The sequence below is a fragment of the Erythrobacter mangrovi genome (assembly GCF_013260645.1).
Taxonomy (GTDB): Bacteria; Pseudomonadota; Alphaproteobacteria; order Sphingomonadales; family Sphingomonadaceae; genus Qipengyuania; species Qipengyuania mangrovi.
Genome location: NZ_CP053921.1, coordinates 57,672 through 113,530 on the forward strand (window position 1 = coordinate 57,672; position 55,859 = coordinate 113,530).

Annotated in this window: 59 protein-coding genes and 1 pseudogene (2 of these 60 cut by a window edge); 42 read left to right on the top strand and 18 right to left on the bottom strand. The window is 63.3% G+C overall.

What is annotated here, in order from left to right; all coding sequences use genetic code 11:
* The 9 genes in view from pyrE to HQR01_RS00345 are tightly spaced (at most 47 nt apart) and all read left to right on the top strand, a layout consistent with a single transcriptional unit that may run on beyond the window.
* A protein-coding gene (gene pyrE / locus HQR01_RS15180; protein ID WP_234030200.1) for an orotate phosphoribosyltransferase crosses the window boundary here: on the top strand, positions 1-503 show its 3' portion. The gene continues 79 nt to the left of window position 1, outside the view; only the last 503 of its 582 coding nucleotides appear in the window; its start codon lies beyond the left edge, outside the window; its stop codon occupies positions 501-503.
* Positions 500-1,243: a pyridoxine 5'-phosphate synthase gene (locus HQR01_RS00310; RefSeq protein WP_234030332.1), complete on the top strand. Its 744-nt coding sequence runs from the start codon at positions 500-502 to the stop codon at positions 1,241-1,243. The genes pyrE and HQR01_RS00310 overlap by 4 nt, the downstream gene beginning before the upstream one ends.
* On the top strand, positions 1,240-1,641 hold the full coding sequence (acpS, locus tag HQR01_RS00315) for a holo-ACP synthase (RefSeq protein ID WP_173211826.1): 402 nt from the start codon (positions 1,240-1,242) through the stop codon (positions 1,639-1,641). The genes HQR01_RS00310 and acpS overlap by 4 nt, the downstream gene beginning before the upstream one ends.
* On the top strand, positions 1,638-2,525 hold the full coding sequence (gene lepB, locus HQR01_RS00320; RefSeq protein WP_173211827.1) for a signal peptidase I: 888 nt from the start codon (positions 1,638-1,640) through the stop codon (positions 2,523-2,525). Before acpS ends, lepB begins: the two co-directional genes overlap by 4 nt.
* 29 nt (positions 2,526-2,554) lie before the next feature.
* Positions 2,555-3,655, top strand: a complete 1,101-nt coding sequence (locus HQR01_RS00325) for an AI-2E family transporter (protein WP_173211828.1) — start codon at positions 2,555-2,557, stop codon at positions 3,653-3,655.
* Positions 3,645-4,805: a DUF3089 domain-containing protein gene (locus tag HQR01_RS00330; RefSeq protein WP_173211829.1), complete on the top strand. Its 1,161-nt coding sequence runs from the start codon at positions 3,645-3,647 to the stop codon at positions 4,803-4,805. The genes HQR01_RS00325 and HQR01_RS00330 overlap by 11 nt, the downstream gene beginning before the upstream one ends.
* Positions 4,784-5,278: a Holliday junction resolvase RuvX gene (gene ruvX / locus HQR01_RS00335; RefSeq protein ID WP_173211830.1), complete on the top strand. Its 495-nt coding sequence runs from the start codon at positions 4,784-4,786 to the stop codon at positions 5,276-5,278. Before HQR01_RS00330 ends, ruvX begins: the two co-directional genes overlap by 22 nt.
* A 47-nt stretch (positions 5,279-5,325) precedes the next feature.
* The gene (locus HQR01_RS00340; protein ID WP_173211831.1) at positions 5,326-5,784 is read left to right on the top strand and encodes a PaaI family thioesterase; all 459 of its coding nucleotides are present in this window, start codon (positions 5,326-5,328) and stop codon (positions 5,782-5,784) included.
* Positions 5,777-6,184, top strand: coding sequence for a PaaI family thioesterase (locus HQR01_RS00345; RefSeq protein ID WP_173211832.1), 408 nt, complete (start codon positions 5,777-5,779; stop codon positions 6,182-6,184). The genes HQR01_RS00340 and HQR01_RS00345 overlap by 8 nt, the downstream gene beginning before the upstream one ends.
* 14 nt (positions 6,185-6,198) lie before the next feature.
* On the opposite strand, the gene HQR01_RS00350 is transcribed toward HQR01_RS00345, so the two are convergent.
* The 4 genes from HQR01_RS00350 to HQR01_RS00365 form a co-directional block, all read right to left on the bottom strand.
* Positions 6,199-8,367, bottom strand: a complete 2,169-nt coding sequence (locus HQR01_RS00350; RefSeq protein ID WP_173211833.1) for a transglycosylase domain-containing protein — start codon at positions 8,365-8,367, stop codon at positions 6,199-6,201.
* Between the two features lie 66 nt (positions 8,368-8,433).
* Positions 8,434-9,423: a cobaltochelatase subunit CobS gene (gene cobS, locus HQR01_RS00355; RefSeq protein WP_173211834.1), complete on the bottom strand. Its 990-nt coding sequence runs from the start codon at positions 9,421-9,423 to the stop codon at positions 8,434-8,436.
* 65 nt (positions 9,424-9,488) lie between these two features.
* On the bottom strand, positions 9,489-10,169 hold the full coding sequence (locus HQR01_RS00360) for a cupin domain-containing protein (RefSeq protein ID WP_173211835.1): 681 nt from the start codon (positions 10,167-10,169) through the stop codon (positions 9,489-9,491).
* Position 10,170: 1 nt separating this feature from the next.
* A complete protein-coding gene (locus HQR01_RS00365) occupies positions 10,171-10,791 on the bottom strand; it encodes a glutathione S-transferase (protein WP_199800344.1) in 621 nt (206 codons plus the stop codon).
* A gap of 86 nt (positions 10,792-10,877) precedes the next feature.
* Here HQR01_RS00365 and HQR01_RS00370 point away from each other — a divergent pair, with 86 nt between their 5' ends.
* The 7 genes from HQR01_RS00370 (at position 10,878) to HQR01_RS00400 (ending at position 15,212) form a co-directional block, all read left to right on the top strand.
* Positions 10,878-11,444, top strand: a complete 567-nt coding sequence (locus tag HQR01_RS00370; protein WP_173211836.1) for a TetR/AcrR family transcriptional regulator — start codon at positions 10,878-10,880, stop codon at positions 11,442-11,444.
* A gap of 32 nt (positions 11,445-11,476) precedes the next feature.
* Positions 11,477-12,322, top strand: coding sequence for an oxygenase MpaB family protein (locus HQR01_RS00375; protein WP_173211837.1), 846 nt, complete (start codon positions 11,477-11,479; stop codon positions 12,320-12,322).
* 78 nt (positions 12,323-12,400) lie between these two features.
* A complete protein-coding gene (locus tag HQR01_RS00380) occupies positions 12,401-13,036 on the top strand; it encodes a TetR/AcrR family transcriptional regulator (protein WP_267905497.1) in 636 nt (211 codons plus the stop codon).
* Positions 13,033-13,464 (top strand): VOC family protein, encoded by a 432-nt coding sequence (locus HQR01_RS00385; protein WP_173211838.1) that lies wholly within the window; start codon positions 13,033-13,035, stop codon positions 13,462-13,464. Before HQR01_RS00380 ends, HQR01_RS00385 begins: the two co-directional genes overlap by 4 nt.
* 26 nt (positions 13,465-13,490) lie before the next feature.
* Positions 13,491-13,862, top strand: a complete 372-nt coding sequence (locus tag HQR01_RS00390) for a DUF1428 domain-containing protein (RefSeq protein WP_173211839.1) — start codon at positions 13,491-13,493, stop codon at positions 13,860-13,862.
* A gap of 4 nt (positions 13,863-13,866) precedes the next feature.
* Positions 13,867-14,541, top strand: a complete 675-nt coding sequence (locus HQR01_RS00395; protein WP_173211840.1) for a dihydrofolate reductase family protein — start codon at positions 13,867-13,869, stop codon at positions 14,539-14,541.
* Positions 14,541-15,212 (top strand): glutathione S-transferase family protein, encoded by a 672-nt coding sequence (locus HQR01_RS00400; RefSeq protein ID WP_173211841.1) that lies wholly within the window; start codon positions 14,541-14,543, stop codon positions 15,210-15,212. The genes HQR01_RS00395 and HQR01_RS00400 overlap by 1 nt, the downstream gene beginning before the upstream one ends.
* A 3-nt stretch (positions 15,213-15,215) precedes the next feature.
* Here HQR01_RS00400 and HQR01_RS00405 read toward each other — a convergent pair whose 3' ends face one another.
* Positions 15,216-15,809 carry a J domain-containing protein gene (locus HQR01_RS00405; protein WP_173211842.1) on the bottom strand — a complete coding sequence of 198 codons (594 nt, stop codon included), beginning with the start codon at positions 15,807-15,809 and terminating at the stop codon, positions 15,216-15,218.
* Positions 15,810-15,869: 60 nt separating this feature from the next.
* On the opposite strand from HQR01_RS00405, the gene HQR01_RS00410 reads away from it, so the two are divergent.
* From HQR01_RS00410 to HQR01_RS00425, 4 genes are read left to right on the top strand one after another with little or no spacing between them, the layout of a single operon-like run.
* Positions 15,870-16,142, top strand: a complete 273-nt coding sequence (locus HQR01_RS00410) for a BolA family protein (RefSeq protein WP_173211843.1) — start codon at positions 15,870-15,872, stop codon at positions 16,140-16,142.
* A 10-nt stretch (positions 16,143-16,152) separates the two neighbouring features.
* Positions 16,153-17,040 (top strand): pirin family protein, encoded by an 888-nt coding sequence (locus tag HQR01_RS00415; RefSeq protein ID WP_173211844.1) that lies wholly within the window; start codon positions 16,153-16,155, stop codon positions 17,038-17,040.
* An 11-nt stretch (positions 17,041-17,051) separates the two neighbouring features.
* Complete coding sequence (locus HQR01_RS00420) at positions 17,052-17,867, top strand: SDR family NAD(P)-dependent oxidoreductase (protein ID WP_173211845.1); 816 nt, start codon at positions 17,052-17,054, stop codon at positions 17,865-17,867.
* Complete coding sequence (locus tag HQR01_RS00425) at positions 17,867-18,769, top strand: alpha/beta fold hydrolase (protein WP_173216011.1); 903 nt, start codon at positions 17,867-17,869, stop codon at positions 18,767-18,769. The genes HQR01_RS00420 and HQR01_RS00425 overlap by 1 nt, the downstream gene beginning before the upstream one ends.
* Here the strand turns inward: HQR01_RS00425 and HQR01_RS00430 are convergent.
* The gene (locus tag HQR01_RS00430; protein WP_173211846.1) at positions 18,766-19,863 is read right to left on the bottom strand and encodes a DUF2332 domain-containing protein; all 1,098 of its coding nucleotides are present in this window, start codon (positions 19,861-19,863) and stop codon (positions 18,766-18,768) included. The two genes, HQR01_RS00425 and HQR01_RS00430, sit on opposite strands and share 4 nt — an antisense overlap.
* Positions 19,864-19,905: 42 nt before the next feature.
* On the opposite strand from HQR01_RS00430, the gene hisG reads away from it, so the two are divergent.
* From hisG to nusB, 3 genes are read left to right on the top strand one after another with little or no spacing between them, the layout of a single operon-like run.
* Positions 19,906-20,562 (top strand): ATP phosphoribosyltransferase, encoded by a 657-nt coding sequence (gene hisG, locus HQR01_RS00435; protein ID WP_173211847.1) that lies wholly within the window; start codon positions 19,906-19,908, stop codon positions 20,560-20,562.
* Positions 20,562-21,851: a histidinol dehydrogenase gene (gene hisD, locus HQR01_RS00440; RefSeq protein ID WP_173211848.1), complete on the top strand. Its 1,290-nt coding sequence runs from the start codon at positions 20,562-20,564 to the stop codon at positions 21,849-21,851. Before hisG ends, hisD begins: the two co-directional genes overlap by 1 nt.
* Positions 21,848-22,300 (top strand): transcription antitermination factor NusB, encoded by a 453-nt coding sequence (nusB, locus tag HQR01_RS00445; protein ID WP_173211849.1) that lies wholly within the window; start codon positions 21,848-21,850, stop codon positions 22,298-22,300. Before hisD ends, nusB begins: the two co-directional genes overlap by 4 nt.
* Position 22,301: 1 nt before the next feature.
* On the opposite strand, the gene HQR01_RS00450 is transcribed toward nusB, so the two are convergent.
* Complete coding sequence (locus tag HQR01_RS00450) at positions 22,302-23,264, bottom strand: alpha/beta hydrolase (RefSeq protein WP_173211850.1); 963 nt, start codon at positions 23,262-23,264, stop codon at positions 22,302-22,304.
* A gap of 54 nt (positions 23,265-23,318) precedes the next feature.
* Here HQR01_RS00450 and thiL point away from each other — a divergent pair, with 54 nt between their 5' ends.
* The 9 genes from thiL (at position 23,319) to HQR01_RS00495 (ending at position 36,924) form a co-directional block, all read left to right on the top strand.
* On the top strand, positions 23,319-24,182 hold the full coding sequence (gene thiL, locus HQR01_RS00455; RefSeq protein ID WP_234030201.1) for a thiamine-phosphate kinase: 864 nt from the start codon (positions 23,319-23,321) through the stop codon (positions 24,180-24,182).
* Positions 24,183-24,332: 150 nt separating this feature from the next.
* On the top strand, positions 24,333-26,423 hold the full coding sequence (locus tag HQR01_RS00460) for a sodium-translocating pyrophosphatase (RefSeq protein ID WP_173211851.1): 2,091 nt from the start codon (positions 24,333-24,335) through the stop codon (positions 26,421-26,423).
* Between the two features lie 63 nt (positions 26,424-26,486).
* Positions 26,487-28,679 (top strand): alpha/beta hydrolase family protein, encoded by a 2,193-nt coding sequence (locus HQR01_RS00465; RefSeq protein WP_173211852.1) that lies wholly within the window; start codon positions 26,487-26,489, stop codon positions 28,677-28,679.
* 120 nt (positions 28,680-28,799) lie between these two features.
* Positions 28,800-29,291 (top strand): hypothetical protein, encoded by a 492-nt coding sequence (locus tag HQR01_RS00470; protein ID WP_173211853.1) that lies wholly within the window; start codon positions 28,800-28,802, stop codon positions 29,289-29,291.
* 90 nt (positions 29,292-29,381) lie between these two features.
* Positions 29,382-30,077 carry a GNAT family N-acetyltransferase gene (locus HQR01_RS00475; protein ID WP_173211854.1) on the top strand — a complete coding sequence of 232 codons (696 nt, stop codon included), beginning with the start codon at positions 29,382-29,384 and terminating at the stop codon, positions 30,075-30,077.
* Positions 30,074-30,946, top strand: a complete 873-nt coding sequence (locus HQR01_RS00480; RefSeq protein WP_234030202.1) for a cupin-like domain-containing protein — start codon at positions 30,074-30,076, stop codon at positions 30,944-30,946. Before HQR01_RS00475 ends, HQR01_RS00480 begins: the two co-directional genes overlap by 4 nt.
* 109 nt (positions 30,947-31,055) lie before the next feature.
* Positions 31,056-31,976 carry an acyl-CoA thioesterase gene (locus HQR01_RS00485; protein WP_173211855.1) on the top strand — a complete coding sequence of 307 codons (921 nt, stop codon included), beginning with the start codon at positions 31,056-31,058 and terminating at the stop codon, positions 31,974-31,976.
* Between the two features lie 352 nt (positions 31,977-32,328).
* A complete protein-coding gene (locus HQR01_RS00490) occupies positions 32,329-35,001 on the top strand; it encodes a DEAD/DEAH box helicase family protein (RefSeq protein WP_173211856.1) in 2,673 nt (890 codons plus the stop codon).
* A gap of 126 nt (positions 35,002-35,127) precedes the next feature.
* A complete protein-coding gene (locus HQR01_RS00495; protein WP_173211857.1) occupies positions 35,128-36,924 on the top strand; it encodes a DEAD/DEAH box helicase in 1,797 nt (598 codons plus the stop codon).
* 25 nt (positions 36,925-36,949) lie between these two features.
* On the opposite strand, the gene HQR01_RS00500 is transcribed toward HQR01_RS00495, so the two are convergent.
* On the bottom strand, positions 36,950-37,765 hold the full coding sequence (locus HQR01_RS00500) for a universal stress protein (protein WP_173211858.1): 816 nt from the start codon (positions 37,763-37,765) through the stop codon (positions 36,950-36,952).
* A gap of 150 nt (positions 37,766-37,915) precedes the next feature.
* Here HQR01_RS00500 and HQR01_RS00505 point away from each other — a divergent pair, with 150 nt between their 5' ends.
* A complete protein-coding gene (locus tag HQR01_RS00505) occupies positions 37,916-39,640 on the top strand; it encodes an alpha/beta fold hydrolase (protein WP_173211859.1) in 1,725 nt (574 codons plus the stop codon).
* A gap of 7 nt (positions 39,641-39,647) precedes the next feature.
* Here the strand turns inward: HQR01_RS00505 and HQR01_RS00510 are convergent, their stop codons facing one another.
* Positions 39,648-40,301, bottom strand: coding sequence for a Crp/Fnr family transcriptional regulator (locus tag HQR01_RS00510; protein WP_173211860.1), 654 nt, complete (start codon positions 40,299-40,301; stop codon positions 39,648-39,650).
* A gap of 57 nt (positions 40,302-40,358) precedes the next feature.
* Between HQR01_RS00510 and HQR01_RS00515 the strand changes: the two genes are divergently transcribed.
* Positions 40,359-40,952 (top strand): HD domain-containing protein, encoded by a 594-nt coding sequence (locus HQR01_RS00515; protein WP_173211861.1) that lies wholly within the window; start codon positions 40,359-40,361, stop codon positions 40,950-40,952.
* 10 nt (positions 40,953-40,962) lie between these two features.
* Entirely contained in the window at positions 40,963-41,757 is a 795-nt protein-coding gene (locus tag HQR01_RS00520; protein ID WP_173211862.1) for a class II aldolase/adducin family protein, read from the top strand.
* Between the two features lie 71 nt (positions 41,758-41,828).
* Here HQR01_RS00520 and HQR01_RS00525 read toward each other — a convergent pair whose 3' ends face one another.
* From HQR01_RS00525 to HQR01_RS00555, 7 genes and pseudogenes are all read right to left on the bottom strand, one after another.
* Positions 41,829-42,320: a hypothetical protein gene (locus tag HQR01_RS00525; RefSeq protein WP_173211863.1), complete on the bottom strand. Its 492-nt coding sequence runs from the start codon at positions 42,318-42,320 to the stop codon at positions 41,829-41,831.
* 126 nt (positions 42,321-42,446) lie between these two features.
* Positions 42,447-43,979 (bottom strand): GMC family oxidoreductase, encoded by a 1,533-nt coding sequence (locus HQR01_RS00530; protein ID WP_173211864.1) that lies wholly within the window; start codon positions 43,977-43,979, stop codon positions 42,447-42,449.
* Positions 43,980-43,981: 2 nt separating this feature from the next.
* Positions 43,982-44,530 (bottom strand): hypothetical protein, encoded by a 549-nt coding sequence (locus HQR01_RS00535; RefSeq protein WP_173211865.1) that lies wholly within the window; start codon positions 44,528-44,530, stop codon positions 43,982-43,984.
* Between the two features lie 141 nt (positions 44,531-44,671).
* A pseudogene (locus HQR01_RS00540) lies at positions 44,672-44,887 on the bottom strand (helix-hairpin-helix domain-containing protein); the annotation flags it as partial.
* Between the two features lie 25 nt (positions 44,888-44,912).
* Positions 44,913-45,503: a DNA-3-methyladenine glycosylase I gene (locus HQR01_RS00545; RefSeq protein ID WP_173211866.1), complete on the bottom strand. Its 591-nt coding sequence runs from the start codon at positions 45,501-45,503 to the stop codon at positions 44,913-44,915.
* Positions 45,504-45,800, bottom strand: coding sequence for a YciI family protein (locus HQR01_RS00550; RefSeq protein WP_173211867.1), 297 nt, complete (start codon positions 45,798-45,800; stop codon positions 45,504-45,506).
* Positions 45,797-46,390 carry a TetR/AcrR family transcriptional regulator gene (locus tag HQR01_RS00555; protein WP_173211868.1) on the bottom strand — a complete coding sequence of 198 codons (594 nt, stop codon included), beginning with the start codon at positions 46,388-46,390 and terminating at the stop codon, positions 45,797-45,799. Before HQR01_RS00555 ends, HQR01_RS00550 begins: the two co-directional genes overlap by 4 nt.
* A gap of 180 nt (positions 46,391-46,570) precedes the next feature.
* On the opposite strand from HQR01_RS00555, the gene HQR01_RS00560 reads away from it, so the two are divergent.
* From HQR01_RS00560 to HQR01_RS00570, 3 genes are read left to right on the top strand one after another with little or no spacing between them, the layout of a single operon-like run.
* Positions 46,571-46,888 carry a metalloregulator ArsR/SmtB family transcription factor gene (locus tag HQR01_RS00560; protein WP_173211869.1) on the top strand — a complete coding sequence of 106 codons (318 nt, stop codon included), beginning with the start codon at positions 46,571-46,573 and terminating at the stop codon, positions 46,886-46,888.
* Positions 46,885-47,517, top strand: a complete 633-nt coding sequence (locus HQR01_RS00565; RefSeq protein ID WP_173211870.1) for an SdpI family protein — start codon at positions 46,885-46,887, stop codon at positions 47,515-47,517. The genes HQR01_RS00560 and HQR01_RS00565 overlap by 4 nt, the downstream gene beginning before the upstream one ends.
* Positions 47,518-47,569: 52 nt before the next feature.
* Complete coding sequence (locus HQR01_RS00570) at positions 47,570-47,755, top strand: hypothetical protein (protein ID WP_173211871.1); 186 nt, start codon at positions 47,570-47,572, stop codon at positions 47,753-47,755.
* A 48-nt stretch (positions 47,756-47,803) separates the two neighbouring features.
* Here the strand turns inward: HQR01_RS00570 and uvrC are convergent, their stop codons facing one another.
* Positions 47,804-49,768 carry an excinuclease ABC subunit UvrC gene (uvrC, locus tag HQR01_RS00575; protein ID WP_173211872.1) on the bottom strand — a complete coding sequence of 655 codons (1,965 nt, stop codon included), beginning with the start codon at positions 49,766-49,768 and terminating at the stop codon, positions 47,804-47,806.
* 62 nt (positions 49,769-49,830) lie between these two features.
* Here uvrC and HQR01_RS00580 point away from each other — a divergent pair, with 62 nt between their 5' ends.
* The 4 genes from HQR01_RS00580 to HQR01_RS00595 all read left to right on the top strand — a co-directional run bounded on the left by HQR01_RS00580 (position 49,831) and on the right by HQR01_RS00595 (position 54,837).
* Complete coding sequence (locus HQR01_RS00580) at positions 49,831-51,111, top strand: APC family permease (protein ID WP_173211873.1); 1,281 nt, start codon at positions 49,831-49,833, stop codon at positions 51,109-51,111.
* A 2-nt stretch (positions 51,112-51,113) separates the two neighbouring features.
* On the top strand, positions 51,114-52,286 hold the full coding sequence (locus HQR01_RS00585) for a BaiN/RdsA family NAD(P)/FAD-dependent oxidoreductase (protein ID WP_173216017.1): 1,173 nt from the start codon (positions 51,114-51,116) through the stop codon (positions 52,284-52,286).
* A 155-nt stretch (positions 52,287-52,441) separates the two neighbouring features.
* Positions 52,442-54,052, top strand: coding sequence for a WS/DGAT/MGAT family O-acyltransferase (locus HQR01_RS00590; RefSeq protein WP_234030203.1), 1,611 nt, complete (start codon positions 52,442-52,444; stop codon positions 54,050-54,052).
* The gene (locus HQR01_RS00595) at positions 54,049-54,837 is read left to right on the top strand and encodes an esterase/lipase family protein (protein ID WP_234030204.1); all 789 of its coding nucleotides are present in this window, start codon (positions 54,049-54,051) and stop codon (positions 54,835-54,837) included. Before HQR01_RS00590 ends, HQR01_RS00595 begins: the two co-directional genes overlap by 4 nt.
* 9 nt (positions 54,838-54,846) lie before the next feature.
* Here HQR01_RS00595 and HQR01_RS00600 read toward each other — a convergent pair whose 3' ends face one another.
* Positions 54,847-55,859: the 3' end of a TonB-dependent receptor gene (locus tag HQR01_RS00600; protein ID WP_173211874.1), read on the bottom strand. It continues 1,714 nt past the right edge of the window; the window shows 1,013 of its 2,727 coding nt (coding positions 1,715-2,727); the start codon falls outside the window, past its right edge — the gene reads right to left on this strand; the stop codon is at positions 54,847-54,849.

A 55,859-nucleotide genomic window follows, 5' to 3' on the forward strand; every position in this document is an offset into this window, starting at 1 on the left:
GCCATAGCGGACACTACCTGCAATGCGCGCGCGTGCTGATGAACGCCGAACGCGCCGGGCGGCTGGCATTCGCCCTGGCGCAAAAGCTCCCCCGCGATCTGCGCGCGCAGATCGACACCGTGGTCAGCCCGGCGATGGGTGGACTCATCATCGGCCATGAAATGGGCCGTGCATTGGGAAAAGATGCCCTGTTCCTTGAACGGCCCGAAGGCACCTTCGAGCTACGCCGGGGCTTTCGCCTTGAGCCGGGCGCCAAGGTGCTGATGGTCGAAGACGTTGTCACGACCGGCCTCTCCAGCCGCGAGGCGATCGCCGCGGTCGGGCGCGAAGGTGGTGAAGTGATTGCCGAATGCTCGCTGGTCGATCGTTCGAACGGCGCAGCCGACCTTGGCGTCCCCTTCTACCCGCTGATCGAAATCAACTTCCCCAGCTACGCCGAGGACGAAGTACCACCCGAACTCGCTGCCATCCCGGTGACCAAGCCTGGGAGCCGCAAGTCCTGAGTACGCGGCTTCGCCTGGGGGTCAACATCGACCACGTCGCCACGATCCGCAACGCGCGCGGCGGCGATCACCCGGATCCGGTGCGGGCGGCGGAGATCGTCGCAGCGGTCGGCGGCGACGGCATTACCGCGCACCTGCGCGAAGATCGTCGGCACATACGCGATGCCGATCTCCAGCGCATTCAGGCTGCCACCGACCTGCCGCTGAACCTGGAGATGGCGGCCACCGAGGAGATGCTTGCCATCGCCCTTGCCCATGCGCCGCACGCCGCGTGCATCGTCCCCGAAAAGCGTGAGGAGCGCACCACCGAAGGCGGGCTCGACGCGGCAGGGCTGCACAACCAGCTGGCTCCCATCGTCACGCGCCTTTCGGATGCGGGCATCCGGGTGAGCCTGTTCATCGAGGCGAGCGAACGCCAGCTCGAAGCCGCTAGGCAACTTGGCGCACCGGTGGTCGAATTCCACACGGGCGAATATGCGCATGCCGGGCTGGACGGCGATGTCGAGCGCGAGGCACGCGAACTCGATCGCATCGCCCGCATGTCCACCCTCGCCCGCGAGATGGGTATCGAACCGCATGCCGGACACGGCCTGACCTACGATAACGTCAAACCGATCGCCGCCATCCCGGAACTCGCCGAACTCAATATCGGCCACTATCTCGTAGGCGAGGCGGTTTTCGTCGGACTCGAAACCGCGGTTCGTCGCATGCGCGACCTGATGGACGAGGCCCGACTGTGATCATCGGCCTCGGCTCCGACCTGTGCAGCATCGAGCGCATCCAGAATTCACTCGACCGTTTCGGGGAACGTTTCGAGTATCGCGTCTTCACCGAGATCGAGATTGCCAAGGCGCGCCGTCGCCCCTTCACCATCGCCGGCACCTACGCCAAGCGCTTCGCCGCGAAGGAAGCCTTCTCCAAGGCGGTCGGCACCGGTTTTCGCCGTGGCGTCTTCATGAAGGATATCGGCGTGGTCAACGCGCCGAGTGGGGCCCCTACCCTGTCGCTGACCGGCGGCGCCGCAATCCGGCTTGCGGAAATGGTCCCGCACGGCCATGAGGCACGCATTCATCTTACCCTCACCGACGATCATCCATGGGCGCAGGCCTACGTGATTATCGAGGCCCTTCCTGCATGAGCACCGGCACCCCGGCAGTGAACGACATCACCGACAAAGAACCCGAAAAGACGGACGAGAAGATCGACTGGATTGCGGAGATCCGCGGGCTTGCGGTCATGCTGCTGGCAGTACTGGCCTTCCACAGCTTCGTCGCCAAGCCTTTCTATATCCCCTCGGAATCGATGATGCCCAACCTGCTGATCGGCGATCGGCTGGTGGTGAGCAAATATCCATACGGATGGAACTGGTCCTCGATCAGCTTCCACCTTGCCCCGCGCGGTAGCTGGCGCCTTTGGCCAGCCACGCCCGAATACGGAGATATCGTCATCCCGGTTCATCCGACGCGGGACGAGGATTACATCAAGCGCGTCGTCGCCTTGCCCGGTGACCGGATCGCCGTGAGCAATGGGCAAATCATCCTGAACGGTACCCCCATTCCACAGAAGGTCGAACCCGCACTCGACTTGCCCCTGGACGGCAACTCGACTTGTGATGGCTTTCTGCCCGACGAATTCAGGGCCACCGACAAGGATGGTCATCGCGTCTGCCGCGTGCCGGTGTTGCGTGAAACGATGCCTAATGGTGCGACCTATTTGATCATCGATCACGAACCGCAGGGGCTGGACGATTTTCCCGAGATCACTGTCCCTGACGATGCAGTCTTCGTGATGGGTGACAATCGCGACCATTCGGCAGACAGCCGCGCGGAAATCGCGGCAAAGGGCCTGGGCGGCCCGGTTCCGCTGGTCAATATCGGTGGACGAGCGGAATTCATCACCTTCTCTCTGGATGGAACCACTTCGCTGAACCCGGTAAGTTGGTTTACCAGTCTGCGCGGCGGACGTGCCGGATCGACCTTGCGCCCGGCGCTGGTGGAACGGAGCACCAGTCCCGCCAACTAGGCTAGCGTATAGGGAGGATCGCCGCCGTTATGCCCGAATTCGACGAGCACGATCTCGGCTCCAGCCCATCGCGCATCAGCGACCCGCGCCTCCGCCACGAAGTGAACCGTGCGCTGGTCTGGGCTGCCGTGATCGGCGGCGTCGCACTGGCGGTCGCCATTGCCCGGCCCCTTCTGGCCATTTTCGGCGCCATGGTTTTCGCCGCGATCATCGACGGCGGGGCCCGCCTGCTAGGCAGGATCATGCCGATCGGGCGGATCTGGCGGGTGGCATTGGTGCTGTTCGCCGGTGTCGCATTCATGGTCTGGTTGGCAAGCTTTGCCGGAGCGACGATTGCGCAGGAAGCGGAGCAATTCCCGGCCATACTCGAGCGCCAGCTGGGCGAGCTGATCGCAATGGCGCGTGAGCGCGGGATCGATATCAACCAGGCGCAGATTCAGAATTATGCCGTCAACTTCACCAGCGGTATCGGCACGGTCACCAAGGCGCTCGGCGGGATCCTTGGCGGGTTCGCAACCGTGCTGCTGATCATCGTGATCGGCATCTACCTGGCGATCGACCCCCAGCTCTATGAACGCGGCGTGGCGTGGATGCTCCCGCGCCACCGCCGGGAAAGCTTCTACCTGGTCGTCGACCGGATGAGCCTGACGATGCGCCGGCTGATGGGCGGTCGCCTGCTGGGCATGGTGGTGGAAGCGGTGTTCACCTATCTCATGCTGACGCTGGTCGCCCAGTTGCTAGGAATCGGCACGGTCCCCATGGCCGCGCTTCTCGCGATTCTCACAGGCCTGCTGGCCTTCATCCCCAACCTCGGCGCGCTGGTTTCGGGCGTACTCATGGTCATGGTCGGCTTCTCGGGAGGGGTCGACATGGGGCTCTACACCATCTTCGTCTATTTCTTCGTCCAGAACTTCGACGGCTATGTGGTCATCCCCATGATCGCCAAGAAGACGGTCGACCTAGCGCCGGCGCTGGTCCTCTCCTTCCAGCTGATCATGGGGCTGCTCTTCGGCATCATCGGCCTGTTCCTCGCCGATCCGTTGCTGGCCATGATCAAGGTTGCGCTCGAGCGACGGGCCGAAATTGCCGGCCTGGAAGAACGCGCGAAGGTTGCGAAAAATGGCGCGTAAATTCCTGTATCTCGTGGCGATAGTCATCGTCGCCTTCATCGCCGGTGCGATCGCGCTATCTATCTGGTCGCGTGAAGCGACACAGATTGCCTTCGTCCCTCGCGGCGAATTCGTCGAACAACCACCGCTCGCCGACAATGCCTACCAGGATCCAGCAATGTGGTATTCGCGCCCTGGCATCGGAAGGAGCGATCCCGCGCGTTACCAGCCCGCCATGTCCAGAAGCGCAGGCTCAGTGGCACCAGCAGAGGAATTGGCCCGCGAAAGCGAGAAGGCACCCTCGTTCGCGGTGTTCTTCGTACCCCCGACGAGCTACATCAAAGTGGGTGGTGGCTGGAACGCTACGCTGGACGATCCAACCACTGACGGTCGCGCACGGCTGTTCCTCCAGGGGCTTGCCAGCCCGTTCAATCGAGCGGACGAGATTTGGGCCCCCAAGTACCGGCAAGCCGCGGCAGGCGCCTTCCTGACCGACAAACCTGAGGCGCAGAAGGCGATCGATGCAGCCTATGCCGACGTGCTGCAGGCGTTCCGCTTCTTTGTCGACAGCGTCGATCCCGACAAGCCGATTGTCCTTGCCGGGCACAGCCAGGGTGCTGCGCATATCCTGCAGCTCCTGCGCGAGGAGATCGGCGGCACACCGCTCCAAAAGCGCATCGTGGCAGTCTACGCGCCGGGCTGGCCGCTATCGGTAAAGCACGACTTACCCGCGCTTCCGATCCCTGCCTGCGCCGCCGCGGGGCAGACGGGATGCCTGCTCGCCTGGTCGACCATCGCCGAAGGCGGCGATTCTATCATGATCATGGAACGCTATGATGCCACTCCCGGGTTTGACGGGCAGCCGCGCGGCAGCGGACCGATCCTGTGCGTAAATCCGCTCACCGGCGGTACGGGTGGAACCGCTCCAGCTGCTGCCAATCGTGGCACGCTGGTGCCCAACGAAACGCTGGCGCGCGCCGAGCTGGTCCCCGACGCAGTTCCGGCGCGTTGTGGCGACAATGGCCTCCTCTACATCGGGGAGCCGCCGGTCATGGGCGAAGGCGTTCTTCCGGGCGACAACTATCACGTTTATGACATTCCCCTGTTCTGGAAGAACCTGCAGGACGACGTGGTCGAGCGAGTGAAGGCATGGACGGCAAGCCGCTCGTAACCGACAGCGCTCTCGATTTCGGTGACGCCTTGCCCGACGGCGGGGCATTGCTGGGGCTCGACGTCGGGACCAAGACCCTGGGCGTGGCGACCTGCGATGCTGGCTGGCGTTTTGCAACCGCAGGCAAGACGCTGCCGCGCGGCAAGTTTTCCAAGGATAGCGAAGCCTTGCGCACGCTTGTTCAGGATCGTTCAATCCGCGGGGTCGTCATTGGACTGCCACGAAACATGGACGGTAGCGAAGGGCCTCGTGCCCAGGCGAGCCGCGCCTACGCACGCAATGTGGCCGCGGCGCTGGAACTGCCCGTGTTGCTGTGGGACGAACGATGGTCGACGGCCAGCGCTGAGGGCGCGATGATCGCGCAGGACCTGAGCCGCGCGAAACGCGCCGAGAAAATCGACAGTCATGCCGCGGCGATCATCCTCCAGGGTGCCATCGACGCCCTGGCAGGCGGCGGCTTCTCGATTGGCTGAAATTAATTGATTGAATGGCGCAAGGACCGGGCGCTATCGCGCCTTGCATGACGGATACCAGACCCAGTTTCGATCCGCGGCGCGCGGTACAACTGATGTCGAGCCGTGGCCATTCAGGCTGGCTCGGCATGCGCTATTCCGCCCACGGCGACGACTGGGTCGAGCTCGAGCTACCCTGGCGGCAGGACCTGCTGGCAGAGGCAGGCGGCAAGGTACTCGCCTCGGGCCCGATCCTGAGCCTGATGGATATGGCGAGCGGCATGGCGATCTGGCGCGCTATGGCTGACTTCAGTGCCATCGCAACCCTCGATCTGCGCGTCGATTACGTCCGCCCGGCGCGCGAAGGCGCCAACGTGTTCGGCCGGTCGCAATGCTATCGCGTCACGCGGAGCGCAGCTTTCGTCCGCGGATTCGCACATGACGGCGACGCCGACGACCCGGTGGCCCATATCCAGGGCGCCTTCATGAAGATCGCCAGCAGCGTGCCGGTAGGTTGGAATGGCTGAGGCCGGTCACATCGATGCGCTGACGCCCTATGCCCGCTCGCTCGGCATTCTGGTCGATCGGTGGGATGGCGACATCCCCGTGCTACGCGTCGAATTCGACGCGACCGTTGAGGGGCGCCCCGAGCATTACCACGGCGGTGCCACCGGCGGCCTGCTCGAAACCGCGGGCTATGGTGTGCTGCGCGCTGAACTGGACCGGCTTGGCCGCACGGCAGTGCTCAAGCCGATCAACATCACCGTGCAGTATCTATCCGCGGGCAAGAGCAGAACGAGCTATGCCAAGGGGCGGATCACCAAGCTTGGGCGTCGCAGCGCGAACATCACGGTCGAAGCTTGGCAGGACGATCCGGCCCGGCCGATCGCAACTGCGGTGATGAACGTGCTCATGGCGGACGCCTGAGCTGCTATCGCGCATCAGTTCGGTACGGCCTCTTCCTCGCGACGGCGCACTTCCTGCTCGGCCCGGCGGCGAGCCGCTTCAATTGTCGCTTCGTCGACCACAACGCCGTCGTTGCCCAGCTCGATCTCGAACGGGACGCCGTCGATCTCGGTCGTGAATATCGCCGAGCCGTCTCGGACGCGTAGGCGCGAATTGCCGTCGCCCAGCGGAATGTCGCCAATGTCGGGCACATCGAGCGGCTCGATTGGACCACCCGGATCGTCGTTGTCGGAGGGTGCGGCCTGGGCAGGCGTGCCCTTCACTCCTTGCGCCTCGTTCATGAAATCGCGCCAGATGCGCGCGGGCAAGCCACCACCTGAAATCCCGCCGCCGAGCGGAGAATTGTCGTCGTTGCCAACCCACACGCCGACGACAAGGTCGCCGGCATAGCCGACAAACAGGGCGTCGCGATTATCTTGCGTCGTTCCAGTCTTGCCGAAGTTCGGGCCACTCAGGATCGCCGCACGCCCAGTCCCGCGATTGATCGCCGACCGAAGCATCTGTTCCATCCCCTTGTGGGTGGACGATGAGAAGCTCGACGGGCCGTCCCACAGTCTCTCGAAGAAGCCCGGTTCGGGCCGCGCAAAGGCGTGCGGTTCGACCGGATAGGCGTTGGCGGCGACCGCGGCATAGGCCGCGGTCAGTTCCATCAGCGTCATCGTATGGGTCCCCAGCGCCATGCTGGGATCGCCCTTCACCAGCGGAGAGGTGACTCCGAGGTCGCGAGCGGTGGCAATGACCTTTTCGCTACCGACCTCTTGCAGCAGCCGGACCGCCGCGACGTTGCTCGATTGGGCGAAGGCATCTTCAAGCGTAAGGGTCTGCGAATACTGCTCGCGCGAGTTCTTCGGGCGGTAGCTGCCTTCGGCTATCGGCAGGTTGGATACCAGATCATCGGGACTCCACCCTGCCCGCAGCGCCGCGAGATAGACGAACAGTTTGAAGGTGGACCCCGGCTGGCGTCGTGCCTGCGTTGCGCGGTTGAACGGCGACTTCTCATAGTCCTTGCCGCCGATCATCGCGACCACTTCGCCATTCGGACGCATGGCGACGAGAGCCACTTGCGCCTTCCCCAAGGGAGCACGCTGGGTCACCCGCCGCGCGACGTTCTGGAGCCGGCTGTCGAGCGTGGTGGTGAGCGTCTGGCGTGAATAACCGCCCGCGGCGACTTCGCGCGCTTCAGGCAGCGCCCAGTCCGCGAAATAGGTACCAGTGGGAAGATCGTTGCGCGTCCGTACATCGAGTGCAGGGGGCGTCATTGCGCGAGCTTCAGCCTCAGTAATGAAGCCGGCGGCAACCATGGAATCGACCACCAGTTTCATGCGCTTTTCGGCCCGCGCATAGTGCTTGGTCGGGGCGTAGGCCGAGGGCGCCTGGAGCAAGCCCGCAAGCATGGCGGCCTGGTTCGGCCTGAGCTTTTCCGGCTGGCGATAGAAGTAGTGCAGGCTGGCCGCGCGCAGGCCGTAGACATTGTCGCCGAAATAGGCGTTCGAGAGATAACGCTCGAGGATCTCATCCTTGGTCAGCCAGGCCTCGAGCCAGAAGGCGATCATCGCTTCGCGCGCCTTGCGGGTCAGCGTACGTTCCGGCGTCAGGAAGGTGAACTTGGCGAGCTGCTGAGTGATCGTGCTTCCGCCACCGGTCCCGGTAAAGGCTGCTCGGGCGATACCGCGCGGGTCGATGCCCCAGTGGTCGTAGAACCGCCGGTCCTCGATCGCGAGGAAGGCCTCGACCACGTGCGGCGGCAGGTCGGCGACCTTGACCGGTTCGTCGGTCACCGCCCCATTGCGGGCAATTGGCGTTCCATCGGCAGCAAGCAGCGTGACCTGCGGCGCAGCGATCGGCTCAAGCGATTTGGAAAGTGGTGCTGTGATGGCCAGCCAGGCGACCAACACGATGAACAGGCCCATGATCGCCGCGACGATCCGCACCGCCCACCAGCGCTTGCGATGGCCTTGCCAATAGGCCCGCTGCCACCAGCGCAGGTGCTTGCGCTCGTGCACGCCGACCGCCGCCTCGAGGCGATCGAGTCGAGCGTCCCAGTCGTCATCATCGAGCCCGTCGTGGAGCGCGTAATAGCCACGATGGCGGGCACCTCCGAATTCGGGTGCCGGCCTGCGCCTGAAGGAATCGAACACGCCCATTGCCTACTGTGTTAAACGAACAACACAGCCATGCATAGAGGGCTGCAGATGAACCCCCGGCTACGCCTAGCGGCCAACTACGCTTTCGGGCAGGTCTTCACCGAACACGCGCTGGTAGTATTCGGCCACCAGCATCCGCTCTTCCTCGTCGCACTTGTTGAGGAAGCTCAGGCGGAAGGCGAAGCCGACATTCTTGAAGATCGCATAGTTCTGCGCCCAGGTGATCACGGTACGCGGGCTCATGACGGTCGAGATATCGCCGTTGATAAAGCCCTGCCGCGTCAGGTCGGCAACCTTGATCATGTCCGCCAGGATCTTCGGATCGATGTCGGGATTCTTCGCCTCGACGATCTTCTGCTCGGTCTCGGCGGGCAGGTAGTTCAGTCCAACGACGATGTTCCAGCGGTCCATCTGGCCCTGGTTGATCTGCTGCGTGCCGTGATAGAGGCCGCTCGTATCGCCCAGGCCAACCGTGTTGGCGGTGGCAAACAGGCGGAAATTGGGATCGGGGCGGATCACGCGGTTCTGGTCGAGCAGGGTCAGCTTGCCCTGCTGTTCGAGCACGCGCTGGATCACGAACATCACGTCGGGTCGGCCAGCGTCATATTCGTCGAACACCAGCGCCACTGGATGCTGCAGTGCCCAGGGCAGCAGCCCTTCGCGGAACTCGGTCACCTGCAACCCGTCGCGCAGCACGATGGCGTCACGCCCTACGAGGTCGATACGGCTGATATGCGCATCGAGGTTGATGCGGATACACGGCCAGTTGAGTCGCGCGGCGACCTGTTCGATGTGGGTCGACTTACCGGTGCCGTGATAGCCCTGCACCATCACGCGGCGGTCATGCGCAAAACCCGCGAGGATCGCCAGCGTCGTGTCCGGGTCGAACACATAGGCGGGATCGAGATCGGGAGTGCGCTCGTCCGGCTTGCTGAACGCGGGCACCTGCCAGTTGATATCGATCCCAAAGGTCTCGCGCACATCGACAGTTGTGTCGGGTGCAGCAAGGACGGTTTTGGCAGAGGCGTCGAAGGTTTTGTCGGTCATATCGTTCATCTCGGTGGCGGGCCTAGACAAGCCGGGCCCGCCCCGCAATGCCCGAAAACGAGGTCTTAGAAAATTCAGTTGCTTTCTGGGACCCGGATATGTGCGAGATGGCCGGTTTTGATCCAGAATCGCACGCCGTCCGGCCCCGCGGAAGCTCGGATGGCGTCGCCAGCAGGCAGGCGGATCCAGTCATGGCGCTCCATGGCTCCTGCGGGTGTCCGCAGCGCACCGTCGAGAACTAGGATCTCTCCGCCATCGGGGAACGACAGGGCACGTTCGACACCCGGTTGCCAGCGTTCGACCCGGACTGTTTCGAACTGGTCGCGATGAAGCAGACCGGTTTCAACCCCGTCCCAGCCAAGCATTGGAACGAGCTCGAGTGCGTTCATGTCGACGCTGAACTGGTTTCGATCAGCTGCATCAAACTGCCACAGCTTCACGAAGATGGTACAGCCCGGCGCAGAGCCCGGCACATGCGACGTGGTCGGCGGATTGCGAACATAGGTACCCGCCGGATAATCACCGTGCTCGTCCTGGAATACGCCCTCGAGGACGATGAATTCCTCACCGCCGCCATGGGTATGGCCGGGAAAAGACGACCCCGCGGCATAGCGAACGATGGAGGTGGCACGTGCCACCTCCCCGCCGATACGATCAAGCATGCGTCGATCCACGCCCGCCATTGGCGACGGAACCCAGTTCAGCGCACTGGTGTCCACGCTGACTCGCCGGGAAAAGTCGGCGTTCACTTCCATGTCAGTTCTCCTGGTACCGCGCGCGCACCTTCTCGCGCCACGCGTGCAGGTGCGTCAGATCGGTATCGATCTCGATGCCCGCAAGATCCGCGAAGTCGAGACCGGCAAGCAGGGTAATGTCGGCCATCGAGTAGACGGCGCCTGCCACGAAGGGCTGCTTTGCCAGCACGCCATCGAAATAGCGCATGGTGGACTGAGCACGCGCCTTCTGCCGCAGCCCCCAGGCCGGCACTTGGTCGGTCTCGAGATCGGGGCCAAGGCCGGGGGTCGCGTGGTGGAAATAGGCGCCAACCGCGTCCAGCAGACCCTCTTCCGCGCGCAGGTTCATCATGTGGGTCGTCGCCCTCTGCAGCGGCGTATCGCCGATCAGCGAAGTCCCTTCAAACGCCCCGTCGATATATTCCGTAATCGGGGTGCAGCGCCCGATCACCGAGCCATCGGGCAGCTCGGCGCAAGGGACGGTGGCGTCAGGATTGATGGCTCGAAACGAGTCGGAGCGGTGCTCGCCCGCCATTACATCGACCGGCACGAACTTCACGCGATCGAGTGCATTCTTTTCGGCCAGTGCCAGGCGCACTCGCACGGGATTGGGGAAGTTTTCGACTTCGTAGATCGTCAACATACCGTTTTCTCCATTCCCTACCAACTAGTAGGTTGGCGATCGGCTACTTTCTTGATTCACACCTGTCAACCTACTAGTTGATAGGGATGACAGAGACACGAACCCTGCTGCTCGACCTCGGCGAAAAGGCTGTCCGCACGCGGGGTTACGCGGGCTTCAGCTACGCCGACCTCGCCCGCGACGCGGGTATCCGCAAGGCCAGCATCCATCATCACTTCCCGACCAAGGCCGACCTCGCCCTCGCCCTGATCGAGCGGTTTGCTGCCATGCTGGCCGACGCACTGGCAGCCGTCGAAGCCTCCGCGCCAACCGGTGGAAGGGCGCTTGAAGGCGCTATCGACCTTTACCGTGACGCGTTGGGCGATGGTGAAACGATGTGCATGTGCGCAGCCATGTCCGCCGATGCCGCACTTCTCGAAATTCGCACCACCGACGCGCTCAATGCTGCCAACAAGGCGATTGCCCGGTGGTTCGAACGGATTCTGTCAAAGGGTAAGGAAGACGGTTCGATCGCCGGTGTCGACGAGCCGGAAACGTCCGCACTGGCGGTGCTGGCACAACTCCAGGGCGCGCAACTGCTGGCTCGTGCGTCGGGTTCGATCGAGGTCTTCGATCGCGCGGTGGCAACGCTGCGCGATCGCATCACAAGCTGACAGCACGCTGAGGTTGCGGCATAGTCCTTAGCATGCCGCCGCTTTCGCCCAAGGAGTATCTCCGCAGCCAACTCGTTTCAAAGGTTCGCGGGGTCTTCAATGATGTCGAAGGCGGCGAAAAGCCGGTACCGGTTTCCGATGAGGCCCTGTTCGAGAAGGACTCGCCGATCAGGCTCGTCCATGCCGACATAGTGGCCATGATGGTCGGTGGAATCCGCAGCCTGTTGCTGCAGATGCTCCACCCCCATGCCTTGCAGGGTGTGCTCGACCATTCGAATTTCCGCGAGGACATGCATGGGCGCCTTCGCCGCACGGCGCGCTTTATCGCGGTGACGACGTTCGGCCATCGTGACGACGCCATGGCAGCGATCGCCCGGGTCAATCGCATCCACGCAGAGGTGGGCGGTACGCTGCCGGACGGCGCACCCTACTCTGCGGCCGATCCGAGAACGCTCGCCTGGGTCCATGTCGCCGAAGCGACGAGTTTCCTCGCCGCGTACTTGCGCCATGTCCGGCCTGATATGCCGGGCGCGATGCAGGATGAGTATTACCGCCAGTTCGCCGTTGTCGCGCGCGAGTTGGGCGCCGATCCCGTCCCGCTGGATCGGCGCGAAGCGGAGCTGCTGTCTCGCGAATTCAGAGCCGACCTGCGTTCATCGCCCGAAGCGCGCGATGTGGCCCGGCTCGTCTTGACCCAGAAACCCCGGGGGACACCGCCAGCCTTGCAGACATTGCTCGGCGCCGAAGCGGTTGCCCTCCTACCATCTTTTGCTCGCTCGATGCTTGGTCTCGAACGGCCGGGCCTGCGAAGCTTGCCGGCGCGCGCCGCCACCTGGGGCATGGGCAAGACCCTGCGCTGGGCGTTCAAACAGAATTGACCGTCTGATCCCGTCGCTGCTGGCGCACCTCCCCAGCTGCACGCTTGCAACATACCGACCGGTTGGTATGTTGCAAGCGTGATACCGAATCGGTCTTTCCGCCCCGCACCCCAATCCGCTCGCGATCGCTTGCTCGAAGCAGGCGTGAAACTCATCCGTCGACAAGGCTACGCCGCGACTTCGGTGGGCGAGTTGTGTGCCGAGGCCGGCGTCACCAAGGGTGCCTTCTTCCACCATTTCGAATCCAAGGAAGCGCTGGGCGCGGAGCTTGCGCGCTACTGGAGTAACTCGACCTCGGGCTTCTTTACCGACGCACCGTTTCGCCAGATTGCGGACCCGCTTGAACGGATTCTCGGTTATCTAGACCTGCGCATAGCACTGATCGGCGGACCGACCGAAAGCTTCAGCTGCGTCGCCGGAACCATGATTCAGGAAAGCTTCCGTTCCAGCGAACCGATCCGTGCGGCCTGTCGCGACAGCATCCTTGGCAATGCCGATCTCTTCGTCGAGGATTTTACAGAGGCCGTCGCAAGTTACGGTGTCGACGCGGATCCCAAGGGCCTCTCGCTGCATATGCAGGTCGTGATCCAGGGCGCCTTCATACTCGCCAAGACGCAAGACAGCGATGAGCGAGCCGTCGCCATGGCCCGCGAAAGCCTGCTGCACCTCAAGCGCTACCTCACCCTTTTGTTCGGCAAGGAGACCGCCCGATGACCCAGATGATATTCGTAAACCTGCCGGTGGCGGACCTCGCAAAGTCCAAGGCGTTCTACAGTGCAATTGGCTTCACCAACGAGCCGAAATTCACCGACGATACCGCTGCGGCAATGCAGCTGTCCGAAGCCATCGTCGTCATGCTGCTGACCCATGAAAAGTGGAAGACTTTCACCAGCAAGGCGATCCCGAACGCCAAGCAAAGCGCACAGGTGATGAACGCGCTGGGTTGCCAGAGCCGCGAAGCGGTAGACGCGATGGTGGAGACCGCATCAAAGGCGGGCGGGACGCCGGACTGCAATCCGAAACAGGATTATGGCTTCATGTATGGCCGCAGCTTCGAGGACCCCGACGGTCATATCTGGGAGGTCTTCTGGATGGACCCTGCAGCCGTCGAAAGCGGTCCGGCTGAAATGGCCGCAGCCTGAATGCCAACAGTTCGAGGAGAGAACCGATGTATGTGAACGGATTCGTGGTCCCCGTGCCCGAGGACAAGAAGGACGCCTATCGCGATGTGGCCGAAAAGTTCTGGCCGATCGCGCACGATCATGGATGCATCGGCCATGTCGAGGCGTGGGAAGCCGACGTGAAGGACGGTCAACACACCGACTTTCGCAAGGCAGTCGACCTCAAGCCCGGCGAAAGGGTCGTCTTCAGCTGGATGACCTGGCCCGACAAGGAAACCGCCGACGCTGCGCATGAGAAGATGATGGCCGACGAACGGATGGCAACACAGTTCGGCCCTCCCGACGGAAGCGGCATGCCCTTCGATGGCAAGCGGATGATCTTCGGCGGCTTCGAAGTCATCCTGAACAAGGAGGCGTGAGCCGATGGGACGCAAGATCACCGGCGGAGTGTTCCTTTCGCTCGACGGCGTCATGCAGGCACCGGGCGGCCCGACCGAAGACTATACAGGCGGTTTCGACGAAGGCGGCTGGGTCTTCAAACTGTGGGACGAAGGTGTCGATGAAACACTCGATTCGTTGTTCTCCGGTGAGTACGACCTGCTGCTCGGCAGGCGAACCTATGACATCTTCGCCGCCTACTGGCCCTATGCCGAGGGTGACAACAAGCCGATGGGTGAGGCTTTCGACAGGGCGTGCAAGTATGTGCTGACCTGCGGCGACCGGCCATTGGAATGGCAGAACAGCCACCGGCTCGCTGGCATCGAAGACGTCGCTTCGCTCAAGGCCACCGAGGGGCCCGACCTCGTGATCCAGGGATCAAGCACGATCTACCCCGCGCTCCTCGCAGCAGGCTTGATCGACGAACTGATCCTGATGACCTATCCAGTCACACTCGGTTCTGGGAAACGCCTGTTTGGGGATGGCACGCCAGCCGAAACGCTTGAAATGCTGGGACACCGGGTGACCGACAAGGGCACGGTTATCGCCACGTACAAACCGGGTGGCGCATTGCCGCCCTACCCGCCAGAAGGTCCGATCCCGAGCACCAGTGCGCGCGAGGAGGAACGGCAGGCGCGGATGAAGTCGGGGACCTGGTGATGCTTGCGCTCTATGGCCACCCATTCTCCTCCTACACATGGAAGGCCTTGATTGGCCTTTATGCCAATGGGACCGAGTTCGAGTTCAAGCAACTGGTCCCAGGCGACGCGGAGCAGGCAAAGCTCCTCGCCAGGCTGCATCCTGCGTGCAAATTCCCGGTGTTGATCGACGGGGACCGCACGATCATCGAGGCGACCGCCATCATCGAATATCTCGCGGTTCATTACCCCGGTCAAGCACCGCTGATTCCGCAGGATTCCGAAGTGGCAGTAACCGTGCGCATGCTTGACCGCGTTTTCGACAATTATGTCATGGCGAACCTCCAACGGGTCGTTTCGGCACATTTCGTCGATCCGGACGATGGCACCTCAGGCCTGCGCGATCCCGATCCCGCGGAAGTCGCCAAGGGCAAGGCGGGACTGATCAAGGCTTATCGTTGGCTGGAAAACTGGCTGACGACCAATACGCTTCCCGCCCACGTCAGCCTCGTAACCTGCGCCGCAGCACCAAGCCTGTTCTATGCCGATTGGGTGGAACCGATTCTGGCGGACTGTCCGCGCCTGGCCGCGCTCCGTGCAGAGCTGCTGGCGTTACCTGAAGTTTCCCGCTGTGTTGACGATGCGCGGCCCTATCGGGGGTATTTCCCACCGGGCGCGCCCAATCGCGATTGATCGTCAGGCGATCGCCTTCGACTTCCTGAGCAGCTGGTAGGCATCGACCACCTTGCCCAATCGCGATTCATGGCGGCGGTCGCCGCCGTTGCGATCGGGGTGGTAACGCCTCACGAGTTCGGAGTAGCGCTTGCGCAGCCTCCTGAGGTCGACATCGAGGCCGAGGCCCATGGTCTCCAGTGCCTGCGCCTCTTCGCGACTGAAGCGCCCATCCATCGCCATTTCCGCCTCGCGCCGTACGCGGCTCTTGATCCCGTTGGCGCGGGCAGCGATGGCTTCGAGCGGATCGTCATAGTCCGCCCAGCGCGGCATCCCGTCGACGCCCGCCGTTGGGCGAAAGCTAGGACTTTCCGTCCGCCAGCCCGCAGCAGGAGCCTGCGCCGCGTAGATTTCCTCCGCGTTCATACCTTCGAACCAGTCGTAGCCGGAGTTGAATTCGCGAACGTGATCGAGACATAGCCAGCGCCATTCCCCCGGCCCGTCGAAGCCGTGCCCTTGTCCGCCCGGAGCACGGAATTCGCCCGGTGCATTGCAGGCGGGATGTGCGCAACGCCGCCCCTGGGCTTCAAATCGACCGTGGAACCTTGTCTGGCGCATTCGTACTAGGATGGGGAGCGATATGCGCTATGGAAACCCCTCAAGAGGAGATTTTGACCCATGCCCGGTCCGGTCCAGCAGGAAATGGAAAAGCTTCTGGAAGAGGCATTCCGGCCGACCAAGCTTGAGGTCATCAACGACAGCGCGAAGCACCATGGCCATTCCGGCGACGACGGGAGTGGCGAGTCGCATTTTACCGTGGTGATCGAGGCGACGGCCTTTGCCGACAAGGGCCGGCTCGAGCGCCAACGCATGGTCAATCGCGCGCTGGGTGACATTCCCGGGCAGCGTGTCCATGCACTTGCCATCCATGCTACGGCACCCACTGAATGAGGAGTCAAAGATGAGCGATTTCGAGCTGGTTCTTACCCCGGTTACGCATAACCTGGGCCAGTTCGAGGTCCGCCGGGTCCTCCCGGCAAAGGCGCGCACGATGGTGGGCCCCTTCATCTTCGTCGATCAGTTTGGCCCCGCGCAGCTCGATATCGGCAGCGGCATGGACGTAAGGCCCCACCCGCATATCAACCTCGCCACGGTCACCTGGCTGTTCGAAGGGGCGATCGAGCACCGCGACAGCCTTGGCAGCTTTTCAACTATACGCCCCGGCCAGGTAAACCTGATGACCGCCGGACGGGGCATCGTGCATTCGGAACGCTCGCCAGCGGCGGAACGCAAGACTGGCCCGAGGCTCTACGGAATGCAGACCTGGCTCGCGCTGCCAGACGGACGCGAGGAGATTGACCCGGCGTTCGAAGCCGTGACCGACCTCCCGATTGTGGAGGACGGGCGGGCCAAGGCGATCGTGATCATGGGCGAATTGTGGGGCGAACGCGCGCAGACCACCACCTATGCCGATACGATCTACGCCGAGATCGTGCTCGGAGCGGGCGGAGCAATTCCGCTCGAGGAAGATGCCGACGAGCGCGCAGTGATGTTGGTCGGGGGCGAGGCAACGGTCGATGGCCACCCTCTCAGGCTTTACGAACTGGCAGTGCTCCAGCCCGGGCGCGACATGACCCTGGAAAGCGGCGCTGGGGCGCGAGTGATGCTGCTTGGTGGCGAGGCCTTTACAAGTCGACGGCACGTTTGGTGGAACTTCGTCAGTTCGAGCCGCGAGCGCATCAACCAGGCCAAGGAGGATTGGCGCGAAAGGCGCTTTCCCAAGGTTCCCGGTGACGAAGAGGAATTTATCCCGCTGCCCGAGGTGCCGAATACCGTCACCCATCCGTGAGAGGACCCCGCATGAGTTTCGAGGGAAAGACCGCCTGGATCACTGGCGCGAGCAGCGGCATCGGCGCTGCATTGGCGCATGAATGGTCGGCACGAGGCGCACGCATTATCTTGTCCGGGCGCGATGAGGCACGCCTGGCAGAGGTTGCGCGTGCCTTGCCTACGGACACGCTGGTCCTTCCTTTCGACGTGCGCGACGATGCCGCGATGCTCGCCGCAACCGAACGCGCGACCTCTTGGGGAACCGGCGTGGACATTTTCGTCGCCAACGCGGGCGTTTCACAGCGCAGCGCAGCAATCGACACCGATATCTCGGTCTACCGGGAAATCATCGAGATCGACCTCGTCGCGCAGATCGCGGCAACGCAGGCCTTGCTGCCGCACTTCACCGCGCGGGGCAGCGGGCACTTGCTCTTCATCAGCTCGATTGCGGGCAAGGTCGGCGTCCCGATGCGCACCGCCTATTGCGCGGCCAAGTTCGGGCTCGCCGGCTATGCCGATGCCTTGCGCGGCGAACTGTCGCAGAGCGGCATTGGCGTGCATGTTATCTACCCCGGTTCGGTCGCGACCGACGTCAGTCGCAATGCGCTGACTGCCGATGGGAGCAAGCGCGGGCGCAGCGATTCGGTTATCGAGAGCGGCATTGCACCAGCGGAAGCGGCGAAGCGCATGGTCGACGCGGTGGCTGCGGGCGAGCGCGAAATCATTGTGGCCGATGGGATGGAGCTGGCCATGGGCGAAGCACGGCGAACCCCCGACGCGCTGTTCGACCAGGTCGCTGGAATGGTCGCAGCAGGTTATATGGAAAAGATGAAGGCCGAAGGGTGATCGTGCCCGAGCAAAAACGCATCGCGCTCTCGACGGGAGTCGAACTCGACGTGGTCGATGAGGGACCGCGCGATGCACCGGCCCTGATTTTCCTTCACGGCTTTCCCGAGAGTCACCGTACCTGGCGCAACCAGATCGCGCATTTTTCCGATCGGTTTCGCTGCATCGCACCCGACCAGCGCGGCTATCGTGGATCATCGAAGCCTCAGGAAGTCTCCGCCTATACGCCCGACAAGATGATCGGTGACGTCTTTGCGCTGGCCGATGCCTTGGGTGTGGAGCATTTCACCATCGTCGGCCACGACTGGGGCGGCGCGATCGCATGGGGCGTCGCTTACGGCGGCATGATGAACGGTCGCGTCACGCGCGCGATCATCGCCAATGCGCCGCACCCGGTTCTGTTCCCGAAGTTGCTCTACACCAATCGCGAGCAGCGCGAGGCAAGCCAGTATTTCCGCGAGTTCCGCGATCCGGCAAACGATCCCCTGATCCGCGAGCATGGTCTTGGCGCGCTCTTGCTCAAGGCATTTGGTGGGGACCTGGCGACCGTGATGGAACCAGAGGAGCAGGCCCAACTGCTTGAAGACTGGTCGAACCCCGACGCCGCCTTCGGCATGCTCAACTACTATCGCGCCAGCCCGATGGAAGTTCTGTCGCTCGACGCGCCCTATGAGCTTCCCGCCAGCTACACGCCCGTTCCACTGGCGAAACTGACCATCCCCACACTGGTTATCTGGGCACTCGACGACAAGGCACTGCCGCCAGCCAACCTCGATGGGCTCGATGAGGTGATCGCGGATCCCGAGATCGTGCAGGTGCCCGGATGCGGGCACTTCGTCCAATGGGAGCGGCCCGCGGAAGTGAACGCGGCGATGGAGGCGTTTCTCGCCAGGACGGCCTAGCCCGCGATCCAATCGATATCGGCACCGTGCGCATGCGACCATGCGAGCTGGGTGGTCTCATCACCACCAGGCCAGAACCGGACCTTGAGCATATGCCGATGAACCGTGCGATCCGCTTCAACGGAGACCCAAGCCAGCGGTCGGTCCGTTGTCGCCTTCGCTCCGGCGGCCTCCATTGCCTCGGTGATGCGCGATTGCTGCTCCTCGGGCACATACTGCCAGACGATTGAGTGCATCAGCAGTCGCGTGGTGCCTTGAACCTGTGGTTTGGCAAGTTCGGCTTCGACGAAGTCTGCGGCATTGGCTTTGACCAGGTCAGGCTTGCGCTCGCCTGCCGCTCGGATCGCAGCTTCCATCCTCTCGAAGCGGACGGTGTGCTCAGGCCAGATATAGGCCCTTAGCCGCAGCGCCTGCGCCGGATCCGTCAAATCGACCGGGGCCACGTCGCAACCGCGAGTCGATACGATCTCTATCGCTTCCGCAGGAGGGGGCGGCCCCTTCCACTCCGGCGCGAAACGCATCGCAGTTCGATCGGGCCCGATTTCCACGCCGCCTAGATCATAGTGATAGCGATCGAGCATCAGGTTGATTCCGGCGCTCGATCCAATTTCGAGGCATGCGAACCGAGGCGGCAATCCTTTCCTCGCGAGCCACAACATTGCGGCGACGAAATTACTCGACCGCCCGGCCTCATTGGTCTGCGGCGGACCGTCGAGCCAGGGCATGAGCGGCGCTTCGTACACCCGCATTGCTTCGCCAACGATGCTCGCATCGTCCGCCCCGATCCCGCGATAGATTGGCGAGAGCGCAGGTTCCGCGCCCGACAAGTGCAGCGCATGGATACCGCCTGCGACACGCAGTGGCAGCGCATCAGCCAGCGGCGGCCCCTGCCATTCGACGATCCGCCGGGCGAGTGCATTGTCGAGCCCAGCGTCGATCGCTGCCCAGATTGCAGCGACGATCCGCGCCGTTATCGGCGCTCCATTGTGCTCGCAGTAGTCAACCTGGTTGGCGAAGGCCGTGCGCACCGCGCCTTTGCCGCTGACGTTGATGTCGACGAATTCGTATTTCGGTCTTTTGGCGGAATCGCCCATATGCGTTGCCCTTTCGCAAGCGCTTGCCTATCTGCGCGCGACATGAGCGACAGCCTGACATTTGCCGTACCCAAGGGACGCATCCTCGACGAGGCGTTGCCCGTGATGGCGCGCGCCGGCGTGGTGCCCGAAGAGGCGTTCCACGACAAGGCCAACCGTTCGCTTACTTTTGCGACCACGCGCAGCGACATGAACATCATCCGTGTGCGCGCTTTCGACGTCGCCACCTTCGTGGCGCATGGCGCGGCGCAATTGGGCATCGTCGGGTCGGACGTTATCGAGGAGTTCGACTACGCCGATCTCTACGCACCGGTCGACCTCGATATCGGGCATTGCCACCTCGCCGTCGCCGAACCGAATGAAGGCGCGGCCAGCGTCGATGGCGCCAGCCACGTGCGCGTCGCAACCAAGTACCCCAACCTCACCCGCCGCTATTTCGAGCAGCGCGGCGTGCAGGCGGAATGCGTCAAGCTGAACGGCGCGATGGAGATCGCCCCGGCGTTGGGTCTTGCCGGCAGGATCGTCGACCTCGTCTCCTCGGGCCAGACGCTCAAGGACAACGGCCTGGTTGAGACCGGTCATATCCTCGACATCACAGCCCGGCTGATCGTCAATCGCGCGGCACTCAAGACCGATCCGCGCGTGGCCGCGCTGGTCGAAGCGTTTCGCCGCGACGCATCCGAGCGGAAGGTCGCCTGATGCAGTTATTGCGCACCTCGGAGCCGAATTTCGAGACGCAGTTCGATCGCATCGTGCGTGATCGGCGCGAGAGCGATGTCGACGTCCAGCGCGACGTTGCCGCCATCCTCACCGAAGTGCGCGAGCGTGGCGATGAAGCGCTGGCAGAATACTCGCTTCGTTTCGACGGCCACGACCTCGCCGCCGAGGAAAACTGGCGCATTTCGCCAGAGGCCTGCAAGGCCGCCTATGACAATCTCGAACCGGAATTGCGCGACGCGCTGAACCTCGCGGCCGATCGCATCCGCTCCTATCACGAGAACCAGCTTCCCGAGGATCGCGATTACACCGATTCCATCGGCATGCGGCTTGGCGCACGCTGGTTGCCGGTCGATGCGGCAGGACTTTACGTCCCGGGTGGTCGTGCGGCCTATCCCAGTTCGCTGCTGATGAATGCGATCCCGGCCAAGGTGGCGGGCGTCGAACGGCTCGTCGTCGTCACTCCGACACCCAAAGGCCAGACGAACCCCCTTGTCCTCGCGGCGGCCCATGTCGCCCGGGTCGACGAAATCTGGCGTATCGGTGGCGCCCAGGCAGTCGCCGCGCTGGCCTATGGCACCGATCGCATCCCCCGCGTCGATGTCGTTACCGGCCCGGGCAATGCCTGGGTCGCGGAAGCCAAGCGCCAGCTCTATGGTGTCGTCGGCATCGATATGGTCGCGGGACCCAGCGAGATTCTCGTCATCGCCGACAAGGACAATGATCCCGACTGGATCGCCGCCGACCTGCTCAGCCAGGCCGAGCACGATCCGACCAGTCAGTCCATCCTCATCACCGATGACGAGTTGCTGGCGCGGCAGGTTCAGAACTCGATCGACCATGCCTTGATGAAGCTGACAACGGCCGCGACCGCCAAGGCGAGCTGGGATCAGCACGGCCTGATCGTGATTGTCGAGAACCTCGACCAGGCCCCCGCCCTCGCCGACCGGCTCGCCGCAGAACATGCCGAACTGATGGTCGCCGACCCACAGGCCCTGTTCGACAAGCTTCGCCACGCAGGCAGCGTGTTCCTGGGCAAGCACACCCCGGAGGCCGTTGGCGATTATATCGCCGGTCCTAACCACGTCCTTCCCACCGGGCGTCGCGCACGCTTTGCCAGCGGTCTTTCGGTCCTGGACTTCATGAAACGCACCAGCTTCATCGACGCTTCCGATGCGGCATTGGCCGCAATCGGTCCGGCAGCCGTCAGGCTGGCCGATGCCGAGGGCCTGCCCGCCCATGCCCTTTCGATTTCCGTGAGACTCAAGTGACCCAGAACTCCCGCTCGCAGGCCCGCTCAGCCGCCCGTCTTGCCGCCGTGCAGGCGCTCTACCAGCAGCAGATGGAAGGCACTACGCTCGCTCGCCTGCTCAACGAGTTCCACCAGCATCGCCTGGGCCAAGTGGTCGAAGACGAGGAATATGCCGATGCCGACGTCGATTTCTTCGACGATGTCGTCGCAGGCGTCGAGGCCCGTCGCGCAGAGATAGACGAACGGCTTGCCGCCCGGCTTGCCGAGGGCTGGACGCTCGCGCGACTCGACAAGACCATGTTGCAGATCCTGCGCGCCGGCACCTACGAATTGCTCGCCCGCCCCGATGTGACCAAGGCCACCACGATCAGCGAGTATGTCGACGTGGCAAAGGCCTTCTTCGACGATCGCGAAGCGAAATTCGTCAACGGCATCCTCGATGCGGTTGCCAAGGAAGCCGGGCGCTAGCTCAAGGATCCGAACGGTCGAGGAAGGTCAGCGGGATATCGATCCGCTGTGCCCAGGCGTTTTCCTCGTGTTCGGCCCCAAAGAACGCGCGACTCTGGTAGCTTGCGCCACCCCATCCCTGTTCGGCCATCATTGCATCGAAAGCCTTGGCATAGGGCGGGTAGAACGCATCTAGCGTAGCGGTTCCGTGATCGATGTAGATATGATTGCGATCCGGATTGAGCGCTGAGGCCGCGAAATAGGCGCGAAACGCCTCCGTCACCACTCGCACCCGCCCTTCGACATCGTCACCTTCGGGCGCAGCCAGCGGAAGATGGGTCGACAAGCCGGCCGCTTGTCCGAACACTTCGGGATGCTCCGCGATGGCATAGAGGCTCATCAGGCCGCCCATCGACGAGCCCATGACCGCCGTATCCTGTGGTCCCGCCAAGGTGCGGAAACTGGCATCAACCCGCGGTTTGAGATCCTCGACCAGCAATCGCACATAATCGTCCCCGCGCAGGGGATAGCCAGGTTCGATCCCGGCAAACTGGATCTCGTCCACCCGCTGCCGATAATCCTCGGGCAAGAGGCCATAGAGCTTCTGCGGAAACATCACCTGGTAGCGGTTTTTCGGGCTGCGCAAGCCGACTACGATCCATTCCCGCAAGTCACCCTGTTCGGACATGCGGGCAATCGCTTCATCGATCCCCCATTCCTTGTCGAAGTTCGACAGACGTCGATCGAAGATGTTCTCCGCGTCATGCATGTAGAGGACCGGATACCGCCTCTCAGGAGAGGACGCGTAGCTTGGCGGCAGCCAGACCCATATATCCTCCACCCCCACAGCCTCTGCCGGGGCGAAACCGGGCCACCAGACGATCGAGCCTGCCGATACTTCGGGCACGCTGGGTTTGGGCGCCTCCTGTGCAGCCAGCGGCGCCGTGGCCGTCAGGGCCAGCGCGGCAAGCAGCCTCCTCATCATGGATGACATCCTCTTTCCTCCGTGCGATTGCTCACCGCCTATGGATGTGATGCAGTGAGCAATGAAGCTGAATTCGTAGCCACGCTGCGCGCGATGGCCACCTGCCCAGCAGCGCGCGGATTGGAAGACGACGCCGCGGTCATACCGTTCGGTTCCGAAACCCTGATCCTTACCCACGATACACTGGTCCAGGGCGTCCACATCCGCGAGGATGAGGACGCCAGCGACATCGCGTGGAAGCTCGTTGCGGTGAATCTCTCTGACCTCGCCGCCAAGGGGGCAGAGCCCCTCGGCGTGCTCGTCTCGCACATGCTCGGCGAGGACGATCAGGCCTTCGTCGCGGGTTTGCATGAGGTGCTTGGCAAATACGACGTGCCGTTGCTGGGCGGTGACACGGTCCGTGCGGAAGGGCGCAGGGTGTGGGGCTGTACCGCAATCGGAAGGGCAACTTGCACACCGGTTCCCGACCGACGGGGAGCAAAGCCAGGCGACGCCGTTTACGTTACCGGCCAGCTGGGCCTGGCCATGCTGGGCATGGAGGATCGCGGTTCGGGAAGCGTCGCAGATCTTGCCTATCGCCGCCCCGCTCCCTTGCTGAGCCTCGGTCGTAGCCTTGCCCCGCACGTCACAGCGATGATGGACATCTCCGATGGCTTGCTGCTCGATGCCGCGCGCATGGCCAAGGCGAGTAGCTGTACCCTCGCGCTGGACGCCGCCAGGCTAAGGCCTTTGGCGCCTGCTGGCAGGTTCGAAGCGGCTCTACGTTGGGGGGATGATTATCAGCTGCTGCTGACCGGCCCCGACGGTCTCGAAGCGCGATTTGCTGTGACTAAGATCGGAATTGTGCAGGAGGTCGGACAGTCCTCCCTATTGCTCGACGGCCATCCTCCGCAGGAGCCGCTTGGCTTTTCCCACTGAACATTTCGCCAGCAAGGGCCGATAGGCGCGGATTGCATCCCTTTTCGCCCTTGTCAGGCAACATCGGCCCCTTATACCCCTCGGCCACATGCTCCGACGTATCCCGCGTCGGGTCGCATTCATCAAAAAACAAAGGGAGGGGACTGCTCCGTGGATTTAATTACAATTTCCATCCTGCTGGGACTGCTGGCCATCGTGTACGGCTTCGTCACCAGCCGCCAGGTGCTCGGTAGTGATGCCGGCAACGACAAGATGCAGGAAATCGCTGCTGCCATCCAGGAGGGTGCGCAGGCCTATCTGAAGCGCCAGTACACCACCATCGCCATGGTCGGTGTCGTCGTTGCGGCTCTCGTACTGTTCTTCCTCGGCGGAATTCCGGCCACCGGCTTCGCAATTGGCGCAATCCTTTCGGGCGTCGCGGGCTTCATCGGAATGAACATCTCGGTTCGTTCGAACGTCCGCACCGCTGCCGCCGCGCAGAAGGGGTTGCAGCAGGGCCTCACCCTCGCCTTCCGTGCAGGTGCGATCACCGGCATGCTTGTGGCGGGCCTCGCCCTGCTCGCGATCGCGGTGTTCTTCTGGTACCTGACCGGCCCCGCTGGTTATGCCGCGAATGACCGCCATGTGATCGACGGCCTCGTCGGTCTCGCCTTCGGCGCTTCGCTGATCTCGATCTTCGCGCGTCTTGGCGGCGGTATCTTCACCAAGGCCGCTGACGTCGGTGCCGACCTTGTCGGCAAGGTCGAAGCGGGTATTCCCGAAGACGATCCGCGCAACCCCGCGGTCATCGCGGACAATGTGGGCGACAACGTCGGTGACTGCGCCGGCATGGCCGCCGACCTGTTCGAAACCTACGTCGTCACCGTGGGTGCGACCATGGTCCTCACCGCACTGCTGATGAAGGGTCTCGGTGACCTGCTGATGCCGATGATGGCGCTTCCGCTGCTGATCGGCGGCGCGTGCATCCTGACTTCGATCATCGGCACCTATTTCGTCCGCCTTGGTGGCGGCACCAACGTCATGGGTGCGATGTACAAGGGCTTCTTCGTCACGGCGGTCCTGTCGATCCCGCTGATCTGGATCGTCACCAGCTATGCGCTTGGCGGCATGGAAGCGAACATCCCGGGCGCCGAGTTCAGCGGGCGCCACCTGTTCTACTGCTCGCTGCTTGGTCTGGCCATCACCGGCCTGATCATCTGGATCACCGAGTATTACACCGGCACCAATTATCGCCCGGTGCGCTCGATCGCCAAGGCTTCGGAAACGGGCCATGGTACCAACGTGATCCAGGGCCTCGCCATCAGCCTTGAATCGACCGCATTGCCGACGCTCGTCATCGTGGCGGGCATCATCATTGCCTACTCGCTCGCGGGCCTCATCGGCATTGCTTATGCGGCTACCGCAATGCTGGCGCTGGCAGGCATGGTCGTGGCACTCGACGCTTACGGCCCGGTGACCGACAACGCCGGCGGCATTGCCGAAATGGCCGGTCTCGACGACAGCGTTCGCGAGAAGACCGACCTGCTCGACGCCGTGGGCAACACCACCAAGGCGGTGACCAAGGGTTATGCGATCGGATCTGCCGGCCTTGCCGCGCTGGTACTGTTCGCCGCCTATACCACCGACTTGCGGGAATTCTTCCCTAGCCTGACGGTAAACTTCAGCCTCGAGAATCCCTACGTCATTGTCGGCCTGCTGCTCGGCGCGCTGCTCCCGTACCTGTTCGGTGCGATGGGCATGACCGCCGTGGGCCGCGCCGCCGGCGACGTGGTGATCGACGTGCGTGAGCAGTTTGCCAACGACCCAGGCATCATGGCCGGTACCAGCAAGCCGAACTACGCCAAGACAGTCGACCTCGTCACCAAGGCAGCCATCAAGGAGATGATCATCCCCTCGATGCTGCCGGTGCTTGCGCCGATCGTGGTCTACTTCGTGATCACCGCGATCGCAGGACAGGAGAACGGCTTCGCCGCACTCGGCGCCCTGCTGCTCGGTGTGATCGTAGGCGGCCTCTTCGTGGCCCTTTCCATGACCGCTGGCGGCGGTGCGTGGGACAATGCCAAGAAGTACATCGAGGACGGCAATCACGGCGGCAAGGGTTCCGAAGCCCACAAGGCCGCGGTAACCGGCGACACGGTGGGTGACCCTTACAAGGACACTGCCGGCCCGGCGGTGAACCCGATGATCAAGATCACCAACATTGTCGCCTTGCTGTTGCTCGCAGCATTGGCGGCGGGCTGATCAAACCCTCGCAATTCGAGAGACATTCAACCCCGTCCGGAGCGATCCGGGCGGGGTTTTTACTTGCGGTTCGGCCCTCAAATTGCATTATGGCCTCGGGCGGGGGTCGATCCGATAAGGATTTGTTCGAGGGGTTTTCATCGCGACGCCAGCCTGGGGAACCATTCTTGGGACGCGGAAAACTCTATGCCTTTAGCTAAGCTTGCACATCGTGCTTCCAGTGCCGTTGCACTCGCCATTGCGACCGTCCCCCTTGCGCTTGCGCCGCAGCCGGCCGCAGCACAAGAGGCTGCGCCCCAAGTACCCGAAACGGCAAGCGGCCGTATTCCCGTGGCCGAGTTCGTCAAACAATCGAACATGAGCAACGCGCGTATTTCGCCGGACGGAAAGCACCTAGCCTACCTTACCGGCCAGAACGGTCGCGAGGTCCTCGTGATGCTAGACCTCGACAATCTTTCGCGCCCGCCCAGGCTCATCATCGCCTCGGAGGAAGCGCGTGAAGCTGGCGATCGAACTATGACTGGCTTCCGCTGGATCGGTAACAAGCACGTTGTAATGACGGTCATCAGCCGGGAGAACCTTAACGGCAATCTCGCCGACTTTCGCAGGCTCGTGGCCTACGACATTGATAGCGGCAAGCTGGTCCAGCAAGCATGGCGAGACGCTGGCGGCGATGCTGGCCAGATTCTTTATATCAATCATGATACCGGAAAATATCTCCTGCAGCGAGACAGCGTTGCCAACAGCACAGAACGCTGGGGATTTCCGGAGGTCGTCGAGGTCGACGTCAACGACGGCAGCTTCAAGATGGTCCAGCGAACCAACCCGGTTGTCCGCGGTTGGGCGGCTGATGGCTCTGGCGTAGTGCGCGCGGGCTTCAACTCGAGTGGCGATACCGGCAAACTGCGCATGCTCTACCGCTCGGACGATAGCGGCAACTTCAAGACCGTGTATAACGAGGCCGACAAGACCTTTACTGCAACCGTCCCGATCCCGCGGATGTTCATCCCTGGTACTGATGAGGCTTATGTCCTGTCGCGCGACGAAGGCTTCGACCGGGTCTATCGCGTTAACATGAACACGCTCGAACTGGGCAAACCGATCTTCGAAGTCGAAGGCTACGATGTTCAGGGCATCATCACCAACGAGGACGGCACCAAGGTCGTTGGCTACCGCACTTTCGATGGAACTCTGCATAACACCTACATCGATCCGACGCTGAAGGCCGTTCAAGAGGCGCTTGAAGAGGTTTTCGGCAAGGGCGAGGCAATCCTGGTCGACTACACCGAGGATAACCGCAAGTTCATTGTCTATGGCGGCGGAGTGGAGCGCGAAGGTGGTTATTACATCTTCGACACCAAAAGTGGCTCGCTACAGCTGCTCAACTGGACCCGCAGCGCCCTCAAGGACGCACCACTCAACCCGGTTAGGGCTGAATGGTATACCGCAAGTGATGGTACCAGAATCCAGGCGGTGGTCACCTATCCACGCCATCGCCTGGGGCAGAAGAACTTGCCCGTGGTGGTGATGCCGCATGGTGGTCCGTTCGGTGCCTTCTCGGCCACCAACTCGGTCGAGCCGTGGAACCAGCCGCTTGCCGAGCAAGGCTATGTGGTAATCCAGCCGAACTACCGCGGCTCGGGCGGCTATGGTCGCCAGTTCGAAGAGATGGGCCGCGAGCCGGGTGGATACGGCAAGCGGATGCAGGACGATCTCAACGACATACTGACCTATTTCGGTCAGCAAGGTGCCATCGATCCGAACCGCGCGTGCATCATGGGTTGGTCTTATGGCGGCTATGCTGCGGCTCGTGGAGCCCAGCGTGACGCCAACGTTTGGAAATGTGCCGTGGCCGGCGCCGGTGTTTATGACATGCCCCTGATGAATCGCTGGGACGCCCGCAATCTCGGTCGTTTCAGCAGCGGCTTCCAGGCCACCTCCGAAGACCCTGAGGGTATATCCTCGGCCCGCAATACAGATGGGCCGTGGGCTCCGATCCTGATCGTGACCGCCAAGCGCGATGCACGTATCCCCATGGAACAGGCCGAAACTCTTGTTTCAAATCTCCAGAAATCGGGCAAGGTCGAAGGAAAGGACTTCCGATATATCGTGCAGGAGCAGGGCACTCACAATCTGCCCTATGATGACGTCCATATCCAATGGATCGAAGAGGCCTACGACTGGCTGCAGAAGCATAACCCGGCCTACATTCCTGGGGATGGGGACCAACCGCCCAAACTGATCAAGTTCGACTGATCTGGAGGCGTGCTGCAATCGCCCGACCAGAGTTGCCGGACTATGCATCACACTGACAGGTAAAAGACCCCGCGGTACGATCCGGTGGGGGCTCTTGCCTCCCGTCCAAGTCCAAGCCGGTTGACCGACATCATGATTTCCATGGCGTTAAGCGTTTTTCAGCGCCTTCGGCTTAGTGCATCGAATGGGTCGGGAGAGCTCTCTCTCGTCGGAGCGGACGGGGGATCGATGCAGGTCAGATTGCTGCAGGACGACGCATGCGTCAGCGTGCAGCCGGTCGCATCCGTATGTCATTTGCCCGACGGCTTCCATACCTTGCCCTGGACCGCCGTTAACTTGGCACAACTTGCCCCTGCCTGGGACCATCTCGCTCGGCATGCAGCCAGCCCCAATTCCTTTTTTGAATCATGGTACCTGACCCCCTCGCTTGAAGCTTTCGACCCGAGGGGTGACGTATCCCTTGCAATGCTCGTTGAGGGCGGTGAGTTGCGCGGATCGATGCCGAGCTGGGCCGACCCGAACTATCAGGGCCGCCCGCTGGTCCATATCGCACCGTGGCTGCATGCGAACATGTTCTGCGGTACGCCACTGGTAAGCAAGGGATGGGAATGAGCCTTCTGGCAATCCTACCTCGAACGCACCGACGCCACGAGCGGTCGGGCTTGGTTCCTGCACCTGCCCCTCCTCTCGCTTGACTACGCCGTGACCCGGTCACTCGTCTCGCTATGTGCCGAACAAGGCCGACAGGTGGCCGAAGTGCTGCATCGCAGCCGCGCGGTACTCAATCACGGTTTTACGCCGGACGAACACCTCCGGTCGGCAATGAGCGCCAAGAAGCGCAAGGAACTGCGCCGCCAGCGCGCCCGCCTCGAGAAAGAAGATGCGGTATCCATCCGCCGAACTCGCGGGACAGAGCGGCTCGACAAGTGGATCGGTGAGTTCCTGGCGCTTGAGCTGCGCGGGTGGAAGGGTGGGCGCGGCTCGGCCTTGGCCAGCGACCCACGCAATGAACAGCTCTTCCGTCAATCGCTCGCCGGCGCTGCGGCGCTTGGCCGACTTGAGCGCATTGCGATGTATTGTGGCGACAGGCCGATCGCCATGCTCGCAACCTTTCTCGCCGAACCGGGAGCTTACTCCTTCAAGACGAGCTTCGACGAGGATTTTGCACGTTTTTCGCCCGGCCTGCTGCTGCAAGTCGAAAACCTCGCCCTGCTCGAAGATCCAGTCCTCGAGTGGTGCGACAGCTGCGCCGCAGTCGACCATCCGATGATCGAACGGATCTGGCGGGATCGGCGCGAGATGGTCTGGCTTTCCATTGGCGTGGGGCGTGGCCTGCGTCGCAAGATGGGCGAGCTGTGGGCAAAAATTGAGGCGTGGCGAGAGGAGCGGCGGGCATGACTGCGCATGACAAGCGCCTGGCCGGGGCTACCAAACCGGTGTTCCCTGCCGGTTCGATAGAGCTCTTCGCCGAATCCTATCCCGAAGTACCCCATGTGCTGCAGCACCGGCTCGATGCCGATGTCCGGCTCTCGCTCGATGCCTTGGCTGACCTCGCTTCTCAGCTCCCCAAGTCCAGCATCGAGTATAATCGGGGTGACCTTCCACTCGGCATCGACGGGAAGCCCGACGCTACCGGCCTGTCGATCGAACAGACGATCCGTCACATAGCAAGCAACAACAGTTGGGCGGTGCTCAAGAACATTGAGCAGGTGCCTGCCTATCGCGCACTCCTGCTGGCATTGCTCGAAGAGCTCCGTCCGGTCATCGAAGTGCGCACGGGGAAGATGCTGACACCACAGGGCTTCATCTTCATCTCGAGCCCAAACGCGGTGACGCCGTACCATTTCGACCCAGAACACAACATCTTGCTGCAACTGGTCGGACGCAAGACCATGACCCAGTTTCCGGCCGGCGATACCGACTACGCACCCGACGAAGTCCACGAAAGCTACCATCTCGGCGGGCCGCGCGAACTGCCTTGGGCCGACCATATGCTGGCCGGTGGCACGCCTTTCCCGATCACACCGGGCGAGGCCGTATTCGTGCCGGTCATGGCGCCGCATTTCGTGCGCAATGGACCGGAAAGCTCGATCTCGCTGTCGATCACCTGGCGGAGCGAATGGAGCTACGCAGAGGCTGGCGCACGGTGTTTCAATGGCACGATCCGCCGCCTCGGTTTCTCGCCACGCGCCCCCGGCCGGTGGCCGGTCGACAACCGTGCCAAGTCGCTGGCCTGGCGGGCATGGCGCCGCATGGCCGGATCGTGAAGCTAGGGAAGGCATCTCTGAGGGCGAGGGAAGCTGCTGGCCCTCGCTCGGGGCGCCAGTGGCGAGCATCTGCTTGACGCAAGCGTAAAGCGCCCGCAAAGCCGCTCGCGTGAGCGAACAGAAAACCCCCGAGCAACTCGTCGCAGGCCTCGTCCGCCTGCTCACCCTCTCGCGCGAGGGCGAGGACGCCTTCACCGGCCGCAAGCAACCCGGCGGCGTCGGCCGCGTCTTCGGCGGCCAGGTCATCGCCCAGGCGCTGCAGGCCGCGCAGACGACCGCGCCCGAGGGGCTCGAGGCGCATTCGCTCCACGCCTATTTCCTGCGCGGCGGGACCGAGGGCATCGACATCGGCTACACCACCGCGCGCGATTTCGACGGACGCAGCTTCGCCAACCGCCGCGTGGTCGCCAGCCAGACCGAGGAAGACGGGACCACCCGCCCCATCCTCAACCTCACCGCCAGCTTCCAGCGGCCCGAGGAAGGCCTGTCGCACGACGACACCGAAATGCCCGACGTCACTCCGCCCGAGGAGCTGCAGAGCGACATGGACGTGCGCCGCGATATCGCCGAACGCGCGGGCGAGCGCATGGGCGAGGCACAGCGCGCGATCTTCCTGCGCCCGCGCCCGATCGACATGCGCACCGCGGGTCGGCTGCACTGGATGAACCGCGAGCCGAGCGAGCCCAAGGCGCATAGCTGGTTCCGCACCGTCGCCCCCCTGCCCGACGATCCGGCCCTGCACCGCGCGGTGATCGCCTATGCCAGCGACTTCACCCTGCTTGGCACCAGCGCGCTGCCGCATGGCCTCAGCTGGATGCGCGGCGAGCTGGTGGGCGCAAGCCTGGACCACGCGATCTGGTTCCACCGCCCGGCGCGCGCCGACGAATGGCTGCTCTATGCCACCGACGCTCCGTGGAGCGGCAATGGCCGCGGCTTCAACCGCGGCCGCATCTTCAACCGCGCGGGCGAGCTGGTTGCGAGCGTGGCGCAGGAAGGGATGATGCGGAAGCGGGTAAAGAAGGACGGCTAGTCCTCAAGCAGCGTAGCGATAGGACGGACAGGAACGTCCTCAAGCAGCGCAGCGATAGGACAGGCAGGAACGTCCCCAAGTAGCGTAGCGATAGGACGGACAAGAATCCCCTGATTCGTTAAGGCTACGGAATTCCTGCCTGAACGCAGTCTCGCGAATTTGCCTAAACTCACGCGAGTGAACGATAGAAGTCATCTTTCGCCCGCAAACTTGGCGACGATGTGCGCGGATCGACGGTGTGAAAGAGCCGATGTGAAGCTAACACCGGGTGGGAATGTAGGAAAACGCCGAACCCGCAGCCGAAACCAGAGATTCGCTTTGCAGCCAGCAGCTTACCGGGCATGGAAGGATCATGCTCGAGGCGATGCATTTCAGCGGGACATGGCGCGACTATCAGCAACGCGTGCTCGATGAATTCGATCACCATCTGGCAGATGATCGTATCAACATCGTCGCCGCTCCCGGATCGGGCAAGACGGTACTCGGGCTGGAACTGGTTCGGCGGCTCGGTCGCCCGGCAATAGTGCTCGCTCCATCACTGACGATCCGTGATCAGTGGGCCGCACGCCTTGTCCCTCTGTTCATGGCCAATCGGCCGGACGAGAGCTTCGTGTCATTCTCGCTCGAGGCCCCGGCCACAATTACCTGCGCGACGTACCAGGCACTCCACGCGATCCACGCCGACAGCGGGAAGGACAGGATCGAGATCTTGCTTGCTTGGGCGAGAGCGAATGCTCCTGTCACGCTAGTGCTCGATGAAGCGCATCATTTGCGACAGGAATGGTGGCGTGCACTTGACATGTTGATTGAAGAGCTGGGCGACGCAAAGGTCGTCTCGCTTACCGCTACCCCGCCGTATGATGCTCCGCTTGCAGAATGGCGGCGTTTCGAAAGTGCATGCGGACCGATCGATCTTGAGATCGGTATCCCGGAACTAGTCCGAAACGGTGACCTCTGCCCGCATCAGGATCACGTCGTCCTGTCGAGACCCAGCGACGACCTGCTGGCCTTGCTCGATGCACGCCGCGAAGCGGTCTCCGATATCGTGCAAATGATCAGGGCTGATGCCACGCTTGCCGATGGCATAGAAAACCACCCGTGGTTGCTCCGACCGCTCGATCACCTCGAGCCGATTCTCGATAACCCGACGATCCTTTCCTCGATGCTCGTCCATCTCCACGCCATCGGACGCGAGTTGCCGAAGGATGCGCTGCGTCTGCTTGGTGTCGACGTAAAATCGGTACCCATGCAGACAGCGCGTTGGTTCGAAGCCCTGCTCAATGCGCTGTTGTACGATTTGGGCGAAACGTCTCCTCTCGACGTCGGGGCCCGCAGAGTATTGATCAACCGGCTGCATCGAAGCGGGTTGATCGAAGGCGATCGGGTCAAGCTTGGTGAGACCAAGCGGATCGTAAGGATGATGGCGGGCGATCGTGTAAAGTTGACCAGCATAGCGGTCATTGCCGAAGCCGAGGCTCGACAATGTCGTAACGAACTGCGGATGCTGGTGCTGGCCGACCATGTGCGCGGTGCCGACCTGCCCAACAGACCATCGGCCAAGTTTGAGCCCGCCAAGATCGGCGTAGCCACAATCTTCGAAACCTTGCGACGCAAAGATCTGCCGGGGCAGAGCATTGGGGTTCTGACCGGGACACTCGTTATTCTTCCCGTCCGAGCTAGCGATGCATTGACTAATCTGGGTGCGGATCGTGGCATCCCGAGGGATGAGCTGAACACTCGCGCACTCCCCCATTGCATTACGCATCGGATCGTGACCGCCAGTGGCAATGGCAAGAGAGCGCTGGTCGGACTGGTGACGGAGCTGTTTCAGCGAGGAGATATTACCGTCCTCGTCGGCACCCAGGCGCTATTGGGAGAAGGCTGGGATGCACCTGCGATCAACAGCTTGGTTCTTGCTAGCAATTCGGCGAGCTATATGCTGTCCAACCAGATGCGCGGGCGGGCCATTCGCATCGACCCGCATCGACCAGGCAAGGTCTCCAACATCTGGCATCTGGCGACTCTCACTGACCCTTCAGCGATCGGGTCGATGGGCAGGCTTGTCGAGAATCTCGAATGGGGCGGTATTGCCGATGGGGCCGCGGTCACCGCCGACATCAAACTGCTGGAACGCCGGTTTGATGCCTACGCAGGAATCTCCAACGATGGCACAATGCGAATAGGGACGGGTTTGGCTCGCTTGGCACTGGCGGATCACGAAACGCTTCAGGCAGCCAATGCGGCGACCTTCGCTCGCGCAGCCGATCGCGCGGGTATCGCGCGCGATTGGGCTACTTCGCTTGGCGATGCTCCTTCGCGTGCGCATGTCCGCGAAGTCGCCGCGCCACGGCACACACCACGGCGCCTCGTATGGCGCAATACCATCAACTCAGTCGTAACCTCCGGATTGGCCAGCGGGGCGATGGCTGGTTCCTACGGACTCTTGAATTCTCTCGGAACCAAGCCCTTCCTCGTACTGCTGACAGGAGTAGCTACTACCGCAACGATCGCAACGCTCCCTAGGCTTGCCAGGGCGTTGTACCTGGCCCTGCGCAACGGCAGCCTCGAAAATAGTCTGCGTCAGGTGGGCGAGATGGTACTAGTCGGCTTGCGCAACGCCGGGTTCCTTGATCACCAGGAATACAGCGACGCCCAGGTCCTTGTGGCGGCTGGGCTGGATGGAAGCCGTACACTCTGTTTCGATGGCCTAAGCCGCAACGCCGACATCCTGGCGATGGATGCGGTGGTCGAGCTTCTTGGGCCAATCCAGAACCCACGATACTTGCTGGTACGGAAGGGTGGTCTCATCCGGGACGGCAAGGACTATCATGCCATCCCCGCAGTATTCTCCAAGAACAAAGCAGCGGCCGAGAGTTTTGCCCGCGAATGGTCGGCTCGGGTGGGGCCTTGCAAGGCTTTGGCAACTCGCAGTGAAGAAGGACGTCAAGCTCTGCTCCTGGCGCGGCGTGCCTCGCTTGCGGCTGGGATGCAAAGAGCGGTTGAGCGTCGCTCGGACTGGCGCTGACCACAGGCCCCCTTCGCACCTGCAAAAAAGCGCAAGCCAAATCGTGCAAACTTCGCTATGGGGCCGCTCGACGAGCGCCTGCGCCGTGCCCCCTGCACCGCCGCGCCGCGATGAAAACGAGTATCCATGTCCTTCGAATCCCTTCCGCCACTGCTCGGCGATGCATTGGCCGCTCGCGGCTATGAAACCCTCACCCCGGTCCAGGCCGCGGTCACCGATCCCGAGGTCGCCGGACGCGACCTGATCGTTTCCGCGCAGACCGGCAGCGGCAAGACCGTCGCCTTCGGCCTTGCCCTCGCCGACGAACTGCTCGGCGAACTGGGCGGCTCGCCGCTGTGCGAACAGCCACTGGCGCTGGTGATCGCCCCCACGCGCGAACTGGCGCTGCAGGTCAGCCGCGAGCTCGGCTGGCTCTTTGCCGGTGCGGGCCTGCGCATCGCCACCTGCGTCGGCGGCATGGATGCGAGCAAGGAACGCCGTGCGCTGCGCGGCGGACCGGCCATCGTGGTCGGCACGCCGGGGCGCCTGCGCGACCATATCGAACGCGGTGCGCTCGACCTCTCCGGCCTGATCGGCGTGGTGCTCGACGAAGCGGACGAGATGCTCGACATGGGCTTCCGCGAGGATCTCGAGGAAATCCTCGACGCGACGCCCGATGGCCGCCGCACGCTGCTGTTTTCCGCCACCATGCCGCCCGCCATCGTGCGATTGGCCGAACGCTACCAGCGCGATGCGCTGCGGCTGTCGCTGGCGGGCGAGACGCGCGGGCACGGCGATATCGCCTATCAGTGCGTCACCGTCGGCCCGTCGGAGATCGAGAACGCGGTGGTCAATCTGCTGCGCTTCCACGAGGCCGAGACGGCGATCTGTTTCTGCGCCACGCGCGACAGCGTCCGCCGGCTCCACGCGACATTGCAGAACCGCGGCTTCGGCGTGGTGGCGCTTTCGGGCGAGCATTCGCAGAGCGAGCGCAACCAGGCGTTGCAGGCGCTGCGTGACCGGCGCGCACGGGTTTGCGTGGCGACCGATGTCGCCGCGCGCGGGATCGACCTGCCCAGCCTCAGCCTGGTGGTCCATGTCGAGATTCCGCGCGATGCCGAGACGCTGCAGCACCGTTCGGGTCGCACCGGGCGCGCGGGCAAGAAGGGCACCGCGGCGCTGATCGTTCCCTACAACCGCCGCAAGCGCATCGAGAGCATGCTGCGCGGCGCGCGGATCGAGGCGGAGTGGCTCGACGCGCCTTCGGCCGAAGCGATCCGCAAGCGCGACCGCACCCGCCTGATCGAGCGGATCACCGAGCCGCGCGAGTTCGACGAGGACGATCGCGAGCTGGCAGCCGAGCTGCTGAAGCGCATGCCGCCCGAAGATATCGCCGCGGCGCTGGTCCATTCGCACCGCGCCGAACTGCCGCAGCCCGAAGAACTGCTCGCCAACACCCCCGAGGCGCGCGAGCAGGCCAAGGCGGAACGCCACCGCCCCGGCTTCGAGGACGTGGTGTGGTTCAAGATCGGCGTGGGCCGCCGCCAGAGTGCCGAGCCGCGCTGGATCCTGCCACTGATCTGTCGCCGCGGGCACATCACCCGCAACGAGATCGGGGCGATCCGTATCGGCCAGCACGAAAGCTGGTTCCAGATCCCGCGCCCGGTCGCGGCCAAGTTCGCCGATGCCGTGGCGCGTACCGCCTCGCCCGAGGACGAGCAGGACGCGATCGCGATCGTCGAGGCGCCCGAAGGTCCGCGCGTCGAAGCGCGCGAGAACCGCAAGCACGGCGGCCCGCGCGTCTCCCCGCGTCCGCTCGGCGCCGGTCCGGGCAAGCGCCCCGGCCCCGGCGCTCCGTTCAAGGGCAAGCCCGGCGGCGGCAAGCCCTTCTCCGGCAAGCCCAAGCCGGGCTTCAAGGGCAAGGGGCGCAAACCGACGAAGTAATCGGCTCCGGCCCCGCCCGCTCTGGTCAGTGGGCGAGCAGCAGGGGTATTGTCGGTTCGGCCAACATGCTGCGGGTCACGCCGCCGAGCAGCAGCTCGGCCAGGCGTGAGTGACCATAGGCGCCCATCACCATCAGCCCGCAGTCACGCAGTTTCGCGGCGCGTACGAGCGTATACGCCACCGTCCCGTCGCTATGGTCGAGCTCGACAATCGTGCTCGAAATGCCATGACGGCTGAGATAGGCCGCACCATCGGTGTCGGGCAGTTCGACCCGCCCTTCCTTGCTCGGTTCTTCGACGCTGGCGAGATAGACCGCGTTCGCCTCGCGCAGCAGCGGAACGGCGAAGCGCAGGGCATTGCCGGCCTCGCGCGAGCCGTTCCAGGCAACCAGCGCGGGGTGCGTGGCATCAAAGCTGCTGCATCCCTGCGGCACGAACAGGATCGGCGTTTCGACCGCCAGCACCAGCTCGGCGACCACCGGCGAGGCCCCTCTGCCGTCCTTGCCCCAGCCCAGCGGCCCCATGACGACCACATCGCTGAGCGCAGCCCTACGCTGAAGATTGGCGACCTCGCGGCCATAGGCGGTTTCCCAGTCCCACGGTACGTCCTCCTGCCCCAGCGCAGCCTCCACCTTGGCGCGGTGCTCGTCTGCCGCCTCGCGCAGGGAGTCGAGCACCATACCCGTGCCGACACCGGCGAAATCGGCCGAAACCATCGCCTCCATGCTTATTCCCTGGAAACACGACAGGTGCCCGCGGAAATGGCGCGCCAAGTCGAGCGCATATTGGAACCGGTCCTCAAAGGCCGGGGTGTTTTCCACGTGGAGAAGGATCGAACGCACCGCAACCTCCTTGGATTCAAGGGACTCGATATATCTTAAACTAGACCGCTTGGCTCGCGCTTCATTGATGTCGATCAAACCGCGGGTTGCATAGGATGGGGATTGTGCAAGCAGTCGCCCGTTCGTTAAGCCCCTGCGGGGGAGAGTTCGATGACCGCAGATACCGTGCCTTCGCAAAAGCCGCTGGACCGTCCAAAATGGTGGCTGCTGATCCTTGGATTGGCGCTGGTCCTGGCCGGCGGATTCCTGGCCGCTTCGATCCGCGGCGCAGGCGGCACCACAGTCACCGACGTTCGCTTTGCCGGCGCCGACGGTAAGCAGATGAGTGCCCTGCTCTACGTCCCCGAAAATGCCACGCCGCAGACCCCCGCCCCCAGTATTCTGGCGGTCCACGGCTACATCAACTCGCGTGAGACGCAGGATGGGTTCGCGATCGAGTTCGCACGGCGCGGCTATGTCGTTCTGGCGCTCGACCAGACGGGTCACGGCTATAGCAAGGGGCCCGCCTTCTCCAACGGCTTCGGCGGGCCCGACGGACTGGCCTATCTCCGTTCGTTGCCGATGGTCGACACGGATAATATCGGGCTTGAGGGGCACAGCATGGGCGGCTGGACTGTCCTCGCCGCCGCGGCGGCCATGCCCGATGCATACAAGGCGGTGGTACTCGAAGGTTCTTCGACCGGCGCGCCCTTCGCGCAGGAGGGTTCGCCCGAATGGCCGCGCAACCTCGGCCTGGTGTTCAGCCGCTACGATGAGTTTGCGCAGATCATGTGGGGCGTCGACCGCGCGGGCGACGTTGGCCACAGCGCCAAGCTGCAGGCGGTCTTCGGAACCGACAAGCCTGTGGTGGCGGGTCGTGTCTATGGCGACATCGCCGCGGGCACCGCGCGCAAGCTCACCCAGCCCGCAACGACGCATCCGGGCGACCACTTCTCGCGCGAGGCGATCGGTGACGCGGTCGACTGGTTCGCCGCAACGCTGGAAGGTGGCAGGCCCCTGCCCGCGAGCGACCAGACCTGGTTCTGGAAGGAAGCGGGCACCGGGATCGGACTGGTCGGCTTCGTCATGGTCATCCTGGGAAGCATCGATTTGCTGCTCCACTTTCCCTTCTTCACGCCTCTTCGCGCCGCACCCCGCGAAGCGCGGGAGAAGCGTGACAAGCGCTGGTGGCGTGACTTCGCGCTCGCCAGCATCCTTCCTGCCGTGCTGTTCTTCCCAGTATTCGGGCTGATCTACCTGTTCGTCCCCCCGTCGCCGGCGCTGCCGCAGGTTGTGACGACGCAGGTGACCGCCTGGGCCCTGCTGGGGGCCGGCATCAGCTTCGCAATCGGATGGTTCACCCGCCGGACGATGGAAGATCGCAAGGCCGACTGGCTACGCTCGCTGGCCCTCGCCCTGGCGACAGTAGCGATCGGTTACTTCCTCGTCTGGCTGGTCGGTCGGCTGTTCGTCACCGACCTGAGATTGTGGGTGGTGGCAATCAAATTCCCTAGTGCTGCCCAATGGGGCATCTCCGCGATCTATGTCGTTCCGCTGACGCTGGCCTTCCTCGTCACGATGCGCTCGCTCGCGGGCCTCACGCTGGCGGGCGAAAGCACGGCGAAGCGTTACGTCACCGCCATTCTTGCCCTGTCCGGCGGCATCGCATTGATGCTCGCGATCATCTACGGCGTGCTGCTGACCACCGGGACGCTGATCACCGCCTTCGATCCGCTGAGCACGGTCATCGCGCTGCAATTCGTCCCCGTGCTGACGGCATTGGCGATTATCGGCACCTTCACCTGGCAGCGCACCGGCAGCTATCGCCCGGCGGGACTGATCGCCGGGCTGTTGGTCACGCTCTACGTCGTCGCCGGAACCGCCACGCAGGCGTGACCGCTCCCTAACCCGAATAGCCCGCCAGAGCTTCGGCCCGGACCACGCGCAGGCGGCCATAGCGACGCTCGACCAGGCCGTCGGCAGCGAAGCGGGCGAGCACCTGCCCGGCGGTCACGCGCGACACGCCGACATAGTCCGCCAGCTGCTGCTGGGTGATCTCCAGCTCGGGCCCCTCGCGCTTGGCGACATCGGCCAGCACCCGCGCGATCCGCGCTTGCGCCGGCAGGTTGTGGTCCCCCTCCACCCGGTCCAGCGCGGTGCGCAGCTTGTTGGCCAGCGCGCTGAGCATCCATTTGGCGAAATGCGGCCCATCGGCCAGCAGCCGGTCGACCTGCACCATGTCGATCCACACCAGCGATGCCTCGCCTTCGGTGATCGCATGGACCTGCTGGGTCAGGCCGGCAAAGCAGGCCAGTTCGCCGATCAGGTCGCCCGGCCCCAGCACCGCGAAGAGCGTGCGTTCCCCCTCCGGCCCGAAGCGACAGGCCATCACATGCCCGCTCTCGATCAGCCAGAAGCCCGTGCCGGGATCGCCCCGGTGCAGCACCTGCGTGCCCGAAGCGAAGCGCCGCCGGTGCCCGATTGATACCAGCGCGGCGAAGATGTCCCCTTCGGCGCGGGTGGGCTGCATTTCGGCGAAATGATAAGTTCTTTGCATTCTTCGCTTCAATGCGCGCGTAGAAGGTGATTCGCAACAGATGGAGAGGACCGCCCGATGACCGAAGTGATCGAGAAGACCGCAGCCTTCCGCACCATGACCGAAGGAACCCAGGAAGACTGGGACATCATCATGACGCATATGAAGCCCTTCGCCGAAAACGGCGGGGCGCGGATCCTCCAGCACCTCAAGCTGCTCGACGGCGATTTCGGCGGTTTCCCGGTCGATCGCCTGACCCATTGCCTGCAGACTGCCACCCGCGCCTATCGCGACGGCAAGCCCGAGGATTACGTGGTCATGGCGCTGCTGCACGACATCGGCGACACGTTGGGCGCCTACAACCATGCCGATATCGCCGCGGCAATCCTGCAGCCCTTCGTTTCCGAAGAGCTTCACTGGATCGTCAAGCATCACGCGATCTTCCAGGGCAACAACTTCTTCCACTTCGTCGGGCTCGATCCGGACATGCGCGACCGTTTCCGGGATTCGCCCTATTTCGAGGCGACGCGCGAGTTCATCGACAAATACGACTGCCCGGCCTTCGATCCGGACTACGACAGCGAACCGCTGGAGTTCTTCGAGCCGATGGTGATGCGCCTGTTCGAACGGCCGCGCAGCAGCATCTACAAGTCGGCAATGGAACAGAACTGAGGAGAGCAGCATGGCCACCGTACTCGAAATGCAGTCCGTTACCGACGACAGCCATATCCGCGGCGCCGTGAGCGAAGAGGAATGGCAGGTCCGCGTCGACCTCGCCGCCGCCTATCGCCTCGTCGCGATGTATGGCTGGGACGATCTGATCTTCACCCACCTTTCGGCCCGCGTGCCGGGGCCCGAGCATCATTTCCTGATCAATCCCTATGACATGATGTTCGACGAGATCACCGCGTCCTCGCTGGTCAAGATCGACGTCGACGGCAACCCCGTCCTGCCGACCGCGCACCCGGTCAATCCCGCGGGCTTCACCATCCATTCGGCGCTGCACATGAATTGTGAGGATGCGCATGCGGTGATGCACCTGCACACGCCCTCGGGCCAGGCGGTCAGCGCCATGGCCGAAGGGCTGATGGACCACACCCAGACCGCGATGGTCGCCAAGGGCGATCTTGCCTACCACGAGTATGAGGGCATCGCGACCGACCTCGAGGAGCGCGAGCGGCTGGTCGAGGACATGGGCAATTGCCACTCGATGATCCTGCGCAACCACGGCACGCTGACCATCGGCAAGACCGTGGCCGAATGCTTCCTGCGGCTCTACTTCCTCGAACGCGCCTGCGATGCGCAGGTCCGCATGCTCGCCGCGGGCCGCGACGGGCTGCACAACCCGCCGCAGGGCACGCCCGAGAAGGTCAAGAACCAGACGCCCGAAGACGGCATGGCCCCGATCGCCAACAAGCTCGCCTGGCCGGCACTGCTGCGCAAGCTCGACCGGATCGACCCGAGCTTCCGCAACTGAGGATTGGCAAGGCGCGCGGGGCGTGATGGAACACGAACCGCGCGCTGGAAATGCGTGACCTTCCGCCACCATCATTCCGCCACCTGCGCGCGGCGGGTGCGGGCAAGCAGCGCGAGAAGCGCGGAATTGTCAGGGTTTCGGCGTACCCCGGCATAGCGCCCGCACTGCAGGAACACCTGCCACAGCCCGGTCTCGACCCGCCATGTGAGCTGCTCGACTGTGACCTTCCGCGAAGGCTTCACCGCATCGCGCGCCGCCCTCAGCGCCGCGAGCAGTTGCGCCCTCCCCGCCTCGGATCCCGGACGCGCCAGCGCAACATCCCACGCCGCCGCAAACCCCTCCGCTCCGGGCCGATCACGCAAGCGATAGGCGGTCTCGCGCGCCATCGACGCCTTTCGCGCCGCCGCGGCGATCGAGCGCGTGGCGGCCAGATGCCCGATAAACTCCGCCTGCCGCAGCGGCGTCCACCCGTCTGCACGAATGCGCACTGGCACGGCGTGGAACGGCGGGATGGCAATGGGCGGCGTACGGACCTGCGGGGTGCGCGGGAGGTAATGCTTCATCCACAAGCTTAGGGCACGGATCGGGGGGTGTAGGAAAGTTGGGGCCGGATAGATCGTGAGGATGTTCGGCTATTGGGTGGAAGGCGGATATTGGCCGATTCCGCCAATCCTACCACCTGATCATGGCTATAGATCGCCTCGCGACATGCTTGCGGCAATATGCTCGGCTTGACGGATGGCCAGTGCGACGATTGTCAGAGTGGGATTTGGTGCAGCGCTGGTGGTGAACACGCTGCCATCAGAGATATAGAGATTGGAAACGTCGTGAGCGCGCCCCCAGCGGTTGGTCACCCCATCGCGGGGATCCACGCTCATCCGGGCGACACCCATATTGTGGCATCCCCCACCCAATTTATCCGTGTCGCCACGAATGTCTTTCCCGCCCAGTGCGGCGAAGAGCTCGCGCGCCTTGCGATCGGCATGAGAGAGCATCGCCGTGGTATTCGGATGATGGGCATACTCCAGAACTGGTACTGGTAGGCCCCGCTCGTCCTTCTCCGTTGGATGCAGGTAAATCCAGTTGCTGGCCTGCGGCGGATCTTCGCCAACCAAGAACACTGACGCAAAGTGATTGAACTGCTCCATCCATTCTGCTGCAGTCTCCCCCCATCCCGCGAATTCCGAAAGCCATTCCGGTGGACCGGCGGAAGTCTGGAAAAGATAACCGCCAGCAAAGCCGCGCGATGGATCATGGCGATGCTCATCTCTGATGATACCTGCCTGGCGCGCACCACGATAGAAATGGACCGGCTTGGGCATCACTGCGGCAAGACCATTGGCCATATGGCGAGTGTAGTTCCTGCCGACCTGGCCCGAACTGTTGGCCAGTCCATTCGGAAACAAGTTCGATTCTGAAAGCAGCAATAGGCGGGTCGTCTCGACCACATTTGCAGCTAGGCAAATCACGCGCGCCTTCTGTTCTTGGAAATTGCCGGAGGCGTCCTGGTACACAACCCCGGTCACCTTGCCCTTGGCGTCATGATTGATCTTCAGTGCCATGCAATTTGCACGCAGTTCGAAATGCCCGGTCACCTCTGCCTTGGGAATTTCGGTGTAGAGCGTCGACCATTTCGCACCAATCGCACAGCCGTCATTGCAAAAGCCAATCTGGCGGCACGCGGGGCGATTGTCATACGGGATCGAGTTGATGGCGATGTTGCTCGAGGTAATATCGCGGTATCCTATCCGATGCGCGCCAGCAGCCATCACCTTGTAATTGTTGTTTTCTGCCGATGGTGGACGCCCACCAGTGCCGGAAACACCCATTTTCGTTTCAGCAAGCTCGTAGTACGGCTCGAGTTCATCCAAACCAAGTGGCCAGTCGATCAGAGTAGTATCGTCCATCGCGCCATAGGTGGACCTTGCCCGAAACTCGAAATCCTTGAAGCGGGGCGAAACTGCCGACCAGCGCATGGTGGTACCACCCACCGTCTTGCACAACCAAACGGGAGCACCCTCACGACGGTCATGCCAACCCATCACCTGGTCCATAAAGGGCGGGTCGTTCCTGATGTCGGAGATCTCCAGTCGCGAACCTGCTTCTAAGCAAACGACATCGACGCCCCGTTGCGCGAGCTCATTGGCAACGGTCCCACCACCAGCTCCCGAACCGATTACGACAACAACGCTGTCATCGGACAGATCGTATCGCTGTGCCATCCCTACTTCTCCGGAAGCCAGTCAATGTCATCGTAGCCCCGCTCTAGATAACCGCCATACTCGACCGAGGGACCCTCATAACCAATGATTTCCCAAGCGGCTGGCCGGTTGTAGAGTTCGACGCGAACCTTTGTCTGCACTTCTGTAAAAAATGAACTCTGCTCTAGGCTGGCTAGTGCCTCGGCTTGACGAGGCCCGGCAGCACGGAGCCAGTCGCCACCTGCTTGCTTGTCGAGCGCCGTGATCCCTTGTCCGACACGCTCGGCCAGCTGCGGGTCGGATCGAACCGAAGATACCAGGGCTGCAATGGAAGCCTTGAACTCGCTGCTGGCCAGGCCTTCATGGGGATAAAGGTGCTGCGCCATTTGCAGCAAAGCCTGTTCTTGCCTGGCGTCGATGCTCGAAGAGACGCCACACCCGCCGATGGCGATAGCAAGGACGCTGACCGACGATGATGCTAAGAAAGACCTTCGATCAATGGATGGGGTCGCTATGGGCACTTCACCCTCGAACGTTCGATTGCGGCACGCGACCTTAGTTGCGCCGCGCACCGACTCTCGCGATCCCTAGGGTGAGATTAACCCACAAGGCCGATCGGGACAAATCGAGCTCATTTATGCTTGAGACGTGCATCCCGAACGTATCTCGTCGACAAACGTCTGCAATCGAGCCGTTAGCGGATTACGCCACCCTCACCAGCCCGCGTGGCAGAAGTCACAGATCTGCTGCGCCACGCCTTCGCTGATGCCGGGTGCGCGTTGCTGGTCTTCCAGCGCCGCCGCCTGTAGCTTCCCTGCCGTACCGAAATGCAGCAGCAGCGCGCGTTTATGCGCTGGGCCGGTGCCGGGGATTTCATCGAGCGGTGAGGCGGTGATCGCGCGACTGCGGCTAGCGCAGTGCACGCCTACTCAACCGGTTGGACCGATCAGTCGCTCACCCATCAGCATCACCTCGGAACGCGCAGCCGAGCGAGTGGTCGTTGATCAGACCCATGGCCTGCATGAAGGCATAGATCGTCGTCGGTCCCACGAACTTCCACCCACGCCGCTTGAGTTCTTTCGACAGGGCGATCGATTCCGGACTGGTCGATCTCGACTGGGGCGGGACGCCGGAATCCGCGGGTTCCCTGAAGCGCCAGAAAAAGTCCGAGAGTGAGCCTTCGCTCTTGACGAGCTCTCTGGCACGCTTGGCATTGTTGATGACCGCCTCGATCTTGCCGCGGTGGCGGACAATGCCCTTGTCGTCGAGCAATAGCGCGACGTCAGCCTCGCCAAAGGCAGCGACCTTGTCGAAGTCGAACCCGGCGAAGGCGGCGCGGAAGTTGTCGCGCTTGGCCAGGATGGTGCGCCAGCTCAATCCCGACTGGAAGCCTTCGAGGCAGATCTTCTCGAACAGGCGAATGTCATCGAAGACGGGCCGCCCCCATTCCTTGTCGTGATAGTCGAGGAATTCGGGCGCCGCCCCGCTCCATTTGCAGCGCGGCTTCCCGTCGGGCCCGACAAATAGATCCGTGTCCTGCGCCATTCACGCAGCCTCTTCGAGGATGAAGCTCAGGCGTGGGTCGGACCTGAAAGGTTTCGCATCGTGCAACTCGACATCGACGATGCCTTCCCTGACGAAGGGATCGGCCGCGATGCGCCTTTGCAAGGCGTCATTGTCCTCACCGGCCGCCAGGATCATCCCGCCCTTCGCCGATTGCAGGCTTCCGATCAGGAGGAACACCCCGTCGTCAAATCCCTTCGCGATCCATTCATTGTGCGCCGCCATGTGCTTCGGAGCCTCGCCTGAGTTCTCGCTCAAGCGCATGAGAATAACCTTCATGACTGTTCCTTCTGATCTGCTTGGGGGGTGGGTTTGGGGGTAAGGTCAGCGATCCAGTCCAGCATGCGCTGGATTTCCAGATCAAGGATGGCTTCATCCGGATAGACATTGGCGAGGGTTGTCGCTCCCTGGCTCATCGACAGCAGCTGGAGTGCCAGCAAGTCGGCGTCCTCGATCCGCCCAAACGCTTCGATCTGTCGCCGGATCCAGCTGCGGAACAGGTCGAACAGCCGCTTCGCTTCGGGTCCGAGCGGGTGGTCGAGCTTGGCCAGCTCGCTCGACAAGGTTCCAAGCGGGCACCCGTGGCGCCTGATCTTTTCGCGATTGGTCGACAGCAGGCGCACGAAGCACTCCAGCCGGGCCTGGGGGGTCTCGCCGACCCCGTCCCATTGTTCGAGCATCGCCAGCCTGTCGGACACGCGCCGATCGATCACGGCTTCGAGAATCTCGTCCTTGCTCTTGAAATGGTGATAGAAATTGCCCCGGGAAATGCCGACCGCCTCCGCGACATGCGCGAAAGAGGTGTGGTCGAAGCCATTCTCGTAGAACAGCTTGTCGGCAGCTTCGACAATGGCATCGCGGGTCGACATTGCTCAGTATTCGTTCCGTTTCCCGTCATCCGCGGTCGCCCTGCAATTGGCGAGCGCATGGCCGCGATCCCTGATTAGGACACTTGTCCTAGACCTAGCGAGTCGATCCTCTAGGGTCAAGCGGCGCAGGGATTCCGAATTAGTCTTGACTCTAATTAGCCATGTACCTAAATAAGGGACATGAAGATTGGACAAGTCATGAAGGCCCTGTCGCACCCGATCCGTCGCGACATCGTTTCCCGTTTGCGGGAGCGCCCGATGTCCGCGGGCGATCTTGCCGCGCACTACGATGTTTCCAAGCCGACCATGTCCGCGCATTTCGCAGCGCTTCGGGATGCCGAACTGCTGATTGCGCAACGCGAAGGGGTCTCGATCCTCTACCGACTGAACATGACTGTCATGGAGGAAGCCCTCGGCGCCATGATGTCGCTGCTCAGCAGCGGAGAAGACGCCAAGCACCTCGCCAACGAGCCAAGCGACGAACAGGCGCCGGCATGAGGCACACGTTCAAGATCGGTTGCGCCTTGCTTGGTGTAGCGGTCCTGCTCGGATTCTGGTTCCAGTACCTTGGTCTCGAGCAGATCCGCTTCGCCGAGAGGCTGCGAATCCCACCGGCGTTATGGCCCTTCGCCATCCCCGGCTTCGGTGCAATCGTCACGGCGGCAATGTTCGCAGCCCGTCCTCGCGGCATCCTGCAGCTCTGGTCTCGCACAGCGCTCCACAAGGGTGACGTGCGACTGGCCATTACCGTGCTGTTTGGCCCTGCCCTGGCACTGGTCCTGCAAATCTATGTGGGACTGATGGGCACGGGCGTGAGCACCGTCGCAAGCGCGACGACCAGCTTCGCGGCGTTTCAGATGCTCTTCTTCCTGGCGATCGGGAATTACACTACAACCATCGCGCCCGGCGCGTCATTCGGGTTTCGAACCCCGTGGACGCTTGCCGACGAACGGATCTGGGCCAAGACGCATCGCTTCGTCGGCTTCGGCTTTTGCCTCGTTTCGGCAGCTGGACTGGCGGCTCTCCTGATCCTCCCAGCCAGCGCCGTAATCACGATGCACATTGTACTCCTGCTGCTGATCAACGGTGTGGCGGCTTTCTATTCGCGGAGCTTGTCGAGCCAGTAGGCCCAGTGATCTGGAGTCCAGGGAAAGTTACTATTTACGAAGGAGTTAAACGATGAACCGGAACCTGTTGAGCCAGGATCTCTTCAAGAAGCCAGGCTTCGCAGCCTTCATCGGTATCGCTTGGGCGATTGCCATGGTGGTCGCGACCTTCACCGTCGACAAACCAAGCAATGTGATACCGTTCTGGCTGCTGCTGATCGCCTTCTACATCGTCCGGTGGCAGAGGTCCCTGTCCTGATCGGCGCCCTTCGGTGGGACGCGCCCGCCGGTAAATTGCCCCGCCTCGCTACCCACCCGCGTGGTAGAAGTCGTAGATCTGCTGCGCCACGCCTTCGCTGATACCCGGCGCGCGTTGCAGGTCTTCGAGCGCCGCCGCGCGTACCTTTCCGGCCGTGCCAAAATGCAGCAGCAGCGCGCGCTTGCGCGCGGGACCGATGCCGGGGATTTCGTCAAGCGGTGAAGCGGTGATGGCGCGGCTGCGCTTGGCGCGGTGCGCGCCGATGGCGAAGCGGTGGACCTCGTCGCGCAGGGTCTGGAGGTAGAACAGCAGCGGCGAGTTGACCGGCAGCGTCTTCTCGCGCCCGTCGGGGAAGTGGAACACCTCGCGCCCCTCGCGCCCGTGGTGCGGGCCCTTGGCTATGGCGATCAGCGGGACGTTTTCGATCCCGAGTTCCTGCAGCGTCTCGCGCACCGCGCTCATCTGGCCCTTGCCGCCGTCGATCAGCACGAGGTCGGGCCAGATCGCTTCGTGACCCTTGCCCTTCGGTGCCTCATCGTCGCCGTCGCCGGTTTCGGCGAGCTTGCGGAAGCGCCGCTCCATCACTTCGCGCATCATCCCGAAATCGTCATTGGTCTGCGCGGTCTTGATGTTGAACTTGCGGTACTGACCTTTCTCGAACCCTTCGGGGCTGGCGACGACCATCGCGCCCAGCGCCTTGTCGCCCTGGATATGGCTGTTGTCGTAGATCTCGATCCGTTGCGGCACGTCGTCGAGTTCGAGGAATTCGGCCAGTTCGCGGTGGATGCGAGCCTTGGTGCCGGTTTCGGCCAGCCGCCGGTCGAGCGCCTCGACGGCATTGCGCTGCGCCTGCTCCATCAGCTTGCGCCGCGTGCCGCGCTGCGGGATCGAGATCGCCACGGCGTGGCCGGCCTTGGCCGCCAGCGCCTCGGCCACCAGTTCCTGCTCGGGCAGTTCACGGTCGGTCAGGATGGTGCGCGGCGGGGGCACCTCCTCGTAGAACTGCAGCAGGACGTTGGAGAGTACCTCGGCCATTTCGAGGTCACCGGTGTTGCGCGGGTAGAAGGTGCGGTGGCCCCAGTTCTGCCCGCCGCGGATGAAGAAGGCCTGCACGCCAACCTGCCCGCCCTTGGTGGCCAGCGCAAAGACATCGGCATCGCCCACGCCTTGCGCATTGATCGCCTGGCTGCCCTGGATGAAGGTCGCCGCGCGCAGCCGGTCGCGCAGGATCGCGGCGGTCTCGAAATCGAGCTCCTCCGCGGCCTTGGCCATCTGCTTCTCGAGATCCTGCTGCACCGCGCTGGACTTGCCGCCGAGGAAGTCCTTCGCCTCGCGCACCAGGCTGGCATAGCCCGCCTCGTCGATCCGCCCGACACAGGGGGCCGAACAGCGCTTGATCTGGTAGAGCAGGCAAGGCCGGTCGCGATTGTTGAAGAAGCTGTCGCTGCAGCTACGCAGCAGGAACAGTTTCTGCAGCGCGTTCAGCGTCTTGTTGACCGATCCGGCGCTGGCGAAGGGGCCGTAGTAATTGCCCTTGGCCTTGCGCGCGCCACGATGCTTCTGGATCCGCGGATACTCGTGATCGGCGCGCAACAGGATGAAGGGAAAGCTCTTGTCGTCGCGCAGGTGCACGTTGAACGGCGGGCGGTAGCGTTTGACCAGCTGCGCTTCGAGCAGCAGCGCCTCCGCCTCGGAATTGGTGGTGACGATCTCCATCGCCCGCGTCTGGCTGATCATCCGCAGCGTGCGGTTGGTCAGCCCGTTGACCTGCGTGTAGTTGGCCACCCGTGCCTTGAGGCTGCGCGCCTTGCCGACATAGAGCACGTCGCCGCGCGTATCGAGCATGCGATAGACGCCCGGCTTGGGCTTGAGCGTCTTCACCGTTTCGCGGATCGCGGCGATCCCCGCCTCCAGGTCCGGCTGGGCGCTGGCAACCGTATAGGTGGCGCGTTCTTCATTGAAACGCTCCTTGCCTCTGGGATCGGGGGGAGAACCTGCCTTGCTGCGCGACATGGGCGGGAGATAGGCGGTACGGGCGCTTGTGCAAAGTCGCGTTTGCCGCCATCCCCCTGCCGATGAACGGGAAACCTATTGCACCGCCGCGCACGGTCGGGTTCTGGGGTAGCTCGCTTTTCCAGATCAACGGAATGATCGGTTCGGGCATATTCGCCCTGCCCGCGATCCTGGCCGCCGCCGTCGGTACGTTTGCGCCGTGGATGATGATTCTTGGCGGGATCATTTTCCTCCCAATCGTGCTGGTATTCGCCTGGCTGGCCGCGCGCTTCGACGGCAGCGGCGGACCGGTGCTTTACGGCAAGGCCGCGTTCGGGAGCTTTGCCGGCTTCCAGGCCGGATGGGGGCGATATGCTGCGGGGATCGCCGCGCTTGCAGCGAATACCCACGTCATGGTGGCCTATTTCGCCGCGATCTTTCCGGTGCTCGGTTCACCGATGGTCACCACCTTCGTGGTCGTCACCGCGATATTGGTGCTGATGGCGATCAGCCTGCTGGGCATGCGCGGCTCCGTGGCAACGCTTGGCGCGCTGACCGTGCTCAAGCTCTTGCCATTGGCGGTCATCGTACTGGCAGCGGCGTTTGGCGGATACGCAGGGCGTCCGGTGGTGCTGCCACAGTTCGGCGATGCCGAGGTGGTCATCCTCCTCCTGTTCTATGCCTTCACCGGCTTCGAGAATGTGACCGTCCCTGCGGGAGAAGTGCGCGATCCGAAGCGCGATATTCCCCGCGTGCTGTTGACCGTGTTGCTGGCGGTCACGGCGATCTACGCGCTGATTATCTGGGCCTATCTCAAGATCGACCCCGTGGCGGATACCAGCGAAAGCGCGCTGGCAGCCGCCGCCAAGGTCGCGTTGGGTGACTGGGGCGCCATGCTGATCGTTGTCGCAGCCGGATTTTCGATCGCGGCGAACAATTTCACTAGCCTGATCGTGGTCCCACGGATGGCGTTCGGCATGGCGCAGCAAGGCATGCTGCCACACTGGTTCGAACAGGTGAGCGCGCGCTTCCTCACCCCGGCAAACTCGATCGTCTTCTATGGCGTCGCCTCGGCAATGCTGGCGGCAACGGGCGGCTTCGCGGGGCTTGCCGCGGCGAGTACGCTCACCCGCATGCTGACCTACATCATCAGCGCTGCCGCACTGCCGGTTCTCGACCGTCGCGAAGGCCGGGTCAATGTGGTCCACCTTGTGGTTGCATTGCTGGCGATCACCGCATCGGTCTGGATCTCCAGCCATGCCGACCGAACCGCATGGACGATGTTCGGTGCGCTGTTCGCTGCGGGAACGCTCCTCTACCTGATCGCGCGGCGCGAATTGCGGATCGCGCCCGAGGCATCGTGACGATGAACGACAGCTACGATGCAATCGTCCTGGGCGCAGGCGCTGCCGGGCTGATGTGCGCGGCACGTGCGGGGCAGCGCGGGCGGCGCGTGTTGGTGCTCGAGAAGGCGGAAGCGCCGGGCAAGAAGATCCTCATCTCGGGTGGCGGGCGCTGCAATTTCACCAATATCGGTGCCGGACCGGCAAACTACCTCAGCGCCAATCCGCATTTCGCCAAGAGCGCCCTCGCCCGCTACACGCCGCGCGATTTCCTCGAGCTGGTCGAAAGCTACGATATCGCCTGGCACGAAAAGACGCTGGGTCAGCTGTTCTGCGACGGCTCGGCCAAGCAGGTCGTCGCGATGTTGCTGGAAGAATGCGCGAAGGGCGGCGTCGAGCTGCGTTGCGGTGAAGGCATCGCTTCGGTCGCGCATGATGGAGATTTCACCGTCACCACGCAGAACGGCAGCTACACGGCACCGGCGCTGGTGATCGCCACCGGGGGTCCCTCGATCCCCAAGATGGGCGCAACCGGCTTCGCCTATGACCTTGCGCGCCAGTTCGGGCTCAAGGTCGTCGAACCGCGCCCCGCGCTGGTGCCGCTGACACTTGGCGGGGAAGAGGTGCTGTTTCGCGAGATTTCGGGTGTCTCGGCCCCGGTGATCGCGACGGCCAACAAGACGAGCTTTGCCGAGGCGGCGCTGTTTACCCATCGCGGCCTGTCCGGACCGGCGATCCTGCAGGTCAGCTCCTACTGGCGGCCGGGCGATCCGGTGGCCGTGAATTTCTTGCCTGGGCGGAATCCGGAATGGCTGCTGGACGGCAAGCGCACCCACCCCCGCGCCACCTTGCGCAGCCTGTTGCGCGACGCCCTGCCCGACCGCCTCGCCGACATCCTCGCCGAAAAGCTGGGGATTCCGGGAGAACTGGGGAACGCGACCGACAAGGCCCTGCGCGCCGCCAGTGAGCGCCTGGGCCGCTGGGAATTCCATCCCAACGGCACCGAAGGCTTCGCCAAGGCCGAGGTCACGGTGGGCGGCATATCGACCGCCGAACTGTCGTCCAAGACCATGGAAGCGAAGCGAATTCCCGGTCTCTACGTGATTGGTGAGGCAGTCGACGTGACCGGCTGGCTGGGCGGCTATAACTTCCAGTGGGCCTGGGCCAGCGCGGTCGCCGCGGGCGAGGCGCTCTAGGCCGCCGCCGCTAGGGAAGTGCTTGACCTAGGCGGCAAGTTGACCCGCCCACCCCCTGTGTTAGCTTCTGCAGCATTCGGACCTGAAACAAGCAGGCCGGGAGAGGATTTACCCGCTGCGCTCAAGTCGCGAAGCGGTAGCGCGAAAGGACTTCTATGCGCCAGCTCCAGGGGATGGATGCGAGTTTCGTCGCGCTGGAAACGCGCAATTCGCCGATGCACATCGGCTCGATCCTCATCTACAACCCGGAGACCGCGCCCGGAGGCTTCGTCCGCTTCAAGGATATCCTGAACTTCTTCGAGAGCCGTATGCAGCTCAGCCGGACGATCCGCCAGCGGCTGGTGCGCGTGCCTTTCGACCTCGACTATCCCTATTGGATCGAGGATCCGGAATTCGACCTGGAATACCACGTCCGCCACATCGCGCTGCCCAAGCCGGGCGATTGGCGCCAGTTGTGCATCCAGGCAGCGCGGATTTTCGCCCGGCCGCTCGACCTCACCCGTCCGCCGTGGGAATTCACCGTTGTCGAAGGGCTGGAGAACATCCCCAACGTGCCCAAGGGTAGCTTCGCCATGGTGACCAAGGTCCACCATGCCGCGATCGACGGGATGAGCGGCATCGACCTGATGGAGGCGATGCATACCTTGAGCCCCGACGAAGCGCCGCCCACGGCACCGGATTCGTGGAAGCCGGAGAAAGTGCCCAATCCGGTCGAACTGCTGGGCAAGAGCTACTTCAATGCCATCATCAACCCGCTCAAGCAGATCGAAGTCGCCGCCAAGGCCGCGCCCGGCCTGGCCAAGGCGCTCAAGGGGCTGGTCGCCAAGGAATTCAATGTCTCGGGTGAGATGATCGCACCCAAGACCCGCTTCAACCGGGCGATTTCAGGCCATCGCGTGGTCGAAGGACGCAGCGTTCCGCTTGCCGATATTAAGGCGATCCGCAACGCGGTGCCCGGCGCCAAGGTCAATGACGTGTTCCTGACGATCATCGGCGGGGCCATGCGCAAATACCTGCTGGCCAAGGACGATCTGCCCAAGAAGACGCTTACCGCTATGGCGCCGATTTCGGTCCGCGCGAAGGATGAGAAGGGCGACATGGGCAACCAGGTCGCAGCGATGATCGCGCCGCTCGGCACGCATATCGCAGACCCGCTCGAGCGCATGCAATTCGTCCATGAACGCACCACCAATTCCAAGGCGATGACCGACGCCATGGGCGCGCGCAACATGACCGAAGTGAGCAAGGTCAGCCCGGCCCTGTGGATGAGCCTTGGCGCGCAGCTCTATACGCGCCTCGGTCTTGCCAATCGCGGGGTCGGCCCGGTGTTTTCGACGGTGGTGACCAATGTCCCCGGGCCGCCGGTGCCGATCTATTCCTCAGGTGCGCGGCTTGAGAGCATGATGGGCCTGCTGTGCCTGACCGACGGGCTCGGCCTTGGCCATGTGGTGCAAAGCTATACCGACGAGGCGACGATTTCCTTCACCGCCTGTCGCGAGCTGCTGCCCGATCCTGAATTCTACGTGCAATGTATCGAGGACAGTTTCCACGAGCTGCGCGACGCGGCGAAAGCCGCCAATGCGGCGGCCCCCGCGGCCAAGGCCGAGGGGCCCGCGAAGGCCGCACCCAAGAAGGCATCGGTAACCAAGAAACCCGCCGCTACGAAGCGGACTACAACAAGCAGGAAAACGCCCGCCAAGGGCACCAAGCGGGTCGCCAGCCGCAAGACGGCTGCCCGCAAAGGGAAAGGAACACCAAAGGCGTGAACGCAACCACCACGATCGAGGCTGAGGCGCGTCCTCCGCACACGCTGTTGATGCTGACCGAGCCGCCGCGCGCGATGGGCGAACTCGCCAGCTTCTACGCACTGCGCCCGCTGATGCGCCGCCTGCCCAAGGGTGACGGACACGGGGTGCTGGTGCTGCCCGGCTTCATGGCCTCCGATACTTCGACCGCCCCCTTGCGTTCGCTGCTCAGCAGCCTCGGCTACGATGCGGTCGGCTGGAACCTTGGCCGCAATGTCCGCGTCGACAATGCCCGCATCGCGGCGATGATGGCCTGCGTCGACACGCTGCACGAACGCACCGGCGGCAAGATCAGCATCGTCGGCTGGAGCCTCGGCGGCGTTTTCGCGCGCGAACTGGCCAAGCTGGCGCCCGAGAAGGTGCGCATGGTGATCAGCCTGGGCAGTCCGATCAGCGACGATCGTGGCCACACCAATGCCCGCCGGCTGTTCGAATACCTCAACGGCAACGAGCCCGAGCCGGTGCGCGAGGGCCAGTTTCGCGAGCTGGGCAAGGCCCCGCCGGTGCCAACGACCTCGATCCTGACCAAGGCCGATGGAGTGGTCCATTGGCGCGGATCGGTCCAGGCAGGCGACCACGAACATTGCGAGAATATCGAAGTCTATGCCAGCCATTGCGGCCTGGGGGTCAACCCCGCCGTCGCCTTTGCCGTGGCGGATCGGCTGGCGCAGCCCGAGGGGCAATGGCGCAAGTTCTCTCCGCGCGGGATCGCCAACCTCATCTTCCCGAGGTCGCGCCTGCACTGACCGCCAGCGCTAGAACTGTTTCCTGAGATCGATGCCGAGATAACGCCCGACCGGGTCGAGCCGGAGCGGATCGAAGGCGTCGGGGACATTGCCCTGCGCGTCGGTTACCCGGCGGCGCGTGTCGAAGACGTTGTCGACCACGAAGGCGACGCGGAAACCCTTCAGGAAGCCGCCGTCTTGCTTGAGGATCTGGCCCAGGTCGGCGAACAGGCGCACATCGAAGGTCGCGATGTCGCCATAGAACAGGTCGCTCGATCCAGGCAGGCCGCTGCCGCGCAGCACCGCCTTGCCCTGGTAGCGTCCCGACAGGCGCACACCGTAGCCGTTCCAGAACAGCCCGCCTTCGAGCGTCGAGGTGTGCTTGGGCACCACGCCGCCGCCGATCACTTCACCGTCAAGCTGGTCGAACAAGGCCCCGCCCTGGGCCAGCTGGATCTCGTTCTCGAGGGCGATCGAGTGGTTGAAATTGATGAAATAGCGCCCCCGCCCGTCGCCGCCAGGGCCACGGCCGAAGGGCACGCCACCGGGCCCACCTCGCGCGCCACCGGCTCCACCGGCCGCAGGTGCGCCGCCGCCACCCGGTGCGCACATGCGGGCACGCATCTGCGAAAGCCGCTCCTGGTCGATTTCGCCATCCGGTCCCTTGAGCCGTTGGAGCATCTCAGGGGGGAGCTTGGCGGGATCGAAAGGCTCGGCGCACAGCGCGGTGCGCATGGCTTCGAACTGCTGGGCAGTCTGCTCGCTGCAGAAACGTTGCCGCAGCTCCATGACCTTGACCGGATCGGGTTGCCCATCGGGTCCCACCAGGCGCGCGCGCATCTGCTCCGGCAGTTGCGACAGGTCGGGCATGGTACCCTCGGGCGCTGCGCAGACTTGTTGCCGCAGCTGCTGGAAGCGCGCCGGATCGAAACCGGGACCACGCCCCTGTCCACCGGTACCGCCCGGCCCGCGACTGACCTGGCCACCCCCTTCCGGTGCACGCGCCTTGCCCACCGTGCCGCGCGTGCTGAGGCCAAAGGAGA

Excerpts from the sequence above, each read along its gene's own strand:
- HQR01_RS00420 (WP_173211845.1), top strand. The coding sequence starts at position 17,052 with ATGAGTTTCGAGGGAAAGACCGCCTGGATCACTGGCGCGAGCAGCGGC.
- lepB (WP_173211827.1), top strand. The coding sequence starts at position 1,638 with ATGAGCACCGGCACCCCGGCAGTGAACGACATCACCGACAAAGAACCC.
- HQR01_RS00345 (WP_173211832.1), top strand. The coding sequence starts at position 5,777 with ATGGCTGAGGCCGGTCACATCGATGCGCTGACGCCCTATGCCCGCTCG.
- HQR01_RS00410 (WP_173211843.1), top strand. The coding sequence starts at position 15,870 with ATGCCCGGTCCGGTCCAGCAGGAAATGGAAAAGCTTCTGGAAGAGGCA.
- HQR01_RS00565 (WP_173211870.1), top strand. The coding sequence starts at position 46,885 with ATGAGGCACACGTTCAAGATCGGTTGCGCCTTGCTTGGTGTAGCGGTC.
- HQR01_RS00590 (WP_234030203.1), top strand. The coding sequence starts at position 52,442 with ATGCGCCAGCTCCAGGGGATGGATGCGAGTTTCGTCGCGCTGGAAACG.
- HQR01_RS00330 (WP_173211829.1), top strand. The coding sequence starts at position 3,645 with ATGGCGCGTAAATTCCTGTATCTCGTGGCGATAGTCATCGTCGCCTTC.
- hisD (WP_173211848.1), top strand. The coding sequence starts at position 20,562 with ATGCAGTTATTGCGCACCTCGGAGCCGAATTTCGAGACGCAGTTCGAT.
- HQR01_RS00580 (WP_173211873.1), top strand. The coding sequence starts at position 49,831 with ATGAACGGGAAACCTATTGCACCGCCGCGCACGGTCGGGTTCTGGGGT.
- HQR01_RS00385 (WP_173211838.1), top strand. The coding sequence starts at position 13,033 with ATGACCCAGATGATATTCGTAAACCTGCCGGTGGCGGACCTCGCAAAG.
- HQR01_RS00520 (WP_173211862.1), top strand. The coding sequence starts at position 40,963 with ATGGCCACCGTACTCGAAATGCAGTCCGTTACCGACGACAGCCATATC.
- HQR01_RS00490 (WP_173211856.1), top strand. The coding sequence starts at position 32,329 with ATGCTCGAGGCGATGCATTTCAGCGGGACATGGCGCGACTATCAGCAA.
- HQR01_RS00510 (WP_173211860.1), bottom strand. The coding sequence starts at position 40,301 with ATGCAAAGAACTTATCATTTCGCCGAAATGCAGCCCACCCGCGCCGAA.
- HQR01_RS00545 (WP_173211866.1), bottom strand. The coding sequence starts at position 45,503 with ATGGCGCAGGACACGGATCTATTTGTCGGGCCCGACGGGAAGCCGCGC.
- hisG (WP_173211847.1), top strand. The coding sequence starts at position 19,906 with ATGAGCGACAGCCTGACATTTGCCGTACCCAAGGGACGCATCCTCGAC.
- HQR01_RS00570 (WP_173211871.1), top strand. The coding sequence starts at position 47,570 with ATGAACCGGAACCTGTTGAGCCAGGATCTCTTCAAGAAGCCAGGCTTC.
- HQR01_RS00360 (WP_173211835.1), bottom strand. The coding sequence starts at position 10,169 with ATGGAAGTGAACGCCGACTTTTCCCGGCGAGTCAGCGTGGACACCAGT.
- HQR01_RS00525 (WP_173211863.1), bottom strand. The coding sequence starts at position 42,320 with ATGAAGCATTACCTCCCGCGCACCCCGCAGGTCCGTACGCCGCCCATT.
- ruvX (WP_173211830.1), top strand. The coding sequence starts at position 4,784 with ATGGACGGCAAGCCGCTCGTAACCGACAGCGCTCTCGATTTCGGTGAC.
- cobS (WP_173211834.1), bottom strand. The coding sequence starts at position 9,423 with ATGAACGATATGACCGACAAAACCTTCGACGCCTCTGCCAAAACCGTC.
- HQR01_RS00350 (WP_173211833.1), bottom strand. The coding sequence starts at position 8,367 with ATGGGCGTGTTCGATTCCTTCAGGCGCAGGCCGGCACCCGAATTCGGA.
- HQR01_RS00480 (WP_234030202.1), top strand. The coding sequence starts at position 30,074 with ATGACTGCGCATGACAAGCGCCTGGCCGGGGCTACCAAACCGGTGTTC.
- HQR01_RS00560 (WP_173211869.1), top strand. The coding sequence starts at position 46,571 with ATGAAGATTGGACAAGTCATGAAGGCCCTGTCGCACCCGATCCGTCGC.
- HQR01_RS00515 (WP_173211861.1), top strand. The coding sequence starts at position 40,359 with ATGACCGAAGTGATCGAGAAGACCGCAGCCTTCCGCACCATGACCGAA.
- HQR01_RS00450 (WP_173211850.1), bottom strand. The coding sequence starts at position 23,264 with ATGATGAGGAGGCTGCTTGCCGCGCTGGCCCTGACGGCCACGGCGCCG.
- uvrC (WP_173211872.1), bottom strand. The coding sequence starts at position 49,768 with ATGTCGCGCAGCAAGGCAGGTTCTCCCCCCGATCCCAGAGGCAAGGAG.
- HQR01_RS00415 (WP_173211844.1), top strand. The coding sequence starts at position 16,153 with ATGAGCGATTTCGAGCTGGTTCTTACCCCGGTTACGCATAACCTGGGC.
- HQR01_RS00370 (WP_173211836.1), top strand. The coding sequence starts at position 10,878 with ATGACAGAGACACGAACCCTGCTGCTCGACCTCGGCGAAAAGGCTGTC.
- HQR01_RS00365 (WP_199800344.1), bottom strand. The coding sequence starts at position 10,791 with ATGTTGACGATCTACGAAGTCGAAAACTTCCCCAATCCCGTGCGAGTG.
- HQR01_RS00340 (WP_173211831.1), top strand. The coding sequence starts at position 5,326 with ATGACGGATACCAGACCCAGTTTCGATCCGCGGCGCGCGGTACAACTG.
- HQR01_RS00325 (WP_173211828.1), top strand. The coding sequence starts at position 2,555 with ATGCCCGAATTCGACGAGCACGATCTCGGCTCCAGCCCATCGCGCATC.
- HQR01_RS00405 (WP_173211842.1), bottom strand. The coding sequence starts at position 15,809 with ATGCGCCAGACAAGGTTCCACGGTCGATTTGAAGCCCAGGGGCGGCGT.
- HQR01_RS00550 (WP_173211867.1), bottom strand. The coding sequence starts at position 45,800 with ATGAAGGTTATTCTCATGCGCTTGAGCGAGAACTCAGGCGAGGCTCCG.
- HQR01_RS00585 (WP_173216017.1), top strand. The coding sequence starts at position 51,114 with ATGAACGACAGCTACGATGCAATCGTCCTGGGCGCAGGCGCTGCCGGG.
- HQR01_RS00375 (WP_173211837.1), top strand. The coding sequence starts at position 11,477 with ATGCCGCCGCTTTCGCCCAAGGAGTATCTCCGCAGCCAACTCGTTTCA.
- HQR01_RS00505 (WP_173211859.1), top strand. The coding sequence starts at position 37,916 with ATGACCGCAGATACCGTGCCTTCGCAAAAGCCGCTGGACCGTCCAAAA.
- HQR01_RS00395 (WP_173211840.1), top strand. The coding sequence starts at position 13,867 with ATGGGACGCAAGATCACCGGCGGAGTGTTCCTTTCGCTCGACGGCGTC.
- HQR01_RS00430 (WP_173211846.1), bottom strand. The coding sequence starts at position 19,863 with ATGGGCGATTCCGCCAAAAGACCGAAATACGAATTCGTCGACATCAAC.
- HQR01_RS00555 (WP_173211868.1), bottom strand. The coding sequence starts at position 46,390 with ATGTCGACCCGCGATGCCATTGTCGAAGCTGCCGACAAGCTGTTCTAC.
- HQR01_RS00530 (WP_173211864.1), bottom strand. The coding sequence starts at position 43,979 with ATGGCACAGCGATACGATCTGTCCGATGACAGCGTTGTTGTCGTAATC.
- HQR01_RS00495 (WP_173211857.1), top strand. The coding sequence starts at position 35,128 with ATGTCCTTCGAATCCCTTCCGCCACTGCTCGGCGATGCATTGGCCGCT.
- HQR01_RS00390 (WP_173211839.1), top strand. The coding sequence starts at position 13,491 with ATGTATGTGAACGGATTCGTGGTCCCCGTGCCCGAGGACAAGAAGGAC.
- HQR01_RS00400 (WP_173211841.1), top strand. The coding sequence starts at position 14,541 with ATGCTTGCGCTCTATGGCCACCCATTCTCCTCCTACACATGGAAGGCC.